57 protein-coding genes, 2 pseudogenes and 1 riboswitch (2 of these 60 running past the window's edge) are annotated in these 57,671 nt (G+C 43.4%); of the genes and pseudogenes, 39 read left to right on the forward strand and 20 right to left on the reverse strand.

Annotation, left to right across the window (positions count from 1 at the left end; translation table 11 throughout):
• Nucleotides 1-1,330, reverse strand: the 5' portion of a protein-coding gene (gene ilvD, locus CHH91_RS08085; RefSeq protein ID WP_095222947.1) for a dihydroxy-acid dehydratase. Its footprint begins 338 nt before the window's first position; only the first 1,330 of its 1,668 coding nucleotides appear in the window; the start codon lies at nt 1,328-1,330; its stop codon lies off the left edge, out of view.
• Nucleotides 1,331-1,744: 414 nt separating this feature from the next.
• Here ilvD and CHH91_RS21440 point away from each other — a divergent pair.
• The 6 genes and pseudogenes from CHH91_RS21440 to CHH91_RS08115 all read left to right on the forward strand — a co-directional run bounded on the left by CHH91_RS21440 (nt 1,745) and on the right by CHH91_RS08115 (nt 8,283).
• Nucleotides 1,745-2,926: pseudogene (locus CHH91_RS21440) on the forward strand (NTTRR-F1 domain).
• A 134-nt stretch (nt 2,927-3,060) separates the two neighbouring features.
• Nucleotides 3,061-4,854, forward strand: a complete 1,794-nt coding sequence (locus CHH91_RS08095; RefSeq protein WP_095222949.1) for a M3 family oligoendopeptidase — start codon at nt 3,061-3,063, stop codon at nt 4,852-4,854.
• Nucleotides 4,855-4,973: 119 nt separating this feature from the next.
• Nucleotides 4,974-5,819: an ABC transporter ATP-binding protein gene (locus tag CHH91_RS08100; RefSeq protein ID WP_176465723.1), complete on the forward strand. Its 846-nt coding sequence runs from the start codon at nt 4,974-4,976 to the stop codon at nt 5,817-5,819.
• Nucleotides 5,816-6,550, forward strand: a complete 735-nt coding sequence (locus tag CHH91_RS08105) for an ABC transporter permease (protein WP_095222951.1) — start codon at nt 5,816-5,818, stop codon at nt 6,548-6,550. The genes CHH91_RS08100 and CHH91_RS08105 overlap by 4 nt, the downstream gene beginning before the upstream one ends.
• Before the next feature lie 4 nt (nt 6,551-6,554).
• A complete protein-coding gene (locus tag CHH91_RS08110) occupies nt 6,555-7,700 on the forward strand; it encodes a sensor histidine kinase (protein WP_095222952.1) in 1,146 nt (381 codons plus the stop codon).
• Nucleotides 7,675-8,283 carry a response regulator transcription factor gene (locus tag CHH91_RS08115; RefSeq protein ID WP_095222953.1) on the forward strand — a complete coding sequence of 203 codons (609 nt, stop codon included), beginning with the start codon at nt 7,675-7,677 and terminating at the stop codon, nt 8,281-8,283. Before CHH91_RS08110 ends, CHH91_RS08115 begins: the two co-directional genes overlap by 26 nt.
• A 38-nt stretch (nt 8,284-8,321) precedes the next feature.
• On the opposite strand, the gene CHH91_RS08120 is transcribed toward CHH91_RS08115, so the two are convergent.
• The gene (locus CHH91_RS08120) at nt 8,322-9,698 is read right to left on the reverse strand and encodes a peptide MFS transporter (RefSeq protein WP_095222954.1); all 1,377 of its coding nucleotides are present in this window, start codon (nt 9,696-9,698) and stop codon (nt 8,322-8,324) included.
• A gap of 209 nt (nt 9,699-9,907) precedes the next feature.
• A riboswitch (TPP riboswitch) is annotated at nt 9,908-10,007 on the forward strand.
• Nucleotides 10,008-10,089: 82 nt separating this feature from the next.
• Between CHH91_RS08120 and thiT the strand changes: the two genes are divergently transcribed.
• Nucleotides 10,090-10,656: an energy-coupled thiamine transporter ThiT gene (gene thiT / locus CHH91_RS08125; RefSeq protein ID WP_095222955.1), complete on the forward strand. Its 567-nt coding sequence runs from the start codon at nt 10,090-10,092 to the stop codon at nt 10,654-10,656.
• A 34-nt stretch (nt 10,657-10,690) separates the two neighbouring features.
• Here thiT and CHH91_RS08130 read toward each other — a convergent pair whose 3' ends face one another.
• Nucleotides 10,691-11,041 carry a YflT domain-containing protein gene (locus tag CHH91_RS08130; RefSeq protein ID WP_095222956.1) on the reverse strand — a complete coding sequence of 117 codons (351 nt, stop codon included), beginning with the start codon at nt 11,039-11,041 and terminating at the stop codon, nt 10,691-10,693.
• Between the two features lie 192 nt (nt 11,042-11,233).
• Between CHH91_RS08130 and CHH91_RS08135 the strand changes: the two genes are divergently transcribed.
• Both CHH91_RS08135 and CHH91_RS08140 read left to right on the forward strand, forming a co-directional pair.
• Nucleotides 11,234-11,590, forward strand: a complete 357-nt coding sequence (locus CHH91_RS08135; protein WP_095222957.1) for a hypothetical protein — start codon at nt 11,234-11,236, stop codon at nt 11,588-11,590.
• Nucleotides 11,591-11,728: 138 nt separating this feature from the next.
• Nucleotides 11,729-12,223, forward strand: coding sequence for a class I SAM-dependent methyltransferase (locus CHH91_RS08140; protein WP_176465724.1), 495 nt, complete (start codon nt 11,729-11,731; stop codon nt 12,221-12,223).
• Nucleotides 12,224-12,255: 32 nt separating this feature from the next.
• On the opposite strand, the gene CHH91_RS08145 is transcribed toward CHH91_RS08140, so the two are convergent.
• The gene (locus tag CHH91_RS08145; RefSeq protein WP_176465725.1) at nt 12,256-13,605 is read right to left on the reverse strand and encodes a dihydrolipoyl dehydrogenase family protein; all 1,350 of its coding nucleotides are present in this window, start codon (nt 13,603-13,605) and stop codon (nt 12,256-12,258) included.
• A 147-nt stretch (nt 13,606-13,752) separates the two neighbouring features.
• Between CHH91_RS08145 and CHH91_RS08150 the strand changes: the two genes are divergently transcribed.
• Together CHH91_RS08150 and CHH91_RS08155 are read left to right on the forward strand one after the other, a co-directional pair.
• Nucleotides 13,753-14,163: a YwpF family protein gene (locus tag CHH91_RS08150; RefSeq protein WP_095222960.1), complete on the forward strand. Its 411-nt coding sequence runs from the start codon at nt 13,753-13,755 to the stop codon at nt 14,161-14,163.
• A gap of 83 nt (nt 14,164-14,246) precedes the next feature.
• Nucleotides 14,247-15,611 (forward strand): TrkH family potassium uptake protein, encoded by a 1,365-nt coding sequence (locus tag CHH91_RS08155; RefSeq protein ID WP_095222961.1) that lies wholly within the window; start codon nt 14,247-14,249, stop codon nt 15,609-15,611.
• 45 nt (nt 15,612-15,656) lie between these two features.
• Here CHH91_RS08155 and CHH91_RS21225 read toward each other — a convergent pair.
• Nucleotides 15,657-15,737: pseudogene (locus CHH91_RS21225) on the reverse strand (YjcZ family sporulation protein); the annotation flags it as partial.
• A 380-nt stretch (nt 15,738-16,117) separates the two neighbouring features.
• On the opposite strand from CHH91_RS21225, the gene CHH91_RS08165 reads away from it, so the two are divergent.
• Complete coding sequence (locus CHH91_RS08165) at nt 16,118-16,345, forward strand: aspartyl-phosphate phosphatase Spo0E family protein (protein ID WP_306452922.1); 228 nt, start codon at nt 16,118-16,120, stop codon at nt 16,343-16,345.
• A 30-nt stretch (nt 16,346-16,375) separates the two neighbouring features.
• Here the strand turns inward: CHH91_RS08165 and CHH91_RS08170 are convergent, their stop codons facing one another.
• Nucleotides 16,376-17,536 (reverse strand): aminotransferase A, encoded by a 1,161-nt coding sequence (locus CHH91_RS08170; protein ID WP_095222963.1) that lies wholly within the window; start codon nt 17,534-17,536, stop codon nt 16,376-16,378.
• A gap of 111 nt (nt 17,537-17,647) precedes the next feature.
• Here CHH91_RS08170 and CHH91_RS08175 point away from each other — a divergent pair, with 111 nt between their 5' ends.
• Nucleotides 17,648-17,785 carry an FbpB family small basic protein gene (locus CHH91_RS08175; RefSeq protein ID WP_095222964.1) on the forward strand — a complete coding sequence of 46 codons (138 nt, stop codon included), beginning with the start codon at nt 17,648-17,650 and terminating at the stop codon, nt 17,783-17,785.
• A gap of 116 nt (nt 17,786-17,901) precedes the next feature.
• The gene (locus CHH91_RS08180) at nt 17,902-18,174 is read left to right on the forward strand and encodes a hypothetical protein (protein ID WP_095222965.1); all 273 of its coding nucleotides are present in this window, start codon (nt 17,902-17,904) and stop codon (nt 18,172-18,174) included.
• On the opposite strand, the gene CHH91_RS08185 is transcribed toward CHH91_RS08180, so the two are convergent.
• From CHH91_RS08185 to trhA, 3 genes are all read right to left on the reverse strand, one after another.
• Nucleotides 18,171-18,644, reverse strand: coding sequence for a YkyB family protein (locus CHH91_RS08185; RefSeq protein WP_095222966.1), 474 nt, complete (start codon nt 18,642-18,644; stop codon nt 18,171-18,173). The two genes, CHH91_RS08180 and CHH91_RS08185, sit on opposite strands and share 4 nt — an antisense overlap.
• 86 nt (nt 18,645-18,730) lie before the next feature.
• Nucleotides 18,731-19,591, reverse strand: a complete 861-nt coding sequence (locus CHH91_RS08190; RefSeq protein WP_095222967.1) for a metallophosphoesterase — start codon at nt 19,589-19,591, stop codon at nt 18,731-18,733.
• A 73-nt stretch (nt 19,592-19,664) separates the two neighbouring features.
• Complete coding sequence (gene trhA / locus CHH91_RS08195; RefSeq protein ID WP_095222968.1) at nt 19,665-20,297, reverse strand: PAQR family membrane homeostasis protein TrhA; 633 nt, start codon at nt 20,295-20,297, stop codon at nt 19,665-19,667.
• 212 nt (nt 20,298-20,509) lie between these two features.
• Here trhA and cbpB point away from each other — a divergent pair, with 212 nt between their 5' ends.
• From cbpB to CHH91_RS08210, 3 genes are all read left to right on the forward strand, one after another.
• A complete protein-coding gene (gene cbpB / locus CHH91_RS08200; RefSeq protein ID WP_095222969.1) occupies nt 20,510-20,983 on the forward strand; it encodes a cyclic-di-AMP-binding protein CbpB in 474 nt (157 codons plus the stop codon).
• Nucleotides 20,984-21,085: 102 nt separating this feature from the next.
• Complete coding sequence (gene dapD, locus CHH91_RS08205; RefSeq protein WP_176465726.1) at nt 21,086-21,799, forward strand: 2,3,4,5-tetrahydropyridine-2,6-dicarboxylate N-acetyltransferase; 714 nt, start codon at nt 21,086-21,088, stop codon at nt 21,797-21,799.
• A gap of 58 nt (nt 21,800-21,857) precedes the next feature.
• Nucleotides 21,858-22,970, forward strand: a complete 1,113-nt coding sequence (locus tag CHH91_RS08210; protein WP_095222970.1) for an N-acetyldiaminopimelate deacetylase — start codon at nt 21,858-21,860, stop codon at nt 22,968-22,970.
• Nucleotides 22,971-22,984: 14 nt separating this feature from the next.
• Here CHH91_RS08210 and CHH91_RS08215 read toward each other — a convergent pair whose 3' ends face one another.
• Complete coding sequence (locus CHH91_RS08215) at nt 22,985-23,839, reverse strand: mechanosensitive ion channel family protein (protein ID WP_095222971.1); 855 nt, start codon at nt 23,837-23,839, stop codon at nt 22,985-22,987.
• Nucleotides 23,840-23,967: 128 nt separating this feature from the next.
• Here CHH91_RS08215 and CHH91_RS08220 point away from each other — a divergent pair, with 128 nt between their 5' ends.
• The 9 genes from CHH91_RS08220 (at nt 23,968) to CHH91_RS08260 (ending at nt 34,910) form a co-directional block, all read left to right on the forward strand.
• The gene (locus CHH91_RS08220) at nt 23,968-24,513 is read left to right on the forward strand and encodes a peroxiredoxin (RefSeq protein WP_095222972.1); all 546 of its coding nucleotides are present in this window, start codon (nt 23,968-23,970) and stop codon (nt 24,511-24,513) included.
• 2 nt (nt 24,514-24,515) lie between these two features.
• Nucleotides 24,516-24,941, forward strand: coding sequence for a TlpA disulfide reductase family protein (locus CHH91_RS08225; protein WP_095222973.1), 426 nt, complete (start codon nt 24,516-24,518; stop codon nt 24,939-24,941).
• Between the two features lie 72 nt (nt 24,942-25,013).
• Nucleotides 25,014-26,183, forward strand: coding sequence for an alanyl-tRNA editing protein (locus tag CHH91_RS08230; protein ID WP_176465727.1), 1,170 nt, complete (start codon nt 25,014-25,016; stop codon nt 26,181-26,183).
• 126 nt (nt 26,184-26,309) lie between these two features.
• Nucleotides 26,310-28,064 carry an ABC transporter ATP-binding protein gene (locus CHH91_RS08235; RefSeq protein WP_095222975.1) on the forward strand — a complete coding sequence of 585 codons (1,755 nt, stop codon included), beginning with the start codon at nt 26,310-26,312 and terminating at the stop codon, nt 28,062-28,064.
• Between the two features lie 11 nt (nt 28,065-28,075).
• Nucleotides 28,076-29,896 carry an ABC transporter ATP-binding protein gene (locus tag CHH91_RS08240; RefSeq protein ID WP_095222976.1) on the forward strand — a complete coding sequence of 607 codons (1,821 nt, stop codon included), beginning with the start codon at nt 28,076-28,078 and terminating at the stop codon, nt 29,894-29,896.
• A gap of 105 nt (nt 29,897-30,001) precedes the next feature.
• On the forward strand, nt 30,002-31,357 hold the full coding sequence (locus CHH91_RS08245; RefSeq protein ID WP_286160724.1) for a cytochrome ubiquinol oxidase subunit I: 1,356 nt from the start codon (nt 30,002-30,004) through the stop codon (nt 31,355-31,357).
• A complete protein-coding gene (locus CHH91_RS08250) occupies nt 31,354-32,367 on the forward strand; it encodes a cytochrome d ubiquinol oxidase subunit II (RefSeq protein WP_095222977.1) in 1,014 nt (337 codons plus the stop codon). Before CHH91_RS08245 ends, CHH91_RS08250 begins: the two co-directional genes overlap by 4 nt.
• A gap of 60 nt (nt 32,368-32,427) precedes the next feature.
• Nucleotides 32,428-33,090, forward strand: coding sequence for a potassium channel family protein (locus tag CHH91_RS08255; RefSeq protein ID WP_095222978.1), 663 nt, complete (start codon nt 32,428-32,430; stop codon nt 33,088-33,090).
• 95 nt (nt 33,091-33,185) lie between these two features.
• Nucleotides 33,186-34,910 carry a pyruvate oxidase gene (locus CHH91_RS08260; protein ID WP_095222979.1) on the forward strand — a complete coding sequence of 575 codons (1,725 nt, stop codon included), beginning with the start codon at nt 33,186-33,188 and terminating at the stop codon, nt 34,908-34,910.
• A gap of 32 nt (nt 34,911-34,942) precedes the next feature.
• On the opposite strand, the gene rnjA is transcribed toward CHH91_RS08260, so the two are convergent.
• Entirely contained in the window at nt 34,943-36,610 is a 1,668-nt protein-coding gene (rnjA, locus tag CHH91_RS08265; RefSeq protein WP_095222980.1) for a ribonuclease J1, read from the reverse strand.
• Nucleotides 36,607-36,819, reverse strand: coding sequence for a DNA-dependent RNA polymerase subunit epsilon (locus tag CHH91_RS08270; RefSeq protein WP_095222981.1), 213 nt, complete (start codon nt 36,817-36,819; stop codon nt 36,607-36,609). Before CHH91_RS08270 ends, rnjA begins: the two co-directional genes overlap by 4 nt.
• Nucleotides 36,820-37,280: 461 nt before the next feature.
• Between CHH91_RS08270 and CHH91_RS08275 the strand changes: the two genes are divergently transcribed.
• Entirely contained in the window at nt 37,281-38,054 is a 774-nt protein-coding gene (locus CHH91_RS08275) for a Cof-type HAD-IIB family hydrolase (RefSeq protein WP_095222982.1), read from the forward strand.
• Between the two features lie 33 nt (nt 38,055-38,087).
• On the opposite strand, the gene def is transcribed toward CHH91_RS08275, so the two are convergent.
• On the reverse strand, nt 38,088-38,642 hold the full coding sequence (gene def, locus CHH91_RS08280; protein ID WP_095222983.1) for a peptide deformylase: 555 nt from the start codon (nt 38,640-38,642) through the stop codon (nt 38,088-38,090).
• A 179-nt stretch (nt 38,643-38,821) separates the two neighbouring features.
• Here def and CHH91_RS08285 point away from each other — a divergent pair, with 179 nt between their 5' ends.
• The 5 genes from CHH91_RS08285 (at nt 38,822) to lpdA (ending at nt 44,645) form a co-directional block, all read left to right on the forward strand.
• Nucleotides 38,822-39,475, forward strand: coding sequence for a YkyA family protein (locus tag CHH91_RS08285; RefSeq protein ID WP_286160725.1), 654 nt, complete (start codon nt 38,822-38,824; stop codon nt 39,473-39,475).
• Between the two features lie 403 nt (nt 39,476-39,878).
• Nucleotides 39,879-40,922, forward strand: a complete 1,044-nt coding sequence (pdhA, locus tag CHH91_RS08290) for a pyruvate dehydrogenase (acetyl-transferring) E1 component subunit alpha (protein ID WP_170937536.1) — start codon at nt 39,879-39,881, stop codon at nt 40,920-40,922.
• Nucleotides 40,923-40,925: 3 nt separating this feature from the next.
• Nucleotides 40,926-41,903 (forward strand): alpha-ketoacid dehydrogenase subunit beta, encoded by a 978-nt coding sequence (locus CHH91_RS08295; protein ID WP_095222984.1) that lies wholly within the window; start codon nt 40,926-40,928, stop codon nt 41,901-41,903.
• A 24-nt stretch (nt 41,904-41,927) separates the two neighbouring features.
• Nucleotides 41,928-43,232: a dihydrolipoamide acetyltransferase family protein gene (locus CHH91_RS08300; RefSeq protein WP_095222985.1), complete on the forward strand. Its 1,305-nt coding sequence runs from the start codon at nt 41,928-41,930 to the stop codon at nt 43,230-43,232.
• A gap of 3 nt (nt 43,233-43,235) precedes the next feature.
• A complete protein-coding gene (gene lpdA / locus CHH91_RS08305) occupies nt 43,236-44,645 on the forward strand; it encodes a dihydrolipoyl dehydrogenase (protein WP_095222986.1) in 1,410 nt (469 codons plus the stop codon).
• A 12-nt stretch (nt 44,646-44,657) separates the two neighbouring features.
• Here the strand turns inward: lpdA and CHH91_RS08310 are convergent, their stop codons facing one another.
• Both CHH91_RS08310 and CHH91_RS08315 read right to left on the reverse strand, forming a co-directional pair.
• Entirely contained in the window at nt 44,658-45,689 is a 1,032-nt protein-coding gene (locus CHH91_RS08310) for a C45 family autoproteolytic acyltransferase/hydrolase (protein ID WP_095222987.1), read from the reverse strand.
• A gap of 73 nt (nt 45,690-45,762) precedes the next feature.
• The gene (locus CHH91_RS08315; protein WP_095222988.1) at nt 45,763-47,331 is read right to left on the reverse strand and encodes a glycine betaine uptake BCCT transporter; all 1,569 of its coding nucleotides are present in this window, start codon (nt 47,329-47,331) and stop codon (nt 45,763-45,765) included.
• Between the two features lie 209 nt (nt 47,332-47,540).
• On the opposite strand from CHH91_RS08315, the gene CHH91_RS08320 reads away from it, so the two are divergent.
• Entirely contained in the window at nt 47,541-48,368 is an 828-nt protein-coding gene (locus tag CHH91_RS08320; protein ID WP_286160726.1) for a polysaccharide deacetylase family protein, read from the forward strand.
• 25 nt (nt 48,369-48,393) lie between these two features.
• On the opposite strand, the gene CHH91_RS08325 is transcribed toward CHH91_RS08320, so the two are convergent.
• Complete coding sequence (locus CHH91_RS08325) at nt 48,394-49,866, reverse strand: aminotransferase class I/II-fold pyridoxal phosphate-dependent enzyme (protein WP_095222989.1); 1,473 nt, start codon at nt 49,864-49,866, stop codon at nt 48,394-48,396.
• Between the two features lie 125 nt (nt 49,867-49,991).
• Here CHH91_RS08325 and CHH91_RS08330 point away from each other — a divergent pair, with 125 nt between their 5' ends.
• Entirely contained in the window at nt 49,992-50,261 is a 270-nt protein-coding gene (locus CHH91_RS08330) for a UPF0223 family protein (RefSeq protein ID WP_095222990.1), read from the forward strand.
• A 33-nt stretch (nt 50,262-50,294) separates the two neighbouring features.
• Here the strand turns inward: CHH91_RS08330 and CHH91_RS08335 are convergent, their stop codons facing one another.
• Nucleotides 50,295-50,918 (reverse strand): YktB family protein, encoded by a 624-nt coding sequence (locus CHH91_RS08335; protein ID WP_095222991.1) that lies wholly within the window; start codon nt 50,916-50,918, stop codon nt 50,295-50,297.
• A 143-nt stretch (nt 50,919-51,061) separates the two neighbouring features.
• Between CHH91_RS08335 and CHH91_RS08340 the strand changes: the two genes are divergently transcribed.
• Nucleotides 51,062-51,250: a hypothetical protein gene (locus CHH91_RS08340; RefSeq protein WP_176465728.1), complete on the forward strand. Its 189-nt coding sequence runs from the start codon at nt 51,062-51,064 to the stop codon at nt 51,248-51,250.
• 42 nt (nt 51,251-51,292) lie between these two features.
• Nucleotides 51,293-52,093 carry an inositol monophosphatase family protein gene (locus tag CHH91_RS08345; RefSeq protein ID WP_095222993.1) on the forward strand — a complete coding sequence of 267 codons (801 nt, stop codon included), beginning with the start codon at nt 51,293-51,295 and terminating at the stop codon, nt 52,091-52,093.
• Nucleotides 52,094-52,117: 24 nt separating this feature from the next.
• Here CHH91_RS08345 and CHH91_RS20525 read toward each other — a convergent pair whose 3' ends face one another.
• From CHH91_RS20525 to CHH91_RS08355, 3 genes are all read right to left on the reverse strand, one after another.
• Entirely contained in the window at nt 52,118-52,282 is a 165-nt protein-coding gene (locus CHH91_RS20525; RefSeq protein ID WP_176465729.1) for a DUF5325 family protein, read from the reverse strand.
• Nucleotides 52,283-52,298: 16 nt separating this feature from the next.
• Nucleotides 52,299-52,502 carry a YlaI family protein gene (locus tag CHH91_RS08350; protein ID WP_095222994.1) on the reverse strand — a complete coding sequence of 68 codons (204 nt, stop codon included), beginning with the start codon at nt 52,500-52,502 and terminating at the stop codon, nt 52,299-52,301.
• 118 nt (nt 52,503-52,620) lie between these two features.
• Entirely contained in the window at nt 52,621-53,085 is a 465-nt protein-coding gene (locus CHH91_RS08355) for a hypothetical protein (RefSeq protein ID WP_095222995.1), read from the reverse strand.
• 164 nt (nt 53,086-53,249) lie between these two features.
• Here CHH91_RS08355 and CHH91_RS08360 point away from each other — a divergent pair, with 164 nt between their 5' ends.
• From CHH91_RS08360 to pyc, 3 genes are all read left to right on the forward strand, one after another.
• Entirely contained in the window at nt 53,250-53,540 is a 291-nt protein-coding gene (locus CHH91_RS08360) for an Fpa/YlaN family protein (RefSeq protein WP_038559874.1), read from the forward strand.
• A 147-nt stretch (nt 53,541-53,687) separates the two neighbouring features.
• Nucleotides 53,688-54,932, forward strand: a complete 1,245-nt coding sequence (gene ftsW, locus CHH91_RS08365; protein WP_095222996.1) for a putative lipid II flippase FtsW — start codon at nt 53,688-53,690, stop codon at nt 54,930-54,932.
• Nucleotides 54,920-57,671, forward strand: the 5' portion of a protein-coding gene (gene pyc / locus CHH91_RS08370; protein WP_095222997.1) for a pyruvate carboxylase. Its footprint extends 692 nt past the window's final position; only the first 2,752 of its 3,444 coding nucleotides appear in the window; it begins with the start codon at nt 54,920-54,922; the stop codon falls past the right edge of the window. Before ftsW ends, pyc begins: the two co-directional genes overlap by 13 nt.

The following is a 57,671-nucleotide window of genomic DNA, read 5'->3' on the forward strand; positions in this document are numbered from 1 at the left end:
CGGGCATCCCTGGTCCGCCTTTGGGTCCTTCATAACGGATGACGACGACATGTCCTGCCTGCACGGTTCCGTTCGTGATGCCTTCCTGTGCCTCATCCTGTGAGTCAAAAACAATTGCCTCACCGAGGAATTTCTTGATGGAAGGATCAACAGCTCCGACTTTTATGACACTGCCGTCGGGTGCAAGGTTACCGTACAGAATACTTAAACCTCCAACTGGACTGTAGGGATTATCCAATGGACGAATAACCTCTTTATTTAAGATCTCGTAGTCTTCCACATTCTCAGCTATTGTCTTACCAGTGATGGTAATACGCTCCTTATGAAGAAGGCCATCGATCTTGCATAACTCGTTGATGATTGCACTGACTCCTCCGGCTAGGTGGACGTCATGCATGGAATAATCTGAAGCTGGACTGATTTTGGAAAGGTAAGGAACCTTCTCCGCAATTTTATTTATGTCTGCCAGATCATAATCAATGCCGGCTTCATGGGCGATGGCGATTGTATGAAGAACTGTATTCGTTGAACCGCCCATAGCCATATCCAAAGCAAACGCATTATCAAAGGTTTCCTTTGTCATAATGTCCCGCGGACGGATATCCTCTTTAACAAGCCGGATCAGGTGTCTGGCAGCTTCATAGATCAGTTCATGCCGTTCGTCGGATGTGGCTAGCAGTGTTCCGTTTCCGGGAACTGTCATGCCGAGCATCTCCATTAAGCTGTTCATAGAGTTTGCTGTGAACATACCGGAGCAGGATCCGCAAGTCGGACAAGCAAGCTGCTCGATTGTTGCTAATTCCTGTTCGGTCATCGTACCGTTTTGCACGGCACCTACACCTTCGAACATGGACACGAGATTCAATGGTTTCCCTTCTGGACTTACACCAGCTTCCATTGGACCTCCCGAAACAAAGACAGAAGGGACATTCGTCCTTGCCGATGCCATCAGCATACCCGGTGTGATTTTATCGCAATTCGGTATATAGAAGACGCCGTCGAACCAATGCGCCTGTATAACTGTTTCTGCACTGTCTGCAATGATTTCCCTGCTCGGCAAGCTGTAACGCATTCCGATATGGCCCATTGCGATGCCGTCATCTACACCAATCGTATTGAATTCGAAGGGGATACCGCCTGCTTGGCGAATTGCGTCCTTTACTACTTCGGCGAATTTGTTTAGATGCATGTGTCCTGGAATGATATCGATGTAAGAGTTGCAAACACCGATGAACGGTTTTCCTAAGTCAGACGTTTTAACACCGGTCGCATGCAGCAAACTGCGGTGCGGAGCGCGGTCAATCCCTGTTTTGATCATGTCACTACGCATAGGATCAAAACACCTCCCAGTTGCAAAAGTTCTTTTTCTCTTTACATATTGGATGCTCATAAATTGATTGAATTGAATAATTTGAAAATTCATTTATTTGATTAATTGTCAGTTATCATAACGCCTAACACAAGCTAGGTCAACAGCTTATTGGATAAATTTTCAGATTCTTTAAATCATTCAAACTACTTGTAAGCGCTACCAATACAGTGATGCAGGGGTTATTGTCAGATAATCTGGCAGAAAACTTTTTTATAGCTCTTGATTAATGAAAACAGCGGACTTGTACAATTCTGGAAAACTTATAGGAATATAGGTCAAACAAGGGTTCATGTAGCTTTTTGTTTGAATAGTTAGGAGAGAAATTATGTGGATTTGAATTCTTTTATTATTTGAAGGAGGCAGAATTAAACGATGCCTGACCAGAACATCGTAAGGAATGGCGGATTCGAATCTGGCAGTCTTGTACCATGGGTTTCATCATTTGCATCAATCACTCAGCAATATAGACATAGTGGCAACTATGCAGCAAGGCTGGAGGGTGGTCAAAAGACTGCGTTCATAGCGCAATACGTGTAACCTGCTATAGCAGGCTATAGTTATAATCTATCAGTTTACTTGGCAAGGGAAAATGAACAGCCTGCACCGACAGTACAGATACAAATAATCTTTCTAACGGGAAACTTCCAAACAGTGGGGAGAGGATTGCTATTGGATGTACCCCCAGATAGTATCCCTATAGCTTCGCAAGCAGGCTGGAGAGAAGTTACTGGCATCTTCGTAACAGCACCGCGAGGAACCTCCCAGATCTTTTTGTTGATTAACACTCTGCCAGATCCTGCTTCTGGCAATATTCTGGTGGATGATGTGAGTCTGTCGATTTATGTAGGTGGAATAGGAGCAACCGGAGCAACAGGGCTTACCGGAGTAACGGGAGAAACCGGATCGACAGGGCTTACCGGAGTAACAGGAGAAACTGGATCAACAGGAACCACTGGGGTAACGGGAGAAATCGGAGCAACAGGGCTTACCGGAGTAACAGGAGAAACTGGATCAACAGGACTTACTGGAGTTACGGGAGAAGCCGGAGCAACAGGACCTACAGGAGTAGCAGGTGCAACCGGAGTTACTGGCACGACCGGTTTAACCGGAACCACTGGAATTACCGGTCCAACTGGCTCCACAGGTAGTGCGCTGCCTTCTGTTAGCCCACTTGCAGCAAACCAGGCAACGACAGCTCTTGCTATTCCTCTTAATACCGATACGGTAGTTAATACAATTACTCCGGCTGTAGTGGCGGGGAACAATGTGAAATTAGATTTTAATGTACAAATTGCTGTAGTAACCACTGCCAACTGGTCAGTTACTATAACTGCTACACTCCGAAGAGATGGAACTACTCTGAATCAGGTAAGCATTGGTCGAACTGGTACACTAGCAGGGACATATCGTATCTTGTTACCTAATACGTTTGTAGACGTGGTACCAACCACTGAAACAGCGACCTATACAGTAAGCATTACTGTTGTGCCAGTTGCAAGTATTACATCTGCCACGGCTGAGACGCGTAATCTGAACGGTACACGCTTTGTTTAATAGAACCAAGACCATAGCATCTAAAGCTATGGTCTTGATTTTTTTATTGCAATGCCGAAAAATAGCGAACACTAAAACTTTTCAGTCAATAACTCGGAGCGTATAATAGAAAGGTAGTTTAAGGAGGTATACATATGACGAATAAATATGGACAAATATGGGATTTGGATGCGATATTCCCTGGGGGCAGTAACTCAGCCGCGCTAGCGGAATTCGCAGAGAAAGCAGATCAAGCTTTACAAGATTGGAAACAGGCTTTGGAAGCCTTCCAAGTTCCTGATCAGGCTGAAGATACTGCTGGCTTGGTGCGTATCGTAGCGGAGTGGGAAACTTCTGCTAAACATGTATTCGAGGTTGTTGCATTCGTTGAATGTCTCGTAGCACAGGATGTTACAGACAAAAAAGCAAAGCAATGGTCTGGGAAGAAAGATGAACTTATGGCTGCCTACAGCGGAACGCTTACTGGTGTAGATCAAGTTATTACACGAGTGCCGCAGCAGACGTGGGAACAGATGCTTGAGCAGCCGGAATTGATAGATTATGCATTTGTGCTTGATGAGCGCAGAAAAGAGGCTGCTGAAAAGCTGTCGCCTGAACAGGAAGTATTGCTGAATGATTTGGCGATTGATGGCTACCATGGCTGGGGAGGTATGTACGATACGATTGTCGGCAGCATCCAAGTGCCATTGAAAATCGATGGAGAAGAGAAATCCTATTCTGTTGGTCAAGCTGCCAATAAATTGGATGCTCCAGATCGCCAAGTAAGACAGCATGTATTCGCTAGAATGCAGGAAGCTTGGACAGAAAAAGAAGATTTCTTTGCTGAAACGCTTAATCATCTAGCAGGTTTCCGTCTTCAGACATACAAGCATCGAAAATGGGACAGTGTGCTGAAAGAGCCGTTAGCTTATAACCGTATGTCTCAAGAAACACTGGATGCTATGTGGGGAGCGATCACGGATGAGAAGGATTCATTCGTCAAATACCTGCAGCGCAAAGCGGAAATCCTCGGGCTGGAAAAATTGAGCTGGTATGATATCGATGCACCGCTCTCCTCTGCGACAAAACATGTATCATATGACGAAGCTGCTGATTTCATCGTGAAGAATTTCCGGAAATATAGCAGCCAAATGGCAGATTTCTCCCAGCAAGCATTCGAAAAGCGTTGGATTGAAGCAGAAGACCGCAATAGCAAACGCCCTGGTGGCTTCTGTACCAGCTTCCCGGACAAAAAGGAAAGCCGGATTTTCATGACGTTCAGTGGCACTGCTTCCAATGTATCTACGCTAGCGCATGAGTTAGGTCATGCCTATCACAGCTACGCAATGAATGATGTGGAACAGTTGAACCAGGAATATGCAATGAACGTGGCTGAGACAGCTTCGACATTGGCTGAATTGATTGTTTCCGATGCTGCAGTAAGAGAAGCAGCGACGAAAGAAGAGAAAATCGCATTGATTGAGGAGAAGATCCAGCGCAGTATTGCTTTCTTCATGAATATCCATGCGCGATTCTTGTTTGAGACGAGATTCTATAGAGAACGTAAAAACGGATTAGTATCCGCTGCTCGATTGCGCGAGTTGATGGTTGAGGCTCAGAAAGAAGCATATAATGACCAGCTTGATGAGTATGATCCGACATTTTGGGCATCCAAGCTGCATTTCTATGCAACGGATGTGCCGTTCTATAACTTCCCGTATACGTTCGGTTACTTGTTCAGTACGGGAATCTATGCAAAAGCTGCTGAGAATCCGCAAGACTTCGAGCGTTCCTACAATGCTTTGCTTGAGGACACAGGCCGGATGACGGTAGAAGACTTGGCGATGAAGCATTTGCAGGAAGACTTGACCGATAAGGCATTCTGGCTTAAAGCTATTGAAGTTTGCAAGCAGGACATCGAGGAATTTTTGAGGTTGACTGCAGAATAACGAAGGAAGACCACTCACAGGAGTGGTCTTTTTTTATGACAAATGTCATCTTTTCTTATGACATTACTTCCTTACTCCTTGCAGTCTGTCTTGATATTCTGATAGCAGGAGGTGGGGTGATGCTAAAGATAGATCATATCAGTAAATCATTTAATGGGCAGTTGGTACTAAGAGATATCACATTTCAAATGACAGAGGGTGAGAGTATTCTCCTGTTGGGCGCGAATGGAGCTGGCAAGTCTACGCTAATAAAAATTGTTTTACAAATGCTGAAACAAGATCGAGGAAGTATGAATTGGGAAGGCAAAAGACCTCATATTGGATACGTACCACAATCACCTTCTATGATCGGGAATTTAACGCTCTATCAATTTGTTTCATATATGCTCTCTTTGCATGGTAAGAGAAAGCAGATCCAGGAAGTATTACGAGATACAGGATTAGAATCCAAAAAGAAGGTGCTGGCAGAAAATTTAAGTACTGGTCAGATGAAGCGTCTATTATTCCAGCTAGCTGTTGCAGTTAAGCCAAAACTTCTAATTATGGACGAACCGACAGCTGGTATGGATCTGGAAGCTAAACGGAAATTTCGCAGGCAGTTGTCTAATGTACGCTCGAATGGAATGAGTGTATTAATAACGACTCATATTTTATCAGAAGCAGAAGAGCTAGCGGAACGATTGTTGTATCTGGAGGATGGCGTTATAAAAGTAGACCGTCCTATAAAAGAAATTAAGATGGACAGAAAGTCAATTAGCTTCCGAACGGATTCCAAGAATAAAAGAATACTGGTCTCGATGGGTTATATCCAGAAGGATGGATTATATCGAAAGCTAACGGAGGATGCGGATAATGAACTGGAATTGCTGATCCAGAAAAGTATAAAATTTTCACAGCTTGAGATAATAGGCGATACTCTCGAGCAGTATGTAGAAGGCCTGGAAAGAGATGAAGGCGGTATATGAAAGCTATTATTCAAACGGTAGTGATGGAAGTCCAAAGAATGATAAAAAATAAATACTTTCTCTGTTTCTCTTTATTTATGCCTTTCGTCTTTTATACGTTGTTCACTTATATTAATAGAGGTTCAACTGTCGACGGAATAGACTTTGATTATTATTTTCTCATATCCATGACCTGCTACAGTTTGGTAGTGACTTCTGTGCAAACATTTGGCATTCAAATTATGTATGATAGAAGGCAAACTTGGATGGACTATTTGTTTACCCATCCGCTTACACCACCACAGTATTTCATTTCCCGTATTATAACGCAGCTTTTACTGAACGCAGTCATTGTTTCGTTGTTTTTCTTAATTATAAATGCATGGAAACAATTCAATCGTCCTTTGGAAGAATGGATAATAACAAGTATATGGCTGCTGGCTGGTTCAATTCTATTTCTAACAATCGGAATCTTAATTGCTCAGACGAAAAAGGTTGAGACTGCATCTGTGACAGCTAATGTAGTAGTGTTGGGACTAGCTATTTTAGGTGGTCTCTGGATGCCTCTGCAAACATTTCCAGACTGGGTACAAATGATTGGAGAGTGGCTGCCATCATACTTGTTTGCATTGGGTGCGCGGAATATAGCCTCAGGAGAGGGTATTGAACTTTTCAATATCATAATCCTCACCTGTTATTTTTTGGTATTATTTATAGGAGCGATAATTTTGCAGTACAGGCAAAGGAGCTGACTACGTGAAGAGATTCCGACTGTTTCCGGAAGAAGATGGCTATATACCTCATCTTTGGCTTGCCTATTATTATTTCACATTATTATATTTGATTGGAGAGCAAGGTTTTCGATTCTGGTTCCCTCTCTTAGTAATGATTATCATCTTTTTTTGTTATAGGGAGATCTATTGGCGGCCGGAAAGGACTTTTTCTTCAGCAATCATCTTAACTATACTAGTTGCATATTTAGTTTTTTTTATTGAACAGGCTTTTTTCTACTTGCTTTTGTATGCGATTAATATGCTTTATGTACTGAAAAGTCCAGCAAAATTTTGGATTGGATATATGACAGTTAATGCAGTAACAGGCATCATGCTTTTCACGGATATATATGGGATTCATGATTGGACCTGGGGATTTATTTCTCCTGGTATCCTGATTAGTCTCATTACACCAGCAGTTTGGAAAGTTCAAGAAAAGTGGTACCGCAAATGGGAAGCAGTCAATGAGGAGCTTACTGACACAAAAAAGCAAGTGGAAGAATTGATCAAGGAGCGTGAACGGGATAGGATTGCACGTGACTTGCATGATACGGTAGGACAAACGCTATCCACAATCTCAGTAAAAAGTGACATCTCAAAAAAACTATTATTCCAGAACCCGGGGAGGGCAGAACAAGAATTGCATGATATCCAGCAGTTGTCTCGATCCTTGCTTCAGGAAATGCGTGAAATTGTCAGCGATATGCGTCTTGTTTCCTTGCAGGAGGAGTACGAGGCAGCGCAGCTTAGATTAAAAGAAGCTGGAATTGCTCCTGAATTGGAACAACAACTATCTTCAATAGAAGACAGTTCAAAGGAAACCATGCTTGCCTATATACTCAAAGAAGCTGTCACCAATGTCATACGTCATAGTAACGCCACGTTCTGTAAGATCCGAGTTATACAAACTAAAAACGTTCTGCATTTACAGGTAGAGGACAATGGCGGCTATGATAATACGCTCGCAGAAGAAGGAAACGGCTTGGATGGAATTAGAAAACGAGTCAGCTTAATGATGGGGGAAGCCCATTTTCATGAGCGGCCAAATGGCGGCTTGCACCTGATAGTAAAAGTTCCTATGCAAACCGAAGGAGGAAACAGTAATGATTCGTATGCTGTTGGCGGATGACCAGAATATGCTTCGAGGTGCCATGGCTGCGATGCTCGATTTAGAGGAAGATTTCGTTGTCACTAATCAAGCTGCCAATGGTGAGGAAGTCTTGCAAGCACTTGAAACGCAAACTTTCGATTTATTAATCCTCGATATTGAAATGCCAAAATTTAATGGCTTGGAAGTGGTCAAACAATTGCGGCAAAACAGTCGCATAGAGAAGGTTTTGATGCTGACGACCTTTTCTACGGCTGCTTATGTGAAAGAAGCTATGAAGCTGAAGGTTGAGGGTTATTTGCTGAAGGATACACCTAGTGATCAGCTTGCGCATGCTGTAAGAGATATTGTGTATCATGGACGCGCGGTAATTAGTCCAGAGATTACTTACCAATTCGTACAAGGCATCGATAACCCATTAAGTGAACGTGAAAAGGAAATTCTCCACCTTGCGGAAAAAGGGTTTTCCACAAAGCAAATTGCAGCTGAACTATTTTTATCACCAGGAACTGTCCGGAACTATTTCTCGGAACTACTGGATAAACTAGGAGCCCAGAACCGTTCACATGCAGTCTACATAGCGAAAGAAAAGGAATACATATAAAAAAACACAGCTCCCGTAAGGAACTGTGTTTCTGTAATTTAGTCTCTTGCATCTAGCATGGACTGAAGTTTTTTGGAAATCGTTAGCAGGATGATACCTACTACAATCGCTGCTGCACCGATTACACTGAATATCTCCACATAACCGAGTGTTGCTGTTAATGCAGCAAGCTGTCCGCCGATAATATTAGCGATACCTGATGCTGCCATCCAGACACCCATCAATAGTGAAGCAATCTTGATAGGTGCTACTTTACTTACCATTGATAGTCCTACTGGTGACAGACAAAGCTCACCGATAGTATGGAACAGATAGGTAAAGATGATGAACAGGATATTAGCTTTATGAACTATATCTGTTTCGTCACTGCCAGTATACAATACTGCAGGAACTAGGATCATGAATCCTATTCCCAAAAGAATCATACCGAGTGACATTTTCGTCGTAGTGCGCAAATCACCGCGTTTTGATTTACTAAGTTTCAACCAAATAGCAGATATGATTGGTGCAAGGATGACAATGAACAATGGGTTCACAGATTGGAACCAGGATACAGGTATTGTATAACCTCCAACATTTCTATCAATGAAGTCCCTTGTATAAAGTGTTAGGGAAGTACCTGCTTGTTCGAAACCGGCCCAGAAGAAGATAACAAAGACAAACAGAATCAATACTGCGCCAGTGCGTTTCTTTTCTGCTTTTGTCATTTTTGCTGCTGGAGCACCTTTTGGAGTGATATTAGTTCGAGCAGGTTTTGTCCCAATATCGCCTAAATAGCGTTTACCCAACAAGCTGAAAATCAGCTGACCGATAACCATACCAATGGAAGAAGCCAAAAAGGCCCATTTAAAGCCAAAGTGTTCAATACCATCAGCATCTACTGAGTGGAATAAATCTTCTGCAAGGAAACCAGCAATTAATGGGGAGAAAAATGCTCCCAAGTTGATTCCCATGTAGAAAATTGTGAAGGCGGCATCCTTCCGTTTATCTCTAGGGTCATACAGATCACCTACATAGGTGGAGATATTCGGTTTGAAGAATCCATTACCAATAATCAAGAAAAGTATTCCTATATATAGACCTAATTGGCTGTTGAATAGAAATATTATGAAATCTCCGATTGCCATTGTAATACCACCGATAGTGATGGCTGTTCGAAGTCCTATGAATTTATCGGTTAAATAACCGCCGATAATTGGTGTAAAGTAAATAACTCCTCCATACAAACTATAAATGAATGCAGCATGTTGAGTGCTCATGCCTAAGCCACCGCTTATTACTGCAGCAGTAAGGTAAAGCATTAATACAGAACGCATTCCATAATAGCTATATCTTTCCCACAATTCAGTGAAGAAGAGAAGATACAATCCCTTTGGATGCTTCTTCCCTTGTGGGATTGTAGCTGGTGTATCCATTTTAAATCCTCCCTTTTTAAAGAACATTGTCCATTATACGTCATAGTTTTTCTCGAATTCAAACAATTTCGTTAGATGAAGTAAAAGTAATAAAATTGCTAAAATTTGCACTTGGGTAATATTTCACTTATAGGAAATATTATTAATTATTGCTAACGCTGTCATTTTTCTATATAATAGATGGACAACAGAAAACAAAACGGTACAAAAAAGCCTGCAGGGGGAGCCATTTCGGCTGAGATGGACGTATGTTCAGACCCTTCGAACCTGTGAGTTAGCACTCGCGTAGGGATGTAGCTTCTTTGATGGGGAAACAATGCACATTGGGCCATCGGAAGGATCCCGCTGCAGCATTGTTTTTTTGTTGCATTCTTTATTAGGGGAGAAAAATATGCAATCAAGAAGCAGGGTTTTATTTTTAGTAGAGGTGGCAATATTCGCCGCACTTGCATTCGTATTGGACTTATTTTCATTTAAAGCATGGGCGCAGGGAGGGAGTATCTCCTTGCAGATGGTCCCAATTTTCTTAATGGCGTTTCGGTGGGGATGGAAAGGCGGACTTACAACAGGATTAGTAGTAGGGCTGCTGCAATTAGTTACCGGTCCTTATATAATACATGTTGTCCAGGGTTTTATGGACTATCCTCTAGCCTTCACTCTAGTTGGGCTGGCAGCTGTCACAGCTGGATCCGCTCGTAAGGCTGCAAAAGAAAATAACCGCACAAAGCTTGTAGGGATGTTGATCATCGGAACATTGATTGGCAGTATAGGTCGGTTTGCAGCACATTTTGTAGGTGGAATGGTCTTCTTCGGATCTGCAGCTGCACCAGGACAAACTGTTTGGGCTTACTCGCTTATATACAACGGCTCTTACCTGCTGCCAAGCTTTATAGCCAGCATTATAGTTATTCTCATTCTCGTTTTGGCTCAGCCAAAACTTATCTTACCGAAAAAATAAGAAAAGGCACTGTCTCATGACAGTGCCTTTTCATTTAAATAAGCAAGCCTTCGACGTTATCAGTTCCAGTTACAATCAAAAAGATTTTACCTTCATCAAGATCCTCTTCAAAATCCTCGGCTTCTTCTTGGGAAAAACCGATTTCTTTCAATTTTGCACGAAGTTCATCGCCTTGTTTACTGAACATACTGCCAACAGCACTTTTAGCTCCCATCTCGGATAATCCTATAGTATTGGCATCCACTTTACTGGATACACGTTTTGTTCTGTCATCATCATGTGACAATACATAGATGTTATCTTTGTTTACGCCTTTTGTGCTTAAAAGTTGAATGTCTTCTTGCAGCTTTTCATCGTTCGTGTACTCTTTTAAATATGGTTTCAAGTTGAATTCTCCTTTTTTAGCTAATTTGATGTACTGAATGTCTACCCGCTAGCTAGAAAATAAAACCAACAATATTAATTACAAATGATCAATATAGTATATCTATTATCTGAAATCCGGCTTACAGACGCTGTGTGTTGTGATAAACTGAATGTAAATCGAAGTTTCCAGTCCTGGTGAGGAGGAAACAATATGGCAGATATCATTGATTTGGACCAGTTTAAGACTAAAAAATGCTTATGTCAGGTTGCCAAAATGAAAGGTATCGAATACGAAATATATTTGACTGTCGTTAAATATGTGGACAAGCATACAGATAAGCTACTTCCTGAGTATGCTTTTAAAACGACAGATTCCGATCTGTATAAGATATACAATGGAAATCGCGAACTTTTTTTGAAAAGTTATCATGACTTGCTGCGTTATTGGGATATCCCGCTGATTGATGCAGAAAATCCTGCTAATATGGAATTTGAACGTTTTCCTAAAATAGGGGATCTATGTGCTTTTATTGACCGAAAAGTTCAAACAGATAAATATACGTGTTGAAAGGACAGCTGGATGTTTCAGTTGTCCTTTTTGAATGAAGGATAGAAAATGTTAATCCGTGAGAGCATAGTGGAGATACGTTTATCTTTGTATTATAAGGGCAATACAGAACTAATTGATTCAAAAGGAGAGAGTCATATGGTGAATAAGACAACAGAAGTTTCCGCAGCAGAAGTGCTAGAGCTATTGGAAATAGAGGGCGGAGAAAAAGTGATAGTTTTCGGTGCTGGTAATGGTAATTTGGTTATTCCTATTGCTCATAAAACAAAGGATCGCGTTACAGCTCTTGAGAAAGATGAAACTTTGTTGGAAGAGTTAGCACTTCGTGCAGAAGAAGAGACACTAACGAATATCGACCGGATGCCGAGCGGATTAGACAGGCTTCTTAATTTCCCCGACGCTTCCTTTCAGCGTGGACTTGCAGCATTCGTGCTGGATAGCTTAGATGAACCAGAGCAGGCAGCTGCGGAAATGTACAGAGTGACTATTGAAAAAGGTATCATGATAGCGCTCGGCTACAGTAGAGATCACAGCGCAGATCTGCTTGCAGACAAATTGAAGAAGGCAGGGTTTGAAGTATCTCAAGGGGACTTAAATGAAGAAGTATATTATGTGAAAGCTTATAAAGCATGAGAAAACCGCCAAATGTGGCGGTTTTTTATTTATTATTGAAGCATGCTCGGGATATCGCTCTCTGCAGTCGGATAAGCCCAAAGCAAGGATTGCAGCATTTGTACAGGTGCTTCCATTTCAATTGCCAAAGTGAAAACATTAATCAAGTGTTGAGCATGGGCAGCATATATATGTGCACCGACGATAACCTGTTTTTCCTTGTCCAAAATGATCTTGCTGAATCCTTCCTCCAGCCTCGTTATCTTGTTGGTAAAGAAAGAGCTCAAATCTTGTTCGATGACAGTATATTTGTCCTGAGCTTTTGCCGCCTCGTCAGCTGACATGCCAACTGAAGCAATTCCGGGAATCGTATAAACAATGGAAGGCTGAACATGATTGAATTCATCTTGTTGTTTCCCTTCCAGCATGTGATGAATAACACGGCTTCCAGCTTCTGAAGCCAACGGTGTAAGAGGCAGCTTACCATCATCTGCACAATCACCTGCAGCGTAAATATGCGGTGCAGATATACTCTGCTGATTTTTATCCACTTTGATTCCTTTCTTGCTATAGGAAATGGAAGTCTGTTCTAATCCCATTTCTAGCACATTCGGTGTTCGGCCAGCGCCGTGAATTACAATATCAGCAGATATCTTTTCCGTTTGGTTTCCGGAACGCACGGAAACGATGAATTTGTTTCCTTGTTTTTCAACAGATTCCAGTTCGGTATTCGTCCTGATATCGATACCGAGTTTTTTGCTGTAAGCGACCAAATGGTTGACGACATCTTCGTCAAATCCTTTCAATGGACGTTCCCCGCGTTGAATGAGTGTTACTTTTCTATTGAAGCGCGCAGCAATATGTGCGAATTCAAAACTGATATATCCTCCACCTATCAGCACTAATTCCTGGGGAAGCTCATGAAGTTCGAAAAAAGCATCGCTCGAAACCAGATGTTCAAATCCATCTACAGGAAGTTTAGCAGGGGAAGCTCCCGAAGCGATTAGAATATAAGAAGCCTGCAGTTTCTCTCCGTTAACCTGTACAGTATGGTCATCGATGAATTGTGCGTGTCCTTGGTACACCTCAATGCCATCATTTTTGAATTCCTCGACTGTCATTTTAGGAATAGGTTCCGTGAACGTCTCCTTGTGTTCGCGAAGCTTGCTCCAATCGAGCTGCGCATTTCCAGTCAAACCATAATTCTTCATCCGATCAAAAGCATCCTGGATTCTGACAGTTTCTATCAGCACTTTCTTCGGATCACATCCCCATTGAGGACATGTACCGCCAAATGGCTTATCATCAATAACGGCCACAGTCCAGCCCTTTCTTCGGGCTGCTGAAGCCGTGCTGTGGCCACTAACGCCAGATCCTATTACAATCAAATCCAGTTTATGCATAGTATCATCCTCCCTGGCAATATCCTCATTCTGTACCCTGGCACTACGTATAGAAAACATCCGTTGCAGACAATACATACGGATTGGAAAAGTTCTGATAAGATAGAGAAAAAGACATAATTGGACATGTTAAAAGGAGAGGTATCTGTGAAAACATTCAAACTGGTAGAGCTTACTCTATATACGACAGATCAAGGATCTTTAAAAGAAAAAGAAATGAAACTGTCCGAAGGTTTAATCATCAATAAGGAAGAGGATAACGAATGGGTGCTGGAAGCGGTACTGGAGAAAAATGATTTAAAAAGCGTACAAGTATTGTCTGAAAACCGTAAAGTACTGCTTGCCCAGGTCCGAATTACAAAACCAGAAAACCGTCCAGCTATGTTCCTTGTCCAAGTACAGGAAGTGAATGATTTAGGTGAAGAAGGAAATGTAATCATGAAGGGCACGCTTGCGAGGGAAGAAAAAATGGAACTGCTCGCTTCTATTAAAAGGATGCGGGAGGAAGGAATGGAAGAAGAAGAGATATTGACAAGCGGAGCCGGTTCGATAGAGTAAGAGCGCTTGAAAATGCGAGCTATTCTCTATCATGCCTGCTATAATAGAATACATTTGAAACGTGCATTTAAAGGAGTTCTTGTATGCGTACCTATGACCCGCGTTGGCGATGGCTGAATAACATTTCGCCAACCAGATTGATCATCTTATTTTATTTAGCGGCAGTAGTGATTTCTACCTGCTTACTGGCTTTGCCGGTGGCTCATAAACAAGGAACAAATATTTCCTTCGTTGACGTAGTATTTACGGCTGTCAGCGCCATCAGCGTGACCGGACTTGCTTCTGTTCCGATACATGAATATTTCAACACAACAGGCATCATTTTGATTGCCTTCACGATGCAGCTGGGCGGAATTGGCGTTATGACACTAGGAACATTTGTATGGCTGCTGTTCGGTAAGAAAATCGGTTTCAAGGAACGGAGACTGATCATGGTTGATCAGAATCAGGTATCGTTTCGTGGAGCGGTTAATCTTATGAGGCAAATTCTGGTTGTTGTCCTGACAATAGAATTGATTGGATTCCTAGTTTTAGGTACGTATTATCTGCAGTATTTCCCAACGGCAGGTGAAGCTTATTTTCAAGGGCTTTTTGCTTCAATAAGCGCTACGACAAACGGAGGCTTCGATATAACCGGACAGTCACTCATTCCGTTCCGGCATGATTACTTTGTGCAATTCGTACATATGCTGCTTATCGTTCTGGGTGCAATCGGTTTTCCAGTCCTGATCGAGGTGAAGCAGTATATGTTTGCTTCGAAGGATGAGCGTGCTTTTATCCGATTTTCCTTGTTCGCGAAGCTGACAACAATCACTTTCATGGTACTTATTTTTGCTGGTGCAATCATTATTGCATTGCTTGATTCCAGGAACTTCTTCGTGGGGAAATCCTGGCATGAAGTATTGTTTTACTCGCTTTTCCAATCGGTGACCACACGAAGCGGGGGGCTTGCAACAATGGATATCGCGCAGCTTACTGAACAGAATCAGCTGTTCATGTCTGCGCTAATGTTTGTCGGGGCTTCCCCAAGCAGTGCAGGAGGAGGTATCCGTACTACCACTTTGGCATTAGTGGTCATTGCGCTTTATCACTTTGCCAGAGGGAACAAACAAATTACGGTCCTCCGGCGGGAGATTCACCCGGAGGATTTATTCAAAGCAATCAACGTGACGATCTTCGGAATGATTTTAGTGTTCACCTCAGCTGTAATTCTTGCCTCCATTGAGCCGTTTTCGCTAACTGAAGTGCTATTTGAAGTATGTAGTGCCTTCGGAACGGTCGGCTTAAGTCTCGGTATAACACCGGAGTTGAGTGATGCAAGTAAAATTGTTTTGATGCTGCTCATGTTTCTTGGAAGAGTCGGCATCCTGACATTCTTGTATTCCTTGCAGCGGAATTCGCAGACAGCGAACTTCCACTATCCGAAAGAACGTATCATTATCGGTTAATGAAGAAAGACGGCATCCTAAGATGCCGTCTTTCTTCTGTTGGAATTAGCAGTAGAATGCTGCACCAACAATAATCAACAAGATGAAAAGTACAACGATCAAAGCAAAGCCGTTACCACAGCCGCCGCCGTAGCCGCCAACGTTTTCACAACCGCCACCGTAACCGCCTCCGCCGAAACCGCCGAAGCCACCGTATCCGTAACCCATTCTGTTTCACCTCCTAAAGCTTACACCTTACTATATGGCGCAGAGCGTGAAGGGGTATAGACGTTAGCCCAATTCCGAATACTATTTCCGTTTCGTATTATACAGATATGCAACAATGACGAAATGACTGCTTGCTAGTAAGCCGAAAGATACAATTTGTTCTATCAGCCTTTGACGAATGATAGGAGAGAAGGAGGAAACGTGTCATTTACTTATGTAAAAAGTGTGAAAAGTGCTTGATAAACTTTACATTCATTCGATCTTTTGGCATGATAAGTAATGGAAAAGATTTGTAACTAATGAGGGATAATGGTGATCAAATGATATTGCCTGAACACGCCAGATATTGTCTGCAGCATTCCAACAAATTAATCAATCTTAACAGGCTGACGCAGCAGATTGAGGTACTGCGTGAGCAAATGGCGGAAGTAGCATTTGAGAAAGGATTTACAAGCAGTGAATCAATTGCTAAAAGCCAGGAATTGGACAAGCTGCTGAATCTATATGAAGCAAAAAGAAAGATATAAAAAGGACAGGTTCCCGAACCTGTCCTTTAGTTATGCTAATTTATTGGAAGAAAGGAAACGCTCCAGACGATCCATTCCTTCCTGGAGCAGTTCCATGCTGTATGCATAAGAAAGCCGCATATACCCTTCACCAAGGTGAGAAAATGCATCGCCTGGTACAATAGCAAGACCTGCTTTATCCACTAGTGCCAAACCAAGTTCCAATGAGGTCATGCTCTTGATCGGGAATTTTGGGAAAATGTAAAACGCCCCATTTGGTTTCTCAACAGTCAAACCCATGTTTTCCAATCGCTCCAAGCAGTAATCCCTGCGCGCTCGATATGCATCGCGCATGTTGACGGGATCTCCCAGACCATTCGTCAGCGCTTCGATTGCTGCGTACTGGCTGACGGAAGTCGCACAAGTGGCGTTGTATTGATGAACTTTGAGCATATGGGTGCTCAGCCACGCTGGTGCCAATGTAAAGCCGATTCGCCAGCCGGTCATGGAATGGGATTTACTCAAGCCATTAATAATGACACTCTTATCCCTTACCTGCGGGAAGCTGGCAATCGAAACATGAGCATCATCGTACGTCAACTCACTGTAGATTTCGTCTGACAATATGAATATCTCTTTGTCGGCTAAAAAGTCAGCTATCTCTTCCAGTTCTTCATATGTAAGTGTCGCACCAGTCGGGTTGGATGGATAAGGAAGGATGACGCATTTCGTCTTCGGTGTAATATACTGTTTTAAAATGGATGCTGTAAGCTTGAATCCATTCTCGGTTGTATCTGCAAGAACCGGCTTTCCTCCTGCTAATGTGATAAGCGGCTCATATCCAGGATAAACGGGACCGGGTAAGATTACTTCATCCCCAGACTGCAGGATAGTCCGCAGGGTAATATCAATTGCTTGTGATGCCCCGACAGTGACGATGATTTCTTCTGTTGCTTTGTACACTGGAGCATATTTTGTGTAAAATGCACTGATTGCCTCACGCAAAGGTAATAGCCCTGCATTCGGTGTATACGTCGTCTTATCAGATCGGATTGCTTCGATTCCTGCTTCTTTGACGTGAAGCGGGGTAGGGAAGTCAGGCTGGCCAATTGTCAGACTGATCATATCCTCTTTATCTGCCACCAAGTTGTAGAAGCGGCGAATGCCTGATATTTGTATGTTTGTAACGCGTGGATTGATAAGATGTTCCATCTGAAATCCTCCATTGTCATTCTTTCTTAACATAATGTTCAAACAATTTTGATTATAACGTGATAGTATTGGGAATAGCTAAAGGAAAATATTTAGGGAGGCTAATGACTGATGAGACCCCGCAAGCTTTCTTTAGAAGAATTGATCACGCAAAACAAAAATGAGTTATTACAGGATGATCAGGCAATGCTTAAAATTGAAGAATCGCTGGATGATAGATATGGAATCCAGACTGATCACATGGAATAACGATTGATACATTATACCATAGCGCAAGAGGACAAGGAATCCCAACCAATTCGAAGGGATTCCTTTTTGTTTAGGTAAATTAATTTTAGTCGAAACTAAGTAAGGGAGGGATGGTGATGACGATTATACCAATTATTGGACTGTTAAGCATTCTGTCCGTTTTTGCAGTTATATTTTTCTGTATCAGATGGCTGGTAAGGAAGCAGTGGTACTCCATACTATCTGTATTATGTGTGCATGCTGCATTGAGCTACCTGCATCGCAATGACTTGCTGGAGTGGGATTTAGAAGGAAGACTGCTTCTAGTTATGACCTTTATTTGCAGCATGCTTATCTTGCTTAAGTTAGCTGCTATTTTAGGAGATAAAAAGAAAAAGCGCACAGCTTAGCTGCGACGCTTTTTCTTGTCAGGCCAGGTGAACTGACCAAGTGAGGATGGCGTATAATATGCCGATCTGCTGACAGGTGTCTGCTGTTTTGGTCTGATATCCTGCTGTGGCAAATCCAAATAGCCGGAAAGGATCCGCTTTGCTTGGGAAAGGGAGAGGTTTGGTCTCGGATTCCGAAAAGTCTTGTCCAATTCACCGAGATGCGGCAGTGTTTTGAAATCTTCCTTTGCAGCCGGGATATGAAAGTAATAGTCTGCTATTTGTACCAGCATAGTAGAGTGCTGTCTGCTGAGTTTTGGGTGTTCAGAGAAATGCAGGCCAATTTTCTTTGCTTTGTTCTGTTCCAGCAGTTTCGCTACTGTTTGTTTCTTTAGTTGGTATAAGTGGCTTGGATCAGAAGCTGTCTTTGCGTGCCGATTGACTACGAACAACGCTTTTGCTATATCCTCTAATGTCCAGTTCACTTTCATGCGAGTAAACCTCCTATTGCAGGAATTGACCCTATCGGAGAATGGTACTATCGTACAGAAAAGCTGTACGATTGGCAAGCTCTTTCTTATTTAAGATCGACATGCTTCTGTCCATGCTTCAGGGTAAGTATTGAAATTTCTGGCGGACATGCAAAACGGATAGGCATCCTAGTCGTGCCGACACCTCTGGAGACGAAAACATGTAATGGCCGCGTGCCGATTTCATAATGACTATCTACGTATCGTCTGCCATAGGGAGGAACTATTACCTCACCGTAAAAAGGAATTCTTACTTGGCCGCCATGAGAGTGGCCGGATAATTGAACGTCTACCGGCAAATGCCTGACATTCTCAGCTAAATCAGGTTCGTGTGCCAACAAGATGGTAAAAGAGTCTTCATCGCTATGGCGTGTTGCCGCATGCAGGTTCGGAGTGCTCCGTATGACATCATCGATACCAGCCAGCACGATATGATCTTGTCCGCGCTTTAGGAATGTAGCTGTATTATGCAGGGCAGTGAATCCTCCTGCTTTCATATATTTCGCAACAATTGCTTCACTTTCGTCACGATAATCATGGTTTCCATAAATCCAGTACTTTCCGAATGGCGCCTGAAGAGTCGTTAGGCAATCAACAATCTCTTGCTTCCATTTCAGCCGGATCGGACGATCAGCAAAATCGCCAGTAAATACAATGACGTCTGCTTGCTGTTGCTGGATGTGCCGGACTAAACGTCTAAGCTTTCTGATGGAATAATGATAACCTAAATGCAAATCACTGAATTGAACAACTTTTAGTCCATCGAAGGATTTCGGGAGTCTTTCACTAGTAAGTGTATATGATTTAGTTACCAGCTTTGCTGGTTCTATATGCCGAGCATACACATATCCAAGGCCAGCTCCGCTAATGATTGTCCCCGCAGCAGCTGAAATCCAGGTCTTTTTCATAACATGCACCTTCTTTTATCCGTTAATAAAGGCACTCTTCCCTATATGAATGGGGAGAATGCCTTTTTTGTCTTTAAATGAGGAAAAGAATGGCGAAAAAATGGAACGCAGATCCCGCCAGTACAAACAAATGCCATACAACGTGATGGTAGGGAATCTTTCGCCAAACATAGAACACAGCACCTACTGTATAGAAAAGGCCGCCAACAGCCAGATAAACAATCGTCTGTTGCGGCATCGCCGCAAGCATTGGTTCCCAGACTAAGACGATCATCCAGCCCATCAAGAGATAGAAAACCGTAGACATGATCAAGAATTTCTTGACGAAGAAAATCTTGAAGATGATACCTGCAAGTGCAATTCCCCAAACGATGCCAAAAATCGTCCATCCGAGCGAACTTCTGAGGCTGATCAGCAATAAGGGTGTATAGGTACCAGCTATAAAAAGATAGATGGCTGCGTGATCGATAATCTGGAAAATATCCTTCACTTTTCCCTCAGGCAAAGCATGAACGATTGTCGAAGAGAGATACATGAGCAGCATTGTCGTACCATATATGGTGACAGATACAATGACCCAAGGATCCTTCGTAAAGCTTGCCAAGACAATTGCAACCGCTAATGCTGCAATACTCAGTAAAGCCCCGAACCCATGCGTGATAGAGTGGGCTGTTTCTTCTTTTTTCGTGAAAATATAAGTTTCCAATTATTTACCTCATTTCTGCTTTGTTTCAGTATAAAGCTTTTTCTAGCATTACACCATAAAAACCGAATCAATCCTGGAAATATTTTATGGTTCAGCTGCCCAAGTGTGACACATTGAAAACGATGTCGAAATTGGAAGGCGGCAGTGGGTTGTGGTAAACTGATATAGGTGATTGACCTCCTTCTATTGCCGCTGACAAAAGGAGAGATCGAATGGCAAAATTAGAGTTGCAGGAACTCACCGGCATAACGGTTGAGGACTTGATGATCGAGTCTGAAAAAGTTGCTCATGTTCAATTGAATAACCCGCTGGAGCATGCTTTGCTCGTGCTTGTTAAATCAGGTTATTCTGTCATTCCCGTACTTGATCATACGTACAGACTGCAGGGCATGGTATCGAAGACAGCAATCCTGAATGAAGTTCTCGGAATGGAGAGATTCGAGATGGAGAAGCTTTCAGAAATCAAAGTGTCGGAAACGATGCTGACAGATGTACCTGTATTGAAGAAATCGGATTCTTTTCTGACAGCATTGAAGGCTGTAGTGAATCAGGCTTTTCTTTGTGTGCTTGATGAGGAAGGATACTTCGAGGGAATCCTGACTCGAAGGGCGATTCTTAAAAAGATGAACAGGTATTTGCACGAACAAGTGCATTACCATCCAACCGGCGATAAGACCAATGTCTGAGGACGTGCTCCGGTGAAAAGCCAAGCATGGTGAAAAAGCTTGTTGATTAGTAAAAGTTTTGATAAAGTAATTCCATACGTTGTTACATAGGAGGCAAAAACCGTGAAAATGATGGACGCAAATGAAATCATCTCTTTCATTTCGAATAGTAAAAAATCTACACCAGTTAAAGTATATGTTAAAGGAAAAGGCCTGGACGCGCTATCTTATCCAGAAAGTGTAAAAGCTTTCCCAGAAGCGAACACAGCAGTTCTATTCGGGGAATGGAGCGAGCTGGAAGGCTTTTTGAAAGATACAGAAGCAATCGAGGATTACGTCATCGAGAATGACCGCCGTAACTCCGCGATTCCTCTATTGGACTTGAAAGGAATCAATGCCCGCATCGAGCCAGGTGTTGTTATCCGTGACCAAGTGGAAATCGGTGATGGCGCAGTAATCATGATGGGCGCTTCTATCAACATCGGTTCTGTAATTGGTGAGGGTACAATGATCGATATGAACGTTGTAATGGGCGGACGAGCAACTGTTGGTAAGAACTGCCACATCGGAGCTGGTACTGTCTTGGCGGGTGTTATTGAACCACCATCCGCGAAACCAGTTGTAATCGAAGATGATGTTGTCATCGGTGCCAATGTTGTTGTATTGGAAGGCGTTACAGTTGGAAAAGGAGCGATTGTTGCTGCTGGTGCAATCGTGACAGAAGATGTAGCTCCAAACACACTTGTTGGCGGAACACCAGCGCGTGTATTGAAGGAAATCGATGACCAGACGAAATCAAAAACAGAGATTCGTCAGGAACTTCGCAAACTGAACTAATTAGGAAAAGGAGCAGCTGCTGCTCCTTTTTTTATTATCAAATAAAGCAGGTGATTTCATGGAAGATACACTGATACAAATCAGACGGGATTTGCATCGTATACCTGAGCTTGGATTTCAGGAAGAAAAAACACAAGCATATTTGCTGGATTATATTCACGGACTGCCACAGGAATATTTAGAAATAAAAACATGGCGGACTGGCATCATCGTAAGAGTGACTGGTTCTGCAGGATCAAAAACTATTGCCTATCGTACGGATATTGATGGACTGCCAATTACCGAAGCTACGGGACTGCCATATCAATCGGAGCATGAAGGCCGCATGCATGCATGCGGGCACGATCTGCATATGACAATCGCTTTAGGAGCATTGACTGCTTGTGCCAAGAACCAGCCTGCGCAAAACATTGTATTTATTTTTCAGCCTGCAGAGGAAGGTCCGGGAGGAGCTCTGCCACTTATGCAAAGCGGTATTTTGAAAGAGTGGTGGCCGGATGAAATATTCGCACTTCATATCGCTCCTGAGCTGCCAGTAGGTACTGTTTCCTCCAGACCGGGCTTGTTATTCGCTAATACAAGCGAACTGTTTCTTGATTTCAAGGGAAAAGGCGGACATGCTGCATATCCTCACTTGACGAAGGATATGGTTGTAGCGGCGAGTACTTTTGTGACGAATATGCAGGGTATCGTGGCGCGTAATTTGGATCCGCTGCAAAGTGCAGTCATAACAATCGGGAAGATGGAAAGTGGATTTGTGCAGAATACAATCGCGGAGACAGCACGATTGGAAGGAACGATCAGAACGATGGATCCGGAAGCTATCGACTTGGTGAAACAGCATATCGAGCAGCAGGCAAGAGGAATGGAAATCAGTCACAACTGTCAAATCGAGATCGATTATGGCTCGAACTATTACCAGGTATACAATGAAAGCACTAAAGTGGAAGCATTTCATGAAGTTATAGAAAAAACGTCTTTAACGTATAAAGAAGCTCCGCCGGCAATGACTGGAGAGGATTTTGGCTATATGCTGAAGGAGATTCCTGGTTTTATGTTTTGGTTGGGAGTCAATTCTCCTTATGGGTTGCACCATAGCAAGTTGCAGCCTGATGAACAGGCATTAAACTATGGGGTAGAAGCTGTTTTGGCTTATATAAATCACGCATAGGAAAAGCGCAAAGCTTATTGCTTTGCGCTTTCTTCTTTTCGCTGGAGAAAAACTTGATGCGGGTAAGGAATCTCGATGCCTTCTCTGTCGAAGGCTTCTTTGATTGCTTTCTTCATATCGCGTTCCGCTCCATATTGTTCCATATTGGCTGTGTGACCTATGATCCGCAAGGTGATTTCTGATGCGCCCAGTTCCTGTACACCTATAACATCTGGCCCTTCACGGAAACGTTCGTCTTTCTGGAAGGTAGCACAAATTTCCTGTAACACTCTTAGAGCATGATCAATATCATCTTCATAGCTGATGCCGATGTCGACCATTGCACGCATATTTCCGCGCGAGTGGTTGCTTATACCGTTGATATTACGGTTCGGAATGAAATTCAACGTACCATCAAAACTTCTCACCTGTGTCGTCCGTAATCCGACTTCCTCTACAACACCATTATACCCTGATGTAGTAATAACATCTCCAACTTCGATTTGACGCTCCAAAAGGATGAAGAATCCAGTCACGACATCACTCACTAAACCTTGGGCTCCGAATCCGATGGCAAGACCGATAATCCCAGCTCCTGCTATCAACGGGCCGATTTGAATGTCGAATACACCAAATACCATGACAATGAGAAGGAAAATCAAGGTATACCCATATGTATTGATAAGCAGTTTTTCTAAAGTCATCATTCTGCTTGTTGATATACGCTGTTTGGAACTTGCCTTATTCAAGCTCGTACTGATCAGTTTTTTACCGACTGCTCGTAAAACGAAGTAACCGATAATGATAAGCAGCAGCTGCAGGCCGATTGACACGGTTTTTTCGATCAAGCCATCGTAGTTGAATTGAAGTCCGTCTGTTAGAAAGTTCATACCATGTCTCCTTTTACAATTATCTGCTCCTAGGAGGAGTACCCTGTCTAGTAAATGATGAAACGTTCTGTAACATATGCAGCTTATAAGCATATAGTGACAAAGGTATTAGTGAAGGGGGAGAGCCTATGATTGGGAGTGCTGCACCTCAATTCGAGCTGCCAGCTGTCATGCCTGATGGCAAGACAGCAACCATCAGCTTAAAACAGTATATCGATGATAATAAATGGCTTGTGCTCTTTTTTTATCCTCGTGATTTCAGTACAGTTTGTCCTACTGAATTGAACGATCTAGCAGATCAGATTGAAACAGTTCGTGAATTGGATGCACAGGTAGTTGCTATTTCTACAGATAGTTTAATGTCCCACGCTGCATGGCAAAAAACGCCACGGGACCAGAATGGAATAAAGGATGTAACATATCCCTTAGCTTCTGATTTTACAGGTGACGTGTCTCAAGCTTATGGTGTGCTGGATGGAAAAAGCTACACCTCTGTACGAGCTACAATCATCGTTAATCCGGAAGGTGAGATTTGTTATTATTTAATGCATGCGGATTTGGTTGGCAGGGAGACATCAGAACTGCTGCGTGTTTTGGAGGCTCTTCAAACAGGAGAGGCATGTGGTGTGAATTGGCAGCCTGGCGATGAGGTTCTCAAGAGGGAGGGTGTGTAAGCGTGATACCACAACTACCGGAAGCAATTGACCAGCATGACGCGAATTGGCTTTATCCACCTCAGCAAAAAGCCGGTGATAGGCCGCTTATTATTTACTATTGGTCAATCAGCTGTACAATCTGTAAAGAAAAACTGCCTGTTTTCTTAGATTTTGCAAAATATGAAAAACAGTTTTTTGATATCATGCTGGTTCATGTTCCCCGCTCAACATCTGATTTGAATAAACAAACAATATATGATTATGTACTTCAAAAAAATATAGATCTTCCTGTATATCTCGATCAAAGGCATCAGTTGAAAAATACATTCAGAGTACAAAAGCTGCCAAGTATTGTCTTGCTGGACAGACTGGGAAGAATCCGACATGTACAAACTGGCGGTAATTTCACGACAATGCTGATCAATCAGCTGGATGCTTTAAGATAAAGTACAGCAGGATTTCTACTTACAAGTGATTCATGGTAAGCTTGCTCTATCAGAAAATAAAGGATGATCGATATGAGCAAGCTGCTATACAGAGAAGACGCTTTTTGTGAAAAGTGGGCGACAGAAATTGACGATACATACAAAAAAGATGGACTATATTTTGTTTCGCTGAAGGAAACAGCATTTTATCCTGGAGGCGGCGGTCAGCCTGCTGATAGCGGTACAATAGGAGATTTAGAAGTCAAAGCGGTCGAAAGCAAGGATGGTGTACCATATTATGGTCTGGAGACAAGTATAAAAGGTAGAGTCGAATGTCGGATAGATTGGGATCATCGCTTCGATTTGATGCAGCAGCATACAGGACAGCACCTTCTTTCTGCTGCTTTTCGGCTCGTCTTAGATCGTCAAACAATCGGTTTTCATTTAGGCCAGGAAGCTGTCACAATTGATTTACCTGGTGGCAAACTAACGGAAGCTGAATTGCAATTGACAGAACAAAAGGTGAATGAACTAATCTATGATAACCGCATGATTTCCAGTTACTACGTGACAGCTGCACAGCTGGCTGAACTGCCTGTTGTCAAGCAGCCGTCTGTTACCGAAGATGTTCGAATCGTTGAGATTGATGGTGTCGAATATAATCCTTGCGGTGGCACACATGTCTCATCCACTGGACAAATAGGATTGATTAAAATCATTAAGACCGAAAAACAAAAACAAGGGCAGCGTATTTATTTCCAATGCGGTAAGCGAGCCTTAGAAACTACAAGCAATATGTTTAGCATTGTAGAAAAAGCTGCAGATCAATTCCAAACAAACAGCCAGGAAGTTCTCGATAGAATTCAGAAGCAAACTGCTGATTTACAAGCTGCTCTTAAAAGAGCGGAGGAGCTGGAAGGGAGACTAGAGGCATTGGAATTACAAGAGCTCATCCAGACAGAAACCCCTATTGTAGTTCGTTCATATAAAGGGAAAAATATAAAGGCCTTGCAGCGAATGGCAGCCAAGCTGGTGGAAGCAGACAAGAAGTTTGTCATATTGACAGATACTGCGGAGCGAAAACTAGTAATGACGCACAAGTTGAATGATTTCCATAGCGGGAATTTATTCCGTACATCACTTTCTGAATTCGGTGGCAAGGGAGGCGGAAGTGCCCAGTTGGCGCAAGCTAGCTTTCAGCAGATAAAAGATTTGGAGCGTTATGTACAATTCTTGCAAGACCATTATCGAAGCATCGTGTAAACGATGCTTTTTTTTTTATTTAACATAAATTCAAACTTTTTTAAATAATCGTTAATTTAAGCTGGTAAATTAGTTCGGAACCCGATATATTAGAACATGCGACTAATCTTGGAGGGGGAGAAGGGTTTGCATATATTCAAGAAATTGAAGGATTTTTATTGGCCATACCGGCGTAACTTCTACTTATCACTTCTATTCATCGCCATTGTGACGGCCATTACGGTTGTCTATCCCATCATATTGCAAATAACGATTGATGACGTAGTACTGGGTAATCAGTACAATCTTATTCCGATTATCTCAATTGGATTCGTCTTATTGATGATCATTAAAGGAATAGCCAATTTCCTGCAACAGTATCTAGGGGATATATTCGGTATTCAGACTGTATTCAAGATGCGGAATAGTCTGTATCAGAAACTGCAGAGACTGAGCTTCACGTATTACGATAACGCACGCACAGGAGATCTCATGTCCCGCTTGACCGCGGATGTAGAGGGTATCCGTTTCTTCCTATCGGCAGGAGTAGGTCAGTTCCTGCGTGTTGTATTGCTGATCGTCATCAGTCTTGCTGTCATGTTTGCATATAGCATACCGCTGGCACTTGTTACGATGGTTTCCATGCCGTTCTTGGCAGTGGTTGTCTATCGTTTCGACAGACGAGTTCATCCTGCTTTCCGTAATATCAGAACGTCCCTTGGTGTGCTCAATACACGTGTGCAGGAAAATATCAGCGGGATGAATACAGTCAAATCCCTATCCCGTGAGGAATTTGAGATTGATCGGTTCACAGATAATAATTCAACCTATCGGGACAACTATATTTTCACTTCAAAGGTGTGGGCAAAGTTTTTTCCGCTCATGGAATTAATCGGTAATATTTGCATGGTTGTCCTCATCTCTTATGGCGGATATCTTGTGATTTCCGGGCAGCTTGAATTAGGCGCACTTGTCGCTTTCTTCAGTCTTGTTTCGTATATCCTTGGACCGCTCGCGAACCTTGGTTTCATAATCAATATGTTCTCTCAAGCGAAGGCATCGGGGGAGAGACTATTGGAAGTTTTGGAGGCAAAAGAGGATATTAAACAGCTGGACCAGCCGCTTGGCACAAGAAAGATCAACGGGCATGTAACCTTTGATAGGGTTTCTCTTCAGTACGCAAAGGATGATGACATGGCTCTGAAGGATATCAGTTTCGATGCACCCCCAGGTAAAATTATCGGTCTGGTCGGCGGAACTGGATCTGGAAAAACGAGTATCACCCAGCTGATGACCCGTTTTTATGAACCTACATCAGGCAATATCTACATAGATGGCAAGCCTGTACAGGATTATGATTTAAGAACGCTGAGACAGCATATTGGATTCGTATTGCAAGAGGCATTTCTATTTTCTACGACAATCAAGGAGAATATTGCATACGGAAATCCGGATCAGGTGAGTCTCGACCAAATCGTGGATGCAGCTAAACGAGCTCAAGCCCACGACTTTATCATGGAGCTGCCTGATCAGTATGACACACTGCTTGGTGAACGGGGGATGGGACTGTCTGGAGGCCAAAAGCAGCGTATCGCAATTGCCCGTGCACTGCTGATCGATCCAAGCATCTTGATTCTGGATGATGCGACTAGTGCCGTTGACATGCAGACAGAAGTGAAGATACAAAAAGCATTGAAGGAAGTAATGAAAAACCGTACAACGTTCATTATTGCCCATCGTATATCATCGGTTAAGCATGCCGATGAGATTCTAGTGCTGGATGAAGGAGAAATCGCGGAACGGGGAACGCATGATTTCCTCCTGCGAAATGGCGGTTTATACCAACGTATCTACGATATTCAGTATCAGGATCAAAAAGCAATCATGCGTTCAGCACAGTAAGGGGGGAGACTATGGAAAACCTGCAATATACTAAGAAAAAGCATACAAACAGATTTCATTATTCCCAGGATCAGGCAATGGAGAAGCCCTTCGACTGGGGTCAAATCAGGCGGCTGCTTGGCTTTATGAAACCATACAGCAGGACACTTCTGCCAGGATCGATCATTACAATGCTGCTGTCCACACTTATCCGTTTGCTCATTCCAATTCTTATCGGTAAAGTTGCGATTGATATGGCTATCGCATCAGGGGATATCCGCTTCCTTATCTATCTGGTAGCTGGTATCGGATTACTGTATGTGCTCAACTATGTTGCCAATATACTGCGGATCAAATGGGTGAACATCCTTGGACAGCATGTCATTTACGATTTGCGGAAAACGTTATTCAGTCATATCCAGCATCTGTCGCATAGGTTTTTCGATACCCGGTCTGCTGGATCCATTCTTGTTCGGGTTCTTAATGATATTAACTCCTTGCAGGAGCTGTTCACAAACGGAATTATCAACCTATTGACCGATTCCGTTATGCTGATCGGTATCATAGCTATATTGTTCTTCCTAAGTCCGAAGCTGGCAATAGCAGTTCTCATTATCCTGCCACTCATGTTCTTTATCTCAACGAGGCTCAGAAGAAGCATCAGGCGCTCCTGGCAGCAAGTAAGGATGCAAAAATCACGCATGAATTCACATTTGAATGAAGCAATACAAGGCATTCGTGTCACACAATCTTATGCCCAGGAGCCGGAAAACACAGATTATTTCGAAGCGCTTAACCGGGATAATTTTGAAAGTGAACGAATTGCTACGAAAAAGAGTGCGTATTTTGGACCTTTCGTAGAGATGAGTAATGCTGTCGGTACAGTTATTCTGATCGCATATGGTGCTCATTTGATTTTATCTGATCAGATTGAAATCGGTACTTTCGTTACCTTTGCTTTCTTCTTAGGGATGTTTTGGGAGCCAATCTCCCGCTTAGGACAGATTTATAATCAGCTGCTTGTAGCGATGGCATCTTCTGAACGTATATTCGAGTTTCTCGATGAAGAACCGAATGTCGAGAATCGGAAGGATGCGAAGCCATTCCCGAATATTAAGGGAGATATCCGATTCGAGAAAGTTGTGTTTGCCTATAATTCTGATCGAATCGCACTTCACGAAATCGATTTGCATATGGAAGCAGGTCAAACGGTTGCACTCGTCGGTCATACGGGTTCAGGGAAATCTACTATCGCGAATTTGATCAGCAGATTTTATGATCCGACCGCTGGGGCGGTGAAAATAGACGGCGAGGATTTACGAGATGTGAAGCTGCAGGATGTAAGACAGCAAATCAGTGTCGTCTTACAAGATACATTCGTCTTCTCCGGTACGATTATGGAGAATATCCGCTTTGGTAATCCGGAAGCAACGGACGAACAAGTGAAAGAAGCTGCACGCATTGTCGGAGCGGATGATTTCATCCAGCGCTTGGCTGATGGCTATGAAACGGAAGTGGAAGAACGAGGAAATATCCTGTCAGCTGGAGAAAGGCAGCTCCTGTCATTTGCACGGACTATGTTAGCTGATCCGAGAATCATCATCCTTGATGAAGCCACTGCCAGTATTGATACGGAAACTGAGCTAAAAATACAGCATGCTTTGAAAACCTTGCTCCAAGGGCGCACAGCTATTATGATTGCTCATCGCCTATCCACAATAAGGGAAGCGGATAATATCATTGTGCTGGAACAAGGCCGTATTTTGGAACAAGGAAGCCATTTGAGGTTGATGGATGCTAGGGGCAAATATTACGAACTCGTAAAAACACAATTCCAATCAGACGAAAAATAAGAAAGAGCGTGTCTCAGCTGAGGTACGCTCTTTCTTTTGGGTAATTTTTATTTCTCTGGGCATAACAAGAGGAGCGATTATCTTTACAGAAAGCAGGGATATACATTGTTTGCTTATGATAGTGTCATTTTAGCCCGGATGCTTACTTCTATGACGCTTGTCTTCCATATTATCTTCGCGACAATAGGTGTGGGTGTTCCATTGTTGATCAGCGCTGCTGAATATGTCGGTATACGGAAGAGAGATCCGAGTTATATTCTGCTCGCAAGGCGATGGACGCGAGGGTTCGTCATTATTGTAGCTGTCGGAGTAGTAACTGGTACGGCAATTGGTCTGCAGCTGTTTCTTCTGTGGCCTACATTCATGCAGATTGCAGGTCATGTCATCAGTCTGCCCCTTTTCATGGAGACTTTTGCATTCTTCTTTGAAGCTATTTTTCTCGGTGCTTATATTTATACTTGGGATCGTTTCAAAGGAAGATATACACATTGGTATCTTTCTTTGCCGGTCATTATTGGCGGAGGGATGAGCGCAGTATTCATAACTAGCGTGAACGCCTTCATGAATACCCCGCAAGGGTTCACGCTTGAAGGCAGGACAATAACGTCAGTCGAGCCTTTAAAGGCGATCTGGAATCCGGCCACTCCATCGAAGGTATTTCATGTTCTTACTTCTTCGTATATGACCAGTGCTGCTATTCTTGCCGCAATCACAGCATTCTTCATCTTGAAATACGGCAATAACAAATACTATAAAAAAGCACTGAAACTCACGATGATCGTGACATTAATTTTCTCCATATTCACCGCAATTGCAGGCGATACATCTGCTAAATTTCTTGCCACTTATCAGCCCGAGAAGCTGGCTGCGGCTGAATGGCATTTCGAAACGGAAAAGGGTGCTGACCTGATTCTTTTCGGTAGGCTGACGGAGGATAATGAAATCAAGGGGGCAATCCATTTGCCGAAGATACTCAGTTTTTTGTCCTTCGGTGATTTTAACAGTGAGGTCATTGGACTGGATAGGGTCGATGCTGATTTAATACCTCCATTATGGATTCACTATATGTTTGATTTGATGGTCACACTTGGAGCATATAGCATCATGATCAGTATGCTTTTCCTGCTGTTCATGTTCTGGAAGAAAAGGGATCAATATAATAAATGGGTGTTGCGTGCGATTGTAGTAAATGCTCCATTTGCTTTGCTTGCACTTGAATTTGGCTGGATTTATGCGGAGGTAGGGCGGCAGCCGTGGATTATGCGCGGGTACTTGCGAGTTGCAGAAGGGGCAGTCTCATCACCATATGTGCATTATGCCTTTGCCATGTTCCTAGTTTTATACGTACTGCTTGGAACATTTGTCACACTGATACTTGTCCGACTTTATAAGAAAAATCCAATCCAGAAAGAATGGGAACAGCGGTTTCCAGATACGTTATTTGGAGGTGATCAGCGATGAGCTACGAAGTATTAGGGCTATCGGCCTTATGGTTTTTCCTGTTTGCCTACCTGATTATCGCTTCAATTGATTTTGGGGCCGGTTTCTTTGCTTACTATGCCAAGCAGACAAAGAAAGATCATATTTTGAACCGTTTGATTGCCCGTTATCTATCTCCTGTCTGGGAAATCACAAATGTGTTCTTCATCTTCTTCTATTATGGACTGGCTGGTTTCTTTCCGGATGCGGGTTATTATTACGGATCCGCCATGCTTATACCAGGATCGATCATTCTAGTCCTGATTGGAATAAGGGGATCCTTCTATGCGTTTGAGAATTATGGCTCACGCAGCAGCTTGCTGTACACATTCCTTTATGGTGCCAGCGGTTTACTGATACCAGCAGCCATATCAACAGGACTGACGATTTCAGAAGGAGGCTTTTTACGCGAGGAGGGCGGAAGTGTCCATTTACGTTACACAGAGCTTCTCACAAACCCGTTCTCATGGGCGGTTGTATTCCTGGCGATCGTCTCTGTACTGTATATCAGTGCCAACTTCCTGACTTATTATGCTAATAAAGCAGGGGATGAACCTGCACGGAAAATATTGCGGTCATATGCGCTTTTCTGGTCTGCTCCGCAGATTATTGCAAGCCTGACGGCATTTATCGCTATCAGCAGGCAGAATCCTGAGCATTATAATAATATGCTCGACTTATGGTGGATGTTCGGCCTGTCCGTCTTATGTTTCTTAGGTGCGGTTTATTTCATTTATAAAGAAAGAAACTATGGTCTTTCCTTCATTTGTGTGATGCTGCAATTCTTCTTTGCTCTTCTTGGCTATGGGATCGGTCATATGCCGTATATTCTATATGATCAGATTCAAGTGACAGCTGATGCTACACTTCCGGAAATGGGTACTGCCCTGCTGCTTGCTTTCGGGGGAGGCTTACTCATGCTGATTCCATCATTGATCCTCGTCATGCGGATGTTCCTATTCGATGCAGAGTATGTAAAAGGAAAGAAATAATACAACCTTGACTGTTTGTGATAGACTAGGATTAGTTTATAGGATAGTGGAGGAAGAAAGATGAAGAGAGAGTTTGCAGTAATCGGATTAGGCCGCTTCGGAGGCAGCATCTGTATGGAATTGAGCCGGGAAGGATTCAACGTGCTCGCCATTGATATCGAAGAGGATAAAGTTAATGAATTTCGCAATATCGCATCTCATGCTGTGATTGCAGATACGACGGATGAACAAGTATTAAAAGAACTCGGTATCCGTAATATCGAGCATGTGATTGTGGCAATTGGGGAGAATATCCAAGCGAGTATACTGACAACATTAATGCTTAAGGAACTTGGTATTAAGAAGATAACTGTCAAAGCTCAAAATGATTATCACGAAAAAGTACTGAGCAAAATAGGCGCCGATCATGTTGTTCATCCGGAACGTGATATGGGTAGAAGAATCGCCCATAAAATAATTAGCAACAACATTCTCGATTACTTGGAACTCAGTGATGAACATAGCATCGTAGAAGTGCGTGCAGGTAAGAAAATGGCTGGCAGATCACTCATAGAGCTTGATATCCGAGCTGCATATGGCTGTAACGTAGTTGCTATAAAGCAGGCTAGTGATATAAACGTGAGCCCTTCGCCAGATGCGGAGCTTGAATCTGAAGATGTCTTGATTGTCATTGGTGCAGATCGTGATTTGGCACGCTTTGAGCGTTCTCTAGCAGATGATTGAACCCTTAACCCAAACAGTTGAACTGTTTGGGTTTTCTCATGTTCTAAAAAGGTTACATATAAAAGGAGGAAAAAAATGAAACGGGAGATGTTATCATGTTTGAAAGAAGAACCGGAGCAGTACTTGCTGACCAATTAGTCGATTGGGGTGTAGATCATATATACGGCATACCAGGCGATTCGGTAAATGAATTCATCAGTGATCTACATAAGAAAGAGGACGAATTAAAATTCATTCAAGTCCGTCACGAGGAAGCAGGAGCACTTGCTGCTGCTGCTTATGCCAAGCTTACCGGTAAGCTTGGTGTATGTCTGTCGATTGCAGGACCTGGAGCAGTCCACTTGCTTAATGGATTATATGATGCGCGCGAAGACAAAGCACCAGTTTTAGCTATCGTCGGACAAGTGCCTAGCAATGAGCTGGGTACTGGAGCTTTTCAGGAAGTAAAACTGGAGCAGATGTTTGAAGACGTCGCTGTTTTCAATGAAAGGGCAGAATCATTTGAACAGCTGCCCGATCTTTTGAATCAAGCAATCCGGGAAGCGTATGCCAATTCAGGAGTCAGTGTGCTTGTAGTCTCGGATGATTTATTCGCCGAGAAGCACCCGGAAAAGCCCGGTAAAACATCTGCCAATTATGCAAAACCAAGAATTGCTCCTGCTAGGCAAGATCTTGAGGAAGCAGTCAAATTGATCAATAAAGCAAAAAAACCGATAATTTTAGCGGGAAAAGGGGCAAAACACGCTCGTACGGAGCTGCTCACATTTGCAGAGCATATCAAGTCTCCGATTATTTTAAGCCTTCTGGCCAAAGGGATCATTCCTGACCATCATAGTTACTGCTTGGGGCAGCATGGGCAGATAGGAACTACACCATCTTATGAGGCGATTAATGAAGCGGATTTGCTGCTGCTTGTTGGTACAAGCTTCCCGTATCGTTCGTTCTTGCCGGACAATCTGCCAGCAATCCAAATTGATAACAAGGCAAGTGCAATTGGAAGTATCTATCCTGTCGAGGTCGGTTTGCCGGGTGATGCAAAAGAAGTGCTAGAAGAGTTGACAATGGCTGCCGAGGAAAAGGCTGAGACGGATTATATCGAAAAATACCAAGCTAAAATGAAAGAATGGCATACACAGCTTCAACTCCAGAAGAAAAGGGAGGAATCACCAATCCAGCCTCCGCAAATTATGTATGCTTTAGAAAAGAATATGGATAAAGATGCTGTCATTTCATCCGATGTAGGCAATGTAACTGTTTGGACTACGCGGTATCTGCCTTTGACACAGCAGGATTTTGTTGTTTCAGGTCGGCTTGCAACGATGGGCTGCGGACTGCCTGGAGCAATTGCTGCCAAAATGGCATATCCCGATAAGCAGGCAATAGCCATATGCGGGGACGGCGGCTTCAGCATGAATATGCAGGACTTTGTCACTGCGGTAAAATACGATCTGCCAGTGAAAGTAATCGTCCTTAATAACAGTCAGCTTGGTTTAATCAAATTCGAACAGGCAACGATCGGTTCATCCAACTACGGAATTGATATGGGAGAAATGAATTTCGCTCAATTCGGTCAATCCTGCGGAGGCGAGGGCTACCGAGTGGAAAAATTCGAAGACTTAGAGACGAGTATCAAGCAAGCATTCCTCTCCGATAAACCAGCAATTATTGATGTGGTGATTGAAGATATGGCGCCGCTGCCAGGGAAAATTTCTTATCAGCAGGCTGTGAAATATACCGAATATCTGATAAAAGAATTCTTCTCCACCGGGAAAATAGAGCTCCCGAATATGAAGGAGTCAGTAAAACGTCTATTGAAATAAGAAAAGCCTGAGCGATAAGCTCAGGCTTTTTATTATACTTCCATGATGATAGGAAGTACCATTGGGCGGCGTTTTGTTTTTTCGAACAAGAACGGCGCAATTGTATCTGTAATTTCATTTTTGATTTCAGACCATTGTGTTGTTTTTCTTTCCATCACTTTATTCAAATGAGCAGAAACGATTTTTTGTGCCTCATTGATAAGGTCTTCTGATTCACGCATGTATACAAATCCGCGAGAGATGATATCCGGACCGGAAGCGATGCGGAATTCTTTCATATTAATGCTGACAACAACGATGACTAGTCCCTCTTCGGAAAGGATGCGGCGATCACGTAATACGATATTACCGATATCACCAATACCGCTGCCGTCCACATAAATGGAACCGGATGGAATCTTACCTGCAATGGCAGCACTATCTTTGCCTAATGCCAATACATCTCCGTTATCCATGATGAATGAATTTTCTTCGCTAATTCCAGTAAGCTTACCAAGTTTCATATGCTCTACTAGCATGCGGTATTCCCCGTGAATTGGCATGAAGTATTTCGGATTCATCAGGCGTAGCATTAGCTTCTGTTCTTCTTGACTGCCGTGACCGGAAGTGTGGATGTTATTCAATGCGCCATGGATAACATCAGCTCCTGCACGATATAGCATATTGATGATACGGCTAACGCTGATTGCGTTACCCGGAATCGGTGAAGACGAGAAGACAACCGAATCACCAGGCTGAATTTGAATCTGACGATGTGTTCCGTTGGCAATACGAGAAAGTGCAGCCATCGGTTCACCTTGTGAACCCGTACATAGGATAACAACTTCATTCGCTGGCAGACGATTGATCTGATGCGAATCAATGAATGTTTCCTTCGGTGCATTGATGAATCCAAGTTCGATACCAAGGTTGATGTTTGTTTCCATGCTTCTTCCGAAAATGGCAACTTTACGACCTGTTTTCACAGCTGAATCAATTACTTGCTGCAACCGATGGATATTGGAAGCAAAAGTAGCGAAAATCAAGCGGCCATCGACACGTCTGAAAATATCGCTGATACTTTCACCAACAACACGTTCAGACATGGTGAATCCTGGTACTTCACTGTTCGTTGAGTCGGATAGTAAGCAAAGTACGCCTTCTTTGCCGATTTCAGCCATTTTAGCTATGTCAGCTGGCTGGCCGACTGGAGTGAAATCAAATTTGAAGTCACCAGTATGCACGATGTTGCCAGGAGGGGTCTTGACGACTACACCGAACGATTCTGGAATACTATGTGTTGTACGGAAGAAGCTGACAGAAGTCTTTCTGAACTTGATGATGTCATCTTCCCCATAAATGTTAAGCTTGGCATTACGCAAGAGGCCGTGCTCATCCAATTTATTTTTGATCATTCCCATTGCAAGTTTCCCTGCATAAATCGGAATGTTCACTTCTTTCAAGAGGTAAGGTACGCCGCCGATGTGGTCCTCGTGACCATGAGTAATGAACAAGCCTTTGATTTTGTCCTGGTTTTGTACGATGTAAGTGAAATCAGGAATAACATAATCGATACCGAGAAGCTCGTCCTCAGGGAATTTGATTCCTGCATCGATGATGATGATTTCATCCTGGAATTGGACCCCATACATGTTTTTGCCGATTTCTCCGAGTCCGCCGATGGCAAAAACAGCTGTTTGGTCATTTTTTACGAATTTCATTTCGCTTGCTCCAATTTGAAGTCTTCGGATTGCTTCTCATATGCAAGATGCGCTTCATCGAGCGGCTGGATGAACTCGATGTTGATGTCGCGATCTGCTAATGTGTTACGTACCTGTCTTACACTTTCCGCTTCCATGTACAAGCTTTTAGAACGCTCGCGTACAGGAATTTCGGATGGGTTTTCCTGATAAAATACTTTAAATACCATATCTATCTCTCCTATTCTTATGGTTGACAATTGCTTTATATCCATAACGAACGGAGCAAGTCTGTTTAAGAACCGAATTGCTGGCGTATTGCTATTCAGTTAGATCTTGTCCGCACGTAGTAGGCACTCGTCGTTTTTGGCCAAATAAATCTTTCCACCGTTTCTTTAACTTTTCCTTCAAACGCTTGAGCACACGAAGCAACTCCTTTCGTTTCGAGAAAAGCAAGAAAAAACGTTTACCCGTCCAATCCCTCTTACTTACAGTATAGTATGAAAACGCTAAGATGAAAACAAAAACACAGCATACTTTCAAAAAAACTGCCGATAAAAGGAAGGGAAGGTTGTTTTCTCTTGGGATTCATGTAAAGATATTTTTCGACGAACCTGCATAACTTATACTCGATTATAAGAAGTAGAGAAGAAAGATGCAAGGGCAGGAACGACTAGGAGGAGGATGTACTATGGAGAAGAGAATCGTATTCCTTGATATCGATGGCACTATTCTGAATACAAAGGGTGAAATTCCTCAGGCAACAAAAGAAGCTGTTCAGGCATTGAAGGAGAATGGTCATTACGTTGCAATAGCGACAGGGCGGGCTCCGTTCATGTTTGAGGAAATCCGTAAAGAGCTTGGTATTAATTCCTTTGTAAGCTATAACGGTCAGTACGTCGTTTTCGAAGATGAAGTTATCTATCGTAATCCAATCAAAAGGGAGCATTTGCTGCATTTGTATGATGAAGCATCCGGGAAAGAGCACGCGATGGTGTTTATGGGAGATACGATCATGAAGGCTTCGGAAACGGATAATGAATTTGTGCGTGACAGCCTGGCGTCCCTTGGGTTTACATATCCGGAAATTGATAAAGACTATTTCCATCATGAACCAATTTACCAAGCTCTTCTATTTTGTGAGGCAGATGATCAAGAAGAATATTCCTCCCATCATAACCATGTCCGGTTCATTCGATGGCATCCGCTTTCCTGTGATGTCCTGCCTGGTGATGGTTCCAAGAAAATCGGGGTTATGAAGTTGCTGGAAGCAGCAGGCCTTTCTGTACAGTCAGCATATGCTTGCGGAGATGGACTGAATGATTTGGAGATGATCGAATTTGCGGGTACTGGCATTGTGATGGGGAATGCAGTGCCGGAATTGAAGGAGCTGGCTGACATCCAGACCGCCCATGTGGATGAAGACGGACTTGCGCTTGGCCTGAAAGAGGCTGGGTTGATATAAAAAATGCGCACTCTCCGTGAGTGCGCATTTTTTTTATAATTCAATCGGTTTAGAGTTATCCGGCTGTGCGAAAGGATCCTCTTTATTAATTCGATCATAGAACATCGTTCCGTTTAAATGATCGATTTCATGCTGGAAGACAACAGCTGCATAGCCTTTAAGGCGCAGTTTGACTTCTTTACCTTCCAATGTGACAGCTTTGACTGTTATCCGGGAATACCGAGGTACATACCCAGGGATTTCACGATCAACCGAAAGGCAGCCTTCACCGCTCATCAAATACGTATGTTCGACAGAATGACTGACGATTTTCGGATTGAAAAGGCCGTATTCATAGAAGGTACCATTAGGATCTTCGAAATAGACAGCTATCATGCGCTTGGAAATGCCGATTTGTGGTGCCGCAAGTCCTACGCCGGGACGCAGATCATACTTCGTCGCAATGTCCTCATCCTGGCTGTTCTTCAAGTATTCGAGCATATCTGTCAATGTTTGCTTATCTTCTTCCGATGCAGGCAGTTCCACTGCTTCTGCAACTTGCTCTAGAATCGGATTGCCTTCACGGATAATATCTTCCATGGTAATCATGCTGATCACTCCTTGCACTGTTACTTTTCCGTTCTATAGTGTATCACAAGAATGTCTGTCTGACACAAGAACAAGTTTGAGGACTCGTTTATCGTATTTCTTTCACGAATTTTCTGTTTGGTATACAATGTAGGGGAATACATAGAAGCTGTGGGAAACATGGCAGAGGAGGATACGTTTTGCGCAAGTTAGGATTAGGCATACTCCTGATGGGGAGCGCTGTGGGACTCACTGCATGTAATAATGCGTCGCCGGAGGAACAGGTATACAATCATTTGGAGGAGACTGTATCTCTGGAATCAGGATATGTCGAACAGCAAGAGTCTTTGGCAGATTTGGAAAAGAAAGAACAGGACTTATATAATGAAATTTTGCAGCTGGGTACAGATGAACTGGACCAAATCAAGAGTAAATCCCAGGAAGCAATCGACGTGATCGGACAGCGTAAAGATGCGCTTGCGAAAGAAAAAGAAAGCTTGGATAAGGCGGAAGCTGAATTCGAGGAAGTGGATTCTATCATTGATGAGCTGGAAAACGATGATGCAAAGCAGAAGGCACAGACACTATATGAAACGATGGAGGCACGTTACAGTGCATATGACAAACTCCATGAAGCATATACGAAAGTGTTGGATGAAGATAATACCCTGTATGACATGTTCCAGCAAGATGACATTACGCAGGATGAATTAACCAGCCAAATCGAAAAGATTAATGCAGGTTATGAAGAAATCAAATCGGCCAATGAAGAGTTCAATACTCAGACAGAGGCATTTAATGAGCAAAAACAGCAGTTTTATGAAGCTGCGGGTCTGAATGTAAAGAACCAATAAGGAGGAACCCTTTTCCCAGAGTGGGAAAAGGGTTTTTTTAATTGTACTGATACAGTGTTAACATATTGTGTAGTACAGTTGAGGATTAGAGAATTGCGAAGATTTCTTTAATACCGTTTTCATAAATTCTTAGCAATATCTAATCTAAGTTGTTGACGTTTTCCGGCAAGATAAGCTAAACTATAACAGGACATGAATTGTATCACTATTTGTTATCATGATTTATGTAACAGTTTTGTGTACTTCTGTTGTAACCGGTTAAACGAGGGGATGCAGCGGGTACAGTAAACTATTGTGGTACTTCCAGTGTTTTTGGAAAGGCTATTACAGTAAATATAGTTCTAGGAAGGATAGGTGACTAGCTTTGAAACGTACGCTAGAAGGTATTGAAGAACAGTTTGAAATGCTTCAGATCCTTAACGAAAATGGCGAAGTTGTAAACGAAGAAGCTTTGCCGGATTTGTCAGATGAAGAATTGAAGGAATTAATGCACAGAATGGTGTATACGCGCATCCTTGATCAGCGCTCCATTGCATTGAATAGACAAGGTAGACTAGGATTCTATGCTCCTACAGCAGGTCAGGAAGCGTCCCAGCTTGGTACGCATTTCGCTTTGGAGAAAGAAGATTTCATCTTGCCTGGTTACCGTGATGTACCGCAGCTTATCTGGCACGGTCTTCCACTTTATCAAGCATTCCTATTTTCCCGTGGTCACTTCCATGGAAACCAATTCCCTGAAGGTGTGAACGCGCTAAGCCCGCAGATCATCATCGGTGCTCAGTATACTCAAGCAGCTGGTGTTGCATTAGGTATGAAACGCCGCGGCAAGAAATCCGTTGCAATCACTTACACAGGTGACGGCGGTACTTCTGAGGGAGACTTCTACGAAGGTATGAACTTTGCAGCAGTATATGATGCACCGGCTATCTTCGTTGTACAAAACAACCATTTCGCGATCTCTGTTCCACGTGAGAAACAGACTAAAGCGAAAACGTTGGCACAAAAAGCAGTTGCAGTTGGCATTCCTGGAATCCAAGTAGACGGTATGGACGTACTTGCTGTATATGCAGCTACAAAACAAGCTCGTGAACGTGCGATCAACGGTGAAGGTCCTACTTTGATCGAAACACTTACTTACCGTTACGGCCCGCATACAATGGCTGGTGATGACCCAACTCGCTACCGTACAGAAGAAATGGATACTGAGTGGGAAAGACAAGATCCATTGGTACGTTTCCGCAAGTACTTGGAAGCAAAAGGCCTATGGTCGGAAGAAGAAGAAAACAAAGTGATCGACCAAGCGAAAGAAGAAATCAAAGCTGCGATCAAAGATGCGGATAACTATCCGAAAATGAAAGTATCCGACTTGATCAACAACATGTACGAAGTACTTCCTTCTAACCTTGAAGAACAATTGGAAGTGTACAAAGAAAAGGAGTCGAAGTAAGTCATGGCACAAATGACAATGATCCAAGCAATCACTGATGCTCTCCGTACGGAACTGAAGAATGACGAAAACGTTATGGTCTTCGGGGAAGACGTTGGTAAAAACGGCGGCGTATTCCGTGCTACTGAAGGTCTGCAAGCTGAATTCGGCGAGGACCGCGTATTCGATACACCACTTGCAGAATCTGCAATCGGCGGTATGGCTGTAGGTCTTGCGATCGAAGGCTTCCGTCCAGTACCTGAAATCCAATTCTTTGGCTTCGTATACGAAGTTATGGATGCAATCAGCGGACAATTGGCTCGTTTGCGCTACCGTTCCGGTGGCACGCAAAACGCTCCTGTCACAATCCGTGCGCCATTCGGCGGCGGTGTGCACACTCCTGAGCTGCACGCGGATTCCCTTGAAGGACTTATGGCACAACAGCCTGGTCTTAAAGTTGTTATCCCATCCAACCCTTATGATGCAAAAGGTCTTTTGATCTCTGCGATCCGCGATAACGATCCAGTTATCTACCTTGAGCACATGAAACTTTACCGTTCATTCCGTGAAGAGGTTCCTGAAGAGGAATACACAGTTGAAATCGGTAAAGCTGCTGTTAAACGTGAAGGTACTGATGTAACATTGATCGCTTATGGCGCAATGGTTCAAGCTTCTTTGAAAGCTGCAGAAGAACTTGAGAAAAACAATGTATCTGCTGAAGTAATCGACTTGCGTACTGTAAGCCCGATCGATCTTGATACAGTTCTTGCATCTGTTAAGAAAACTGGCCGTGTTGTAGTTGTGCAGGAAGCACAGCGTCAAGCTGGTATCGCTGCTCACTTGATCTCTGAGATCCAAGAGCGCGCTATCCTTCATCTTGAAGCACCAGTTATGCGTGTTGCAGCACCGGATACTGTTTTTGCTTTCTCACAAGCAGAAGAAGTATGGCTTCCAAACCATAACGACATCGTGGAAAAAGCGAACGAAGTAATCAATTTCTAAAAGCAGAATCAGGAGGTAATTATTTTGGCTTTCGAATTCAAAATGCCGGATATCGGTGAAGGTATTCACGAAGGTGAAATCGTAAAATGGTTCGTCAAAGAAGGCGACACAGTAGCAGAGGACGACGTACTTTGCGAAGTCCAAAACGATAAAGCAGTAGTTGAAATCCCATCTCCTTATGAGGGTACAGTAAGCAAGATCTCTGTAGGTGAAGGTGAAGTAGCAATCGTTGGTGATACACTTATCACATTCGATGGCGAAGCTGGCGATGCAGCTGGCGGAGATGCTCCGGCTCCAGCTGAGCAGGAACAGACTTCCATCCAAGCTAATGGTACGGAATCCAACGAAACTGTTGAAAAAATCAAAGAAGAAGGTCCTAAAGCTGAAGCTGGCGAAGCTCCATCTGGCGATCTAATCATCGCAATGCCTTCTGTACGCAAATATGCTCGTGAGCAAGGTGTAGACATCAAACAAGTATCTGGTTCTGGTAAAGGCGGCCGTGTACTAGCTGAAGATATCGACAGCTTCAAAAACGGCGGCGCTGCGAAAGCTGCACCACAAGCTGAAGCTGCTCAAGAGCCTGCTGCTGAACAAAAACAGTCTGCTCCAGTTGTTTCTGGTGATGAATACCCTGAATCCAGAGAGAAAATGAGCGGTATCCGTCGTGCGATCGCTAAGGCGATGGTTACTTCCAAAACTACAGCTCCTCACGTTACGTTGATGGATGAAGTAGATGTAACTGAGCTTGTTGCTCACCGTAAGAAATTCAAAGCTGTTGCAGCTGAAAAAGAAATCAAGCTAACGTATCTTCCTTACGTTGCCAAAGCGCTTGTTTCTGTATTGAAAAACTTCCCGATCTTGAACTCTTCCATCGACGATGCGACAGACGAGATCGTTACAAAACATTATTACAACATCGGTATCGCAGCTGACACTGAAAAAGGTCTTCTTGTACCAGTTGTGAAAAATGCGGATCGCAAGTCCATCTTTACTATTTCCCAGGAAATCAACGAGCTTGCTGTTAAAGCGCGTGATGGAAAACTTGCTCCGAATGAAATGAAGGGTGCTTCCAGCACTATCTCTAACATCGGTTCTGCAGGCGGTCAGTGGTTCACTCCGGTAATCAACTACCCTGAAGCAGCAATCCTAGGTGTTGGACGTATTGCTGAAAAAGCAATCGTTAAAGACGGCGAGATCGTTGCAGCTCCAGTGCTTGCACTTTCTCTAAGCTTCGACCATAGAATCGTTGACGGTGCAACTGCTCAAACAGCAATGAACCACTTGAAACGTCTATTGGCTGATCCACAACTAATCATGATGGAGGGATAAGAAATGGTAGTAGGAGACTTCCCAATCGAATTAGATACTCTTGTGGTAGGTGCGGGACCTGGCGGCTATGTAGCTGCCATCCGCGCTGCACAAGAAGGTCAAAAAGTAACAGTAGTAGAAAAAGGAAACCTTGGCGGTGTTTGTTTGAACGTCGGCTGTATTCCTTCCAAAGCATTGATCCAAGCGGGTCACAAAGCGGAATACGCTCATGGTGATGCAGATCTTGGTATCTCTACTGAAGGTGCAAAAGTAGACTTCTCAAAAGTACAGGCTTGGAAAGCTAGTGTTGTAAACAAGCTTACTTCCGGTGTTGGCAGTCTATTGAAAGGCAACAAAGTAGACGTTGTAAGCGGTGAAGTTTACTTCGTAGACAAAAACACTGTTAAAGTAATGGATGAGAAGAGCTCTCAGACTTACACTTTCAACAACTGTATCATTGCAACTGGTTCTACACCGATCGAGCTTCCAAGCTTCAAATACTCTGATCGCGTACTAGATTCTACTGGTGCACTTAACCTGAAAGAAATTCCTAAGAAACTCGTTGTTATCGGCGGCGGTTACGTAGGAATCGAGCTTGGTACTGCTTATGCTAACTTCGGTACTGAAGTTACTGTCCTTGAAGGATTGAAAGACATCCTTGGTGGTTTCGAGAAACAAATGACTTCCCTTGTTTCCCGCAGACTTAAGAAAAAAGGCGTTAACATTGTTACAGAAGCTATGGCTAAAGGCGTTGAAGAAACAGCTGACGGCGTAAAAGTAACATATGAAGCAAAAGGTAAAGAAGAAACTATCGATGCTGATTATGTACTTGTTACAGTTGGTCGTCGCCCTAACACTTCCGAACTAGGTTTGGAAGGAGTAGGTATCAAGATGACTGACCGAGGTCTTATCGAAATCGATGAGCAGTGCCGTACAAACATCGAAAACATTTATGCAATCGGTGATATCGTAGAAGGCCCGCCACTTGCACACAAAGCTTCTTACGAAGGTAAGATCGCTGCGGAAGCAATCAGCGGCAAACCATCTGCTATCGATTACAATGGTATTCCGATGGTAGTCTTCTCCGAGCCTGAACTTGCTTCTGTAGGTCATACAGAGCAGTCTGCTAAAGATGCTGGCTACAAAGTAAAAGCTTCTAAATTCCCATTTGCTGCAAATGGTCGTGCGCTATCTCTTAACGACAGTGATGGTTTCATGAAACTTATCACTCGTGAAGAAGACGGTGTTATCCTTGGTGCTCAAATCGCTGGTCCAAACGCGAGCGATATGATTGCTGAGCTTGGCCTTGCGGTTGAATCTGGAATTACGGCGGAAGATATTGCACTTACAATCCATGCTCACCCATCTCTTGGTGAGATCACTATGGAAGCTGCTGAAGTTGCAATCGGCACACCTATCCATATCGTAAAATAATAAAGAGAGAGCCTATCCTTCGGGGATAGGCTCTTTTTTTATTTCTCCATATAATCTGTCTACTTTAAAGTTGTTGCCAGTAAACCAATCCTCTATGTTTAGTTCCAATCGTTTACCTCGAGATAATGCTGTCATTAATTGTTTGGTTTTAAAAGAGTAAGCAAAGGTATGTAATGTACCAAACAGCCGATTATAGTCTTCGAAGAAAAGGGGAGAAGCGGGATCAGAAAACAAATCAAATAATTCCTGCTGTGACATTGTGGAGGTTTTAGTGTTCAGAAGGAATTTTTCCCGCTTAGCGGAACTTGTCATATCTTGTCGATTTAATGCTTCTAAATCGCTGTGCTTAAAGTGGTTGACGCAGTTTAAACCTGCTCTTGAAGACAGGACGCAAACCTTCTCAGGAGTGACTTCAATGACAGCGTGCGTACCCTTTGCGTCTCCAACTGAGAAGTTGTAGCAAGCTGCATGCGGCAGCTCTTTGAATAGATCGATGACCTGCTGAGTTGTTTCGCACGTATCAAGAGCGATTCTAAGAACAGTCCAAGCAGATAGGCCTTTACGGTATCCCTGATTACTGACAAAGTGCAGGCCTATTGTCAACCCTTTTTCGTTTACCCCATCATGTCTGCCAATTAACTGCAGATTATAGCCAATCGATCCATATGCCTCTTCTGGCGCTATAAAACTAAGGCAATGATCGTAAAGGGAGGGGCTGAAATCATAATTGCGTACGTAGTGGTACTGATCAACATAAGCAGAACAGCCAAGAGCATGCGGCCTTGGCATATTATAACCACTGAATTGTACAGCCGCTTCCTTTAGCGTCATACTCAAGCCATCTGCCAAACCCTGCAGTTCATCTATTAAGTGAGGAGCATACTCCGAAAACAAAGCTTTAATTTCTTCATAATCTGATTTCTGAGAAGAAAGCTGGCTGAATTGCTGGAGTATCGGGTTTTTAATATAAACAGCAGCCGTTTTCTTACCTATTTCATATATACTTCCTCTAGCCTGTATGATGGCAGCTTGTATTTCTTCCATTAAATCACCTCTTCTGCAGAATAAAGTTCGATAAAATACTAAAAAAATCCTGCCAAAAGAAAAGACAGGGGAATTAATCCTCTGTCTTTTTCGTAGATTGTTTTGGTGTGTTATCCAGATTCAAACGTTGTGCTTCTTTTTTTAGGGTAATGATAAGCGATATAACGACTAAAATCAAAATGATCGCAAATGGAAAGGCAGCAATAATCGAAGCAGTCTGCAATGCGCCTAAACCATCCTCACCGCCAACCCACAATAGTATTGCAGCAGTTGCGGACTGAACCAATCCCCAAATCAATTTCACTGTCTTAGAAGGATTCAGATCACCATTCGTCGTCTGCATACCTAAAACGAATGTGGCAGAGTCTGCGGAAGTGATGAAGAAAGTCGCTATCAGCAGCAATGCTAATACCGAAAGGATCATACCGCCAGGAAGCTGTGTCAGCATAGCGAACAATCCTACTTCTTCACCAAGTGCTGAAATGTCGCTAAACAGATCGATGTTTTGGAAGTATTCCATATTGATTGCAGTAGATCCAAAAACAGCGAACCATATTGCGCCAAATATGGTCGGAACAAGAAGTACACCAGTAACGAATTCTCTAATTGTACGTCCTTTTGATACTCTGGCAATAAAAGTTGCGACAAATGGTGCCCATGCTATCCACCATGCCCAGTAGAACAATGTCCAATCTCCAATCCAGGAGTTATCTGTATCATATGGCGTTAAACGCAAGCTCCATTCAGGAAGATGCTGCACGTATTGTCCAAACGATGTGACAAAGGAATCAAGAATAAAATTAGTTGGTCCCAGCAAGAGTACAGCGAGCATTAGCAAAACAGCAAAGATTATATTAGCATTACTAAGAATTTTAATTCCCCTGTCCAGGCCGCTGAGCGCAGAACCAATAAATAGTACAGTAACAATTACGATAATAAGCAACTCAGTGGTGAATGTCGGTTCAATTCCTTCGAATAGATAAGAAATCCCGCCACTAATTTGTATTGCGCCAAGACCAAGTGAAGTAGCTACACCAAAAATTGTCGCAAATACAGCAATTATATCAATTACTTTTCCAAGTGGACCAAATACTCGTTTTCCGAATACTGGTTCCAGGATTGCACTTATCACACCGCCGCTTGATCGTTTGCGGAAGGTGAAATAGGCAATTGCCAAAGCAAGAGTAGCGTATATTGCCCAGGGATGCAGACCCCAGTGGAAAAAGCTATAGGAGATGGCGGTCGTACCAGCTTCAGCAGTTCTTGCTTCATCGACCACGCTCGGAGGAGAGTTAAAGTGGTTAAGAGGTTCAGATGCTCCCCAGAATACCAAACCGATGCCCATACCAGCACTAAATAGCATCGCGAACCAAGATATGTAACTATATTCCGGTTCATCCTCTGGCTTACCTAATGTGATTTTTCCATACTTAGAGAAAATAAGGAAAAATGCAAAACCTAATAGAAGTGTAGCAGTTATTAAGTAGAACCACCCAAAACGGTCGACAAGAAAATCTTGAATTACAGTTGTAACATTATTTACGTTTCCGTTTGGAAGTAGAGACTCTGGAATGCTTCCCCAAATCAAGAAAGCAATGACTATTCCCATACCCCACCAAAAAACGCTTGTTGTTTTCTTCATAAAACAATCCTTTCTGCTTTAAAGCTCGTATAATTTGCGTAAATGACCATTATAACAACCTCTACTTCAAGTTCCTACCCATTCCGACAAATTAGTAAACCATGACCAGTACATTTCTACTAAACTCGACACGATACGATCTTCTTGCATTACAACTCCAAAACTTTCCTCTATAATGGCAGTATTATGTAAAAGTGGAGGTTTTTCTAGTGAAGAGATTCTTAGTATTTCCCATGCTCCTCTGCCTATCCGGCGTGTTGATCAGCGGTTGTGCCAGCTCGGAGCAGACGAGTACTGAGTCAAATCAAGCCGCAAGTACGGAGGGTGCTGCATCCGAACAGAATCAAACTGCGGAAAAAAATGCAGATCAGCAGGAAGCTGACGAGAAACAGGAGGAACAGCAAGAACCGGAATATAAAGTTTCGGAAGTCTCTTCTATTGTACCGATTGACGATGCCGAACCGCAGGTCGCACTTCTGACATTCGATGACGCTCCCGACAAACATGCGCTTGAAATAGCTGAATCGTTGAAGGAAGCTGATGCACCAGCAATATTTTTCGTGAATGGTCACTTTTTGACAACTGATGAACAAAAGGAAACATTGAAGAAGATTCATGACATGGGGTTTGCAATCGGGAACCATACCTACAGTCATGCCAATCTGAATGATCTGACCGACGAAGAAGTAAAAGAGGAAATTCTCAAAGTGAACGAAGAGGTCGAGGAGATCATTGGAGAAAAACCTGAATTCTTCAGAGCTCCGTTTGGAGAGAATACAGACTACAGCAGACAGCTGGCTGAAGATGAGGGAATGACGGTGATGAACTGGACTTATGGATACGATTGGGAAAGCCAGTATCAGGACAGTGATGCTTTAGCGGATATCATGGTAAACACGGAACTGCTAGGCAATGGAGCCAATCTCCTCATGCATGATAGAGAATGGACAGCTCAAGCTGTACCAGACATTGTGACAGGCTTGAAAGATAAAGGCTATAAGCTTGTGGAACCAGATACAATAGAGCGACCTTCATAAAAAAACTCCCCATACGGGGAGTTTTTTATTGGAAAGCATGGTGTTCTTTGATAACGCGGATATATTCAATCGATTCATCCATCAAACCTTGTACCGGCAGGCCGGCTTCCAGATTTCTTTTTATATAGCTGATATTATCGATACTGATGATTTCACCTGGAATGAAAATCGGGATTCCTGGCGGATAGACCATGATGGATTCAGCACTGATCCGGCCTTCTGCTTCTGCAAGCGGAATTGCTTCTATATCTGCATAAAAAGCATCTCGGGGACTTAAGGATAAGACAGGTATTTCTGGTATAGATACCTCAATTTCGACTGCAGAAATCTGTGCTTGACGAAGGTCTGCTAAATCTGTCAATGCATCTATAAGCTGCTGGATTTCCACAACAGTATCAGCCGGTGTTATCAAAAACAGCAAGTTATACAAGTCGGATAGTTCAACCTCGATATTTTTTTCTTTTCGCAGCCAGCGTTCTGCTTCGCTGCCGGATATACCGAGCTGTTTTACCGACACAAGCAGTTTGGTGGGATCCATGGCAAAAGCAGCCTCTGACCCAAGGATTTCCTCACCAGCACAATATAGGCCTTCTATGGCGTTGATGCTATGCCGAGCATCATTTGCCAGCCGGATGGCATGTTCGTTCATCTCTTGACCTTCGGTGGCAAGCTGGCGGCGTGCTGCATCCAAAGAAGCGAGAAGTATATAAGAAGTACTCGTCGAAGTAAGCATGGAAAGGACCGTTTGAACCTGTTCATGACGTACCAAACCCTCGCGCAGATTCAAAATGGAGCTTTGCGTCAGTGAACCTCCCAGTTTGTGGACACTGGTTGCAGCAAGGTCTGCTCCTGCAGCCATGGCTGATACAGGCATTTCATCGTGAAAGTGAATGTGAACACCATGTGCTTCATCAACTAGAACAGGGACTTCATAACTGTGGGAAATCTCTACGATACGTGCTAAATCGGCAGCAACACCAAAGTAGGTCGGATTGATGACGAGAACAGCTTTTGCATCCGGATTCGCTTCCAATGCTTTTTCTACGGCTTCCGGAGTGATACCGTGCGATATACCTAGCTTATCATCCACTTGAGGATGTACGAAGACAGGTATCGCTCCAGAGAAGATGAGCGCGCTGGTCACGGATTTATGGACGTTCCGTGGGACGATGATCTTATCTCCTGGTTTACATACACTCATTACCATTGCCATGATCGGAGTGCTTGTTCCCTGGACCGAAAAGAACGTATAGTCCGCTCCGAAAGCTTTAGCAGCAAGCTGTTGTGCTTCTTGGATCATCCCATGGGGGTGATGTAAATCGTCCAGAGGTTCTATATTTATCAAATCGATGGAAAGAGCATTCTCACCTATAAATTCCGAGAATTCTTTATCCATTCCTTTGCCGGTTTTATGTCCTGGTATATGGAACTGTAACGGTTTGTTCGCCGCATGCTTGCGCACACCATCGAACAGTGGTGCTTGATCTTGTGAAAACATCTTAGCTGACACCTCTTTACAAGTTAAAAACAAAAGAATTATAGCAAAACTGCGACACGATTACTAGCGTCGCATGGAAAGTTATTTTCGTGTTACACTATTATCCAGGGAAAAGGAGGGATAGAATGAATTACAGCTATCCAATTGATGAAACATGGACGAAAGAGGAAATCATTGACGTAGTGAATTTCTTCTCGTTAGTGGAGCGTACATATGAAGATGGAAGTGTACGGGAAGATCTGCTGCTCGCGTATGAACGTTTCAAGAAAGTTGTACCTTCAAAATCAGAAGAAAAACAGCTGGACGCTAAGTTTCAAAAGGATTCTGGTTATTCCAGCTATAGAGCAGTCCAGAAAGCTAAGGCTGCTTCACCTGGGGCAAAAATAAATATGTAAAAAATCCCTTCCTCTTACAGGAAGGGATTTTTCTTATGCGGGCTCGTAAGCAGCCTGTTCGTAAAGGATAGCTGTATGTTTTAGGACATCCTGACATACCTTAAGGAAAGCTTCCTTAGAAGCAAGCGCAGGGTCATCAGGCCGCAAATGAATCCCGCATACTAGTTCTGCTTTTTTGACATGCTGCAGTCGATCTGCAATTTTGTCGTATAACTCATCGGAAATAGGAGAAGCATCGGGTTTCATATGATCCATTGACCAGACGTAATGAGAAGGAATGGATTCGAGAATCTGCTTTTTTGCTTCTGTCATTTTCTGACCGAGTGTTTCCTTTAACGGGCTTTCATAAATAAGGGCAAACTGAACGAAAACATGTGTACCCCACAACCCTACTTGAAAATGAGGCAGCTTTTTATATCCGCGTTTGCTGGATGCAAGAGCGGACCATGTGTCGTTCGGTGCGTTCTTCGTGCGTCGTGCATGCTTAGCTACATGGACATACATATCATGGTCTGTCACTTGTTCTGCGAACGGAGCTAGTTCTGTCGCGATCATCTCCAATTTTGGAGAGAGGCGGCTTCGAAGCACTTCCATTCTTTCATCTAAACCATCTATTGTAAAAACATCGAAATCTTCTTTTGTGAATAATGCTGTCATTAATGTCACTCCTTGCAGAAATCTTCCTTCATCATACCCGTCCAATAGGTAAAATGCAAGCAAGGAAAGGTTTACAAACCGCACTGCAGTGGTAAAAAGAAACAACTTGATAGGATGGTATAAATAGATAGGAGGAGATGGAGATGCGTGATGTAATGGAGGCGTTACGAAAAAGGGAAGCTCAAGAGAAGGTGCCTGCTATACGTCTTGAAATCGATTATTATCTAGTTACTTTACATGATGCCATGCAGGAGGAAGATGACAAAGCAGTGAAGGAAGCTAAGGCGAAGCTTCGTGTACTCAGCGAGCAATTGAATCGGTTCGAATCGTGAAATTATTTGTGATAAGCTAGTGGAAAGAATGGGGGCCACATGATGGAGCAATCAATGAAGCATACATTGCATAAGCAAGCACAACAGTGGGTGTTGGAAGCGGGACAGCTTATCAAAGAGAAAATGGATGAGCCATTGGAGATCATGACAAAGTCAAGCCCGAAAGATCTTGTAACAAAGATGGATAAAGCAGTGGAGTCTTTCTTTTTGGAAAAAATACGCGAGAACTACCCATCACATAAAGTGTTAGGGGAGGAAGGTATTGGAGAAGCTGTTTCTGAAACGAAAGGCACAGTCTGGATAATCGATCCGATTGACGGAACGATGAATTTTGTCCATCAGAAATCTAACTTCGCCATATCAATAGGCATTATACATGATGGTGTTGCGGAAATAGGAATCATTTACAATGTCATGGAGGATACACTCTATCATGCAAAGCGCGGCGAAGGGGCCTTCAAGGATGATTTTCAGTTGCCAAACCTTCCTGAAAAGACGCTCGATCAATCGATCATAGAGCTCAATCATTTCTGGCTCTGTCCCAATCGCCGTGTGAATGAAGAAAAGCTGCAGCAGCTCGTCTATCGTGCAATGGGAACGCGAGCATATGGATCAGCAGCATTGGAGCTGGCTTTTCTGGCTGAGGGGATTACAGATGCTTACTTAACCTTCAGTCTGCAGCCCTGGGATTATGCTGGTGGATTTGTAATCCTCCAAGAAGTAGGAGGAAAACTGACCGATGCAACAGGGGAGCCCGTCGATTTTCTGAATAAGACAACAGTAGTCGCAGCCAATAGCAGCATCCACGGGGAACTGATCAAGGATTATATCGAATTGAAATAAAAAAGACGGGTTAGCCCGTCTTTTTTACTGTCCTTTTCTTTTTGCGAAGATACCAGCACCCATAATGAAGAAACCGGCGATTATCGCAACTGTCATTAAACCATAGTTTTGATAGCTGATCGTCACGCCTGCTGCTACGAAGCAAGCAATAACCATTATTGCAGTCAGCAAAGCTAATCCCTTTGACATCGTCTCACCTCATTTATTAAATTAAAGGTTCATCTGTCTTCTTTTCCCGGTATAAATTGAAGTTCCCGGTCGCTTTTCGTTCCTTCGTCCGCAATGAGATACGGTCCGAGCAATCGCTGCATATATGCATGGTATTGCGCCGATTCCGCAGTTTCTTTGCATGCGGACTTCCTTCATCTATTTCTTCGACTTTATCGCAAAGTACACATTTTACACGCATGCTATCACCTCAGGAGAGTATAATACTTTTCCAGTTTACCATACGGAATGCTATTGTGTGTATCTTACAAAAAGTCTCTATCAGTCATATCCGCTTCCGGTAGATTATAAACAGGAACTCAGCAGATCTTTATTTGACGGATGGCTTTAATTGGATCTTCTTTTCTGCTGGGCAGGTAACAGTGGGCAGGTCCGGTTTCTTTGATGCTGCGTCCATCTATTGCGAACAGAAACATACTTTCCTTAAGCTCGTCCAAAGGTACAATTTCTTCCCCAGTGTCTGTCAGAAATACCGCATGCATGGCATCTGCTTGTATACTGGCTGTGTTGAGGAAATCGGAGATAGGCATAACATAACTGTTTTCAAGTGCCAGCTTTCTTTCGGCCTTAGTAAGGCTCTTATTGATAGGCGGCTTCATTTTTTGCTGATAAACAGAACGATCCCAGTGTTTTTCTTCCGAAGCGGGGACTGACTCGACCTCTTTAAAAGCGTTTTCAAAAAGGATTTTGCGATCATCAAAAATCCAGACGGATGGATCAAGTGTAAGTGGGAAATCCACTTTGCCTGTCAGGGTGATTACCATATAGTGACACTTCCTTTTCCAGTAGTATCTATAGATACAGCTTAACATAAAGAATGTGACAATTGACAACGATTCGACAAAAATATTAGCTGGACGTGTCTTGCAATTTAGCAGGACTACCGCTAGAATTGTATAGAAGAAGTCTGTTTAACGGAGGGATAATATTGATATCTGAGATCACCGTTAGTAATCAAGAGAAAGCATATGCCCTTCTTTTGGCGGATGCTGATAAAATACTTAAACTAATCAAAGTACAGATGGACAATTTGACCATGCCTCAATGTCCGCTTTATGAAGAAGTACTCGATACTCAAATGTTTGGTTTGTCACGTGAGATAGATTTTGCAATTCGATTGAATCTCGTAAAAGAAGAAGATGGAAAAGAGCTTCTTGAAAACTTGGAAAGGCAATTGAATGTGCTGCATGAGGCAGCGCAGCGGTCTATGCGTCCTTAAAGCTTACGGCCGCCTGCAATTGCTTGTACGGGCATCCCATACGAAAGATGAAACCCCATTGCCCTTTTATTCGGCGGGGTTTTTTTATTATTCTATGAATCTGGCGGTTTGTAACGATCGTAAAATACATACTATGGGAGCTTTAAAATGAAAAAAAGATTGCGTAATTTCGATTTTACTTTGCTATTCACCCCACTGCTGCTGACCGTTTTCGGAGCAGTGATGATTTACAGTGCAAGCTATACAGTGGCAGTAGTCAAATACGATGCTTCACCAACGTTCTTTTTTGTCAGATCGTTGATGTGGATTACTTTAGCTGTTCCAATCTATGCGTTTTTCTGTTTTGTTCCATACCAGAAGTTCCAGAAATGGATTAAGCCGATCTTGCTGGTAGTTGTCGTCCTGCTGATTCTCGTCTTATTTACGGAAAAAGCAAATGGATCTCGCTCATGGTTCGATCTTGGATTTTTCAGTCTGCAGCCAGCCGAATTGGCTAAAGTAGCTATGATTATCTATCTTTCTGCAGTCTATGCCAAAAAACAGAAATACCTGGACAGTTTTTCGAAAGGCGTATTGCCGCCTCTTATTGCCTTAGGCCTCATTCTTGGCTTGATCGTGATCCAGCCGGATGTTGGTTCAGCTTCTATCGTATTCCTGATATCCTGCTCGATCATAATCAGTGCCGGTATTCGTTTAAGGCACTTGAGTCTATTGATTGCAGCAGGTGTCGGACTCATACTCGCTGTATTGCCGCACATGGTCAACGAAGAACGTATCTCACGTTTCACTGGAGCTTATCAGCCATTCAGTGACGAGAACGTCCAAGACGGAGGCTTCCAGCTTGTACAATCCTATCTTGCTATCGGCACAGGCGGGATTTTCGGGGACGGGCTGGGGCAAGGCATCCAAAAGCTAGGCTATCTGCCAGAGCCGCATACAGACTTTATCATGGCTGTCATAGCGGAAGAGCTCGGATTTATCGGAGTTGCTGCTGTACTGGCAATGCTCGCAATCATTGTGCTGCGCGGATTCTATATCGCCAGACAATGCCGCGACAGTTTCGGTTCGTTATTGGCAATAGGCATTTCGTCGATGGTGGGGATCCAGACCTTCATCAATCTGGGCGCAATCACCGGTCTATTGCCAATCACAGGTGTTACACTGCCATTTGTCAGTTACGGCGGTACATCCTTGATGATTCTATTCGCCTCCATGGGTATTCTGAATAATATCGCCAAGCATGTACGTTCACAAGAGCTGATTGTGTCAGAAAGCACCTTTACGCAGGACAAGCGGGGAAGACGTCCCTCCAATCGACAGAGGATCCGCACCACTAGTACTACTACACAAACCAGGGAAAAGACTAGAGGAGGAGAACGATGGACGAACTAAGGGGAATCAACAAAGTTCTAGTAGCAAATAGAGGGGAAATTGCGATTCGTGTATTCCGGGCTTGTGTCGAGCTTGGAATACATACGGTTGCAATTTATTCGAAAGAGGACAAATCTTCAAGTCACCGCTTCAAGGCGGATGAGGCATATCTGGTCGGCGAGGGGAAAAAGCCGATTGATGCCTATCTTGATATCGAAAATATTCTAGAAATTGCGAAAACTTCCGGTGCGGATGCTATTCATCCAGGATACGGTTTCCTTTCTGAGAATATTCATTTTGCCAGACGCTGTGAAGAGGAAGGGATTATCTTCATCGGCCCGCGCAGCGAACAACTTGACATGTTTGGGGATAAGGTAAAAGCGAGACAGCAGGCTTTACTTGCTGAAATACCGGTGATCCCTGGTACTGACGGGCCTGTCCAAACACTGGACGACGTTAGAGCCTTCGCTGATACCCACAACTACCCAATCATTATCAAAGCTTCTTTGGGCGGCGGCGGACGTGGTATGCGTGTCGTGCGTTCAGCAGAAGAGCTGGCCGAAGCTTATGAGCGAGCGAAATCAGAGGCTAAAGCAGCTTTCGGCAGTGATGAAGTGTATGTGGAGAAGCTTATTGAAAATCCAAAACATATCGAGGTACAGATCCTTGGGGATAGTGCCGGTAATGTTATACATTTATACGAACGTGATTGCTCCATACAGAGAAGGCATCAAAAAGTGATTGAGGTAGCTCCAAGTGTTGGCCTGCCGGAATCACTTCGGATTGCTATCTGTGATGCGGCAGTTAAATTGATGAAAAATGTTTCCTATCTCAACGCAGGAACAGTTGAATTTCTTGTTTCAGATAACGAATTCTATTTCATCGAGGTTAATCCCCGTGTCCAAGTAGAACATACCATTACGGAACTGGTAACAGGTGTAGATATCGTTCAGACACAGCTTTTGCTGGCTCAAGGATACAGCCTTCAAGACGAACGTCTTCATATTCCGGCGCAGTCTGAGATTAAGACAAACGGTTATGCAATACAGGCACGTGTAACGACAGAGGATCCGCTAAATAACTTCATGCCGGATACAGGTAAGATAATGGCTTATCGTTCCAGTGGAGGCTTCGGTGTTCGACTGGATGGCGGTAATGCTTTCCAAGGCTCCGTCATTAGCGCTTACTATGATTCCCTGCTCGTTAAAGTATCGACGTGGGCGGCGGATTACAAACAAGCTGCATACAAAATGGAAAGAAACCTTCGGGAGTTCCGTATTCGAGGCATCAAGACAAACATTCCATTCCTGGAAAACGTCATCCTGCATGATAAGTTTTTGTCTGCTGATTATACGACTGGCTTTATCGATGAAACTCCGGAACTGTTCGTCTTTCCGAAACGTCAGGACAGAGGAACGAAGATGCTCCAGTATATCGGCTATACAACTGTCAATGGATTTGATGGCGGCGGAAAAGTCGAAAAACCTGATTTTCCAAACCCGAGAGTTCCGAAGCTTGCAAAAGGGCTCGATTACCAGAACGGAACAAAACAGATTCTGGATGCGCATGGTCCGGAAGGGCTTGCTGACTGGCTGAAAGAGCAGGAAGAAGTCTTGCTGACGGATACAACTTTCCGAGATGCTCACCAATCACTGCTTGCTACCCGTGTAAGAACGAAGGATCTATTAACAATAGCTGAGCCAACTGCCAAACTATTGCCGAACCTATTTTCTGTTGAGATGTGGGGCGGTGCTACCTTCGACGTGGCTTATCGTTTCCTGAAGGAAGATCCGTGGGAGCGCTTGGCTAAGCTGCGTGAGAAAATGCCGAACGTGCTGTTCCAGATGCTGCTTCGTGCAAGCAACGCTGTCGGGTACAAAAACTATCCGGATAACGTCGTTGAGAAATTCGTCAAAGAAAGTGCCGAAGCCGGCATTGATGTGTACCGTATCTTCGATAGCTTGAACTGGATCGAAAACATGAAGCCTGCAATTGAAGCTGTCCGCAACCAAAATAAAGTGGCAGAAGCTGCGCTTTGTTACAGTGGGGATATCCTGGATCCGAGCCGCACGAAATATGATCTGGCTTATTATACGAAGATGGCGAAAGAGCTTGAATCAGCAGGTGCTCATATTATCGGAATAAAAGACATGGCAGGATTGCTCAAACCGCAGGCAGCATATGACCTTGTCAGTGCTTTGAAGGATACCGTATCACTACCGATTCATTTGCATACGCATGATACGAGCGGTAACGGAGTTTTGACATATGTTAAGGCTGTGGAAGCTGGTGTAGATGTTGTCGACGTTGCTGCAGGCTCTATGGCTGGCCTTACTTCTCAGCCGAGCGCAAGCTCCTTCTATCACGCGATGCAGGGGATGGAGCGCAGGCCGTCCATTAATGTTGAAAATTATGATGAACTGGGATCTTATTGGGAAGATGTCCGCACTCGCTACAGTGATTTCGAGAGCGGCATGAAGGCTCCGCATGCTGAAGTATATCTGCATGAAATGCCAGGCGGACAATACAGCAATTTGCTGCAGCAGGCTAATGCGGTTGGACTAGGCGATCGCTGGGATGAAGTGAAGGTCATGTACAGAAGAGTAAACGATCTTTTCGGAGATGTTATCAAGGTTACACCTTCCTCCAAGGTTGTAGGTGATATGGCATTATTCATGGTTCAAAACGACTTGGATGAAAGAAGTGTCATCGAGAGAGGTGCAGCACTTGACTTCCCTGATTCTGTTATCGAATTCGCTC

Origin of the sequence: Virgibacillus sp. 7505, assembly GCF_002272135.1 — a bacterium.
Taxonomy (GTDB): domain Bacteria; phylum Bacillota; class Bacilli; order Bacillales; family Amphibacillaceae; genus Terribacillus.

What these genes read in the sequence shown, in the direction of transcription:
- CHH91_RS08095 (WP_095222949.1), top strand. Translation starts at nt 3,061, where the DNA reads ATGACGAATAAATATGGACAAATATGGGATTTGGATGCGATATTCCCT.
- CHH91_RS08100 (WP_176465723.1), top strand. Translation starts at nt 4,974, where the DNA reads ATGCTAAAGATAGATCATATCAGTAAATCATTTAATGGGCAGTTGGTA.
- CHH91_RS08105 (WP_095222951.1), top strand. Translation starts at nt 5,816, where the DNA reads ATGAAAGCTATTATTCAAACGGTAGTGATGGAAGTCCAAAGAATGATA.
- CHH91_RS08115 (WP_095222953.1), top strand. Translation starts at nt 7,675, where the DNA reads ATGATTCGTATGCTGTTGGCGGATGACCAGAATATGCTTCGAGGTGCC.
- CHH91_RS08120 (WP_095222954.1), bottom strand. Translation starts at nt 9,698, where the DNA reads ATGGATACACCAGCTACAATCCCACAAGGGAAGAAGCATCCAAAGGGA.
- thiT (WP_095222955.1), top strand. Translation starts at nt 10,090, where the DNA reads ATGCAATCAAGAAGCAGGGTTTTATTTTTAGTAGAGGTGGCAATATTC.
- CHH91_RS08135 (WP_095222957.1), top strand. Translation starts at nt 11,234, where the DNA reads ATGGCAGATATCATTGATTTGGACCAGTTTAAGACTAAAAAATGCTTA.
- CHH91_RS08140 (WP_176465724.1), top strand. Translation starts at nt 11,729, where the DNA reads ATGGTGAATAAGACAACAGAAGTTTCCGCAGCAGAAGTGCTAGAGCTA.
- CHH91_RS08145 (WP_176465725.1), bottom strand. Translation starts at nt 13,605, where the DNA reads ATGCATAAACTGGATTTGATTGTAATAGGATCTGGCGTTAGTGGCCAC.
- CHH91_RS08155 (WP_095222961.1), top strand. Translation starts at nt 14,247, where the DNA reads ATGCGTACCTATGACCCGCGTTGGCGATGGCTGAATAACATTTCGCCA.
- CHH91_RS08165 (WP_306452922.1), top strand. Translation starts at nt 16,118, where the DNA reads ATGAGGGATAATGGTGATCAAATGATATTGCCTGAACACGCCAGATAT.
- CHH91_RS08170 (WP_095222963.1), bottom strand. Translation starts at nt 17,536, where the DNA reads ATGGAACATCTTATCAATCCACGCGTTACAAACATACAAATATCAGGC.
- CHH91_RS08175 (WP_095222964.1), top strand. Translation starts at nt 17,648, where the DNA reads ATGAGACCCCGCAAGCTTTCTTTAGAAGAATTGATCACGCAAAACAAA.
- CHH91_RS08180 (WP_095222965.1), top strand. Translation starts at nt 17,902, where the DNA reads ATGACGATTATACCAATTATTGGACTGTTAAGCATTCTGTCCGTTTTT.
- CHH91_RS08185 (WP_095222966.1), bottom strand. Translation starts at nt 18,644, where the DNA reads ATGAAAGTGAACTGGACATTAGAGGATATAGCAAAAGCGTTGTTCGTA.
- CHH91_RS08190 (WP_095222967.1), bottom strand. Translation starts at nt 19,591, where the DNA reads ATGAAAAAGACCTGGATTTCAGCTGCTGCGGGGACAATCATTAGCGGA.
- cbpB (WP_095222969.1), top strand. Translation starts at nt 20,510, where the DNA reads ATGGCAAAATTAGAGTTGCAGGAACTCACCGGCATAACGGTTGAGGAC.
- CHH91_RS08210 (WP_095222970.1), top strand. Translation starts at nt 21,858, where the DNA reads ATGGAAGATACACTGATACAAATCAGACGGGATTTGCATCGTATACCT.
- CHH91_RS08215 (WP_095222971.1), bottom strand. Translation starts at nt 23,839, where the DNA reads ATGAACTTTCTAACAGACGGACTTCAATTCAACTACGATGGCTTGATC.
- CHH91_RS08220 (WP_095222972.1), top strand. Translation starts at nt 23,968, where the DNA reads ATGATTGGGAGTGCTGCACCTCAATTCGAGCTGCCAGCTGTCATGCCT.
- CHH91_RS08230 (WP_176465727.1), top strand. Translation starts at nt 25,014, where the DNA reads ATGAGCAAGCTGCTATACAGAGAAGACGCTTTTTGTGAAAAGTGGGCG.
- CHH91_RS08240 (WP_095222976.1), top strand. Translation starts at nt 28,076, where the DNA reads ATGGAAAACCTGCAATATACTAAGAAAAAGCATACAAACAGATTTCAT.
- CHH91_RS08250 (WP_095222977.1), top strand. Translation starts at nt 31,354, where the DNA reads ATGAGCTACGAAGTATTAGGGCTATCGGCCTTATGGTTTTTCCTGTTT.
- CHH91_RS08255 (WP_095222978.1), top strand. Translation starts at nt 32,428, where the DNA reads ATGAAGAGAGAGTTTGCAGTAATCGGATTAGGCCGCTTCGGAGGCAGC.
- CHH91_RS08260 (WP_095222979.1), top strand. Translation starts at nt 33,186, where the DNA reads ATGTTTGAAAGAAGAACCGGAGCAGTACTTGCTGACCAATTAGTCGAT.
- rnjA (WP_095222980.1), bottom strand. Translation starts at nt 36,610, where the DNA reads ATGAAATTCGTAAAAAATGACCAAACAGCTGTTTTTGCCATCGGCGGA.
- CHH91_RS08270 (WP_095222981.1), bottom strand. Translation starts at nt 36,819, where the DNA reads ATGGTATTTAAAGTATTTTATCAGGAAAACCCATCCGAAATTCCTGTA.
- CHH91_RS08275 (WP_095222982.1), top strand. Translation starts at nt 37,281, where the DNA reads ATGGAGAAGAGAATCGTATTCCTTGATATCGATGGCACTATTCTGAAT.
- def (WP_095222983.1), bottom strand. Translation starts at nt 38,642, where the DNA reads ATGATTACCATGGAAGATATTATCCGTGAAGGCAATCCGATTCTAGAG.
- pdhA (WP_170937536.1), top strand. Translation starts at nt 39,879, where the DNA reads ATGCTTCAGATCCTTAACGAAAATGGCGAAGTTGTAAACGAAGAAGCT.
- CHH91_RS08295 (WP_095222984.1), top strand. Translation starts at nt 40,926, where the DNA reads ATGGCACAAATGACAATGATCCAAGCAATCACTGATGCTCTCCGTACG.
- lpdA (WP_095222986.1), top strand. Translation starts at nt 43,236, where the DNA reads ATGGTAGTAGGAGACTTCCCAATCGAATTAGATACTCTTGTGGTAGGT.
- CHH91_RS08310 (WP_095222987.1), bottom strand. Translation starts at nt 45,689, where the DNA reads ATGGAAGAAATACAAGCTGCCATCATACAGGCTAGAGGAAGTATATAT.
- CHH91_RS08315 (WP_095222988.1), bottom strand. Translation starts at nt 47,331, where the DNA reads ATGAAGAAAACAACAAGCGTTTTTTGGTGGGGTATGGGAATAGTCATT.
- CHH91_RS08325 (WP_095222989.1), bottom strand. Translation starts at nt 49,866, where the DNA reads ATGTTTTCACAAGATCAAGCACCACTGTTCGATGGTGTGCGCAAGCAT.
- CHH91_RS08330 (WP_095222990.1), top strand. Translation starts at nt 49,992, where the DNA reads ATGAATTACAGCTATCCAATTGATGAAACATGGACGAAAGAGGAAATC.
- CHH91_RS08335 (WP_095222991.1), bottom strand. Translation starts at nt 50,918, where the DNA reads ATGACAGCATTATTCACAAAAGAAGATTTCGATGTTTTTACAATAGAT.
- CHH91_RS08340 (WP_176465728.1), top strand. Translation starts at nt 51,062, where the DNA reads ATGCGTGATGTAATGGAGGCGTTACGAAAAAGGGAAGCTCAAGAGAAG.
- CHH91_RS08345 (WP_095222993.1), top strand. Translation starts at nt 51,293, where the DNA reads ATGGAGCAATCAATGAAGCATACATTGCATAAGCAAGCACAACAGTGG.
- CHH91_RS20525 (WP_176465729.1), bottom strand. Translation starts at nt 52,282, where the DNA reads ATGTCAAAGGGATTAGCTTTGCTGACTGCAATAATGGTTATTGCTTGC.
- CHH91_RS08350 (WP_095222994.1), bottom strand. Translation starts at nt 52,502, where the DNA reads ATGCGTGTAAAATGTGTACTTTGCGATAAAGTCGAAGAAATAGATGAA.
- CHH91_RS08355 (WP_095222995.1), bottom strand. Translation starts at nt 53,085, where the DNA reads ATGGTAATCACCCTGACAGGCAAAGTGGATTTCCCACTTACACTTGAT.
- ftsW (WP_095222996.1), top strand. Translation starts at nt 53,688, where the DNA reads ATGAAAAAAAGATTGCGTAATTTCGATTTTACTTTGCTATTCACCCCA.